Genomic DNA, 57,671 nt, shown 5'->3' on the forward strand with positions numbered 1-57,671 from the left:
GACCGCCGACGGCGGAAACATCGTGCAGTACGACGACTGGAACGGCACCAACCAGCAGTGGCAGTTCGTCCGCGTCGACGGCGGGACCGACCCCACCACGCCGCCCCCGTCGAACGGCACCTTCTCGAACCCGGCGATCTGGCAGGACTTCGCCGACGTCGACATCATCCGGGTCGACAACGCGTACTACCTCACGTCGTCCACCATGCACTACTCGCCGGGCGCGCCGGTGCTGCGCTCCTACGACCTGGTGAACTGGGAGTTCGCCGGGCACGCCGTGCCCCGGCTCGACTTCGGCTCGAAGTACGACATGAGCGGTGGCAACGCGTACGTCGACGGGATCTGGGCGTCGACGCTGAACTACCGGCCGAGCAACCGGACGTACTACTGGGCCGGGTGCATCGACTTCGCGCAGACCCACATCTACACCGCGTCCGCCGTCGACGGCGCGTGGAGCAAGCACGCCACCATCCCCAACTGCTACTACGACGCCGGGTTGCTGGTCGACGACAACGACACGATGTACGTGGCGTACGGCAACAGCACCATCAGCGTGGCCCAGCTCTCCGCCGACGGGAAGTCCCAGGTCCGCGCCCAGCAGGTCTACCAGACGCCGTCGAGCATCGGGACGCTGGAGGGCGCCCGCTTCTACAAGCGCAACGGCGCCTACTACATCTGGCTCACCCGACCGGCGAACGGCCAGTACGTGCTGAAGTCGACGAACGGTCCGTTCGGCCCGTACGAGCAGCGTCAGGTCCTGCTCAACCTGCCCGGTCCGATCTCCGGCGGCGGTGTGCCGCACCAGGGCGGTCTGGTGCAGACCCAGAACGGCGACTGGTACTACATGTCCTTCGTCGACGCGTACCCCGGTGGTCGGATGCCGGCCCTGGCGCCGATCACCTGGACCGGCGACGGTTGGCCGGTGTTGCAGACGGTCAACGGCGCGTGGGGCAGCTCGTACCCGAAGCCGAACCTGCCGGCGCCGCCCCGGGCGGTCAAGCCGCTCACCGGCACCGACACCTTCGCCGGCACCACGCTGGGCCCGCAGTGGGAGTGGAACCACAACCCGGACAACAGCAGGTGGTCGGTCAACAACGGCCTGAACCTGCAGACCGCCACCGTCACCGGCGACCTGTACAAGGCGCGCAACACGCTGACCCACCGCATCCAGGGCCCCACCTCGACCGCGACCATCGAGTTGGACTACTCCACCATGCGCGACGGTGACCGCACCGGCCTGGCGGTGCTGCGCAACTCGTCGGCCTGGATCGGCATCCGACGGGACAACGGGTCCACCCGGCTGGTCATGCAGAACGGCCTGACGATGGACGGCAGCTGGAACACCACCAGCACCGGCAGCGAGGTGGCGAGCACCGCCGTCTCCGGTGGCCGGATCTGGTTGCGCGCCAACGCCGACATCAGACCCGGCTCCGGCCGGCAGGCCCGTTTCTCGTACAGCACCGACGGGGTCAACTTCACCTCGTTCGGCAACGCCCTGACGCTGGCGAACAACTGGCAGTTCTTCATGGGCTACCGGTTCGCCATCTTCAACCACGCAACACAGGCGCTCGGTGGCGCGGTCACCGTGCGGCGATTCGACCTGACGACGCCGTGACACCAGTCACACGACGTCCGGTCTGACCGGTGGCGCCGGCCGCACACGCCGTACGGCATGTCGAGTCGGCGCCACCGTGTCGGGCCCGCGCCGGCCTGCTCCACGCTCTGTCCAGGAGCGCGGGCGGGCCGGCGTACCACGTCGGGGGCCGCGCGCCGCACCGGCTGGCGCGCACCTCCGGCGGGGACCGGGTGGTACGGCGTGGGCGGGTTGCGCAGACCCGACAGAGCCATGCCGTGTTCAGGACGGTTGCTGGCGTAGACTGTCGGCGATCCAGCGCTGGTCACCTGGGATTCAGCACCGGCGTGGTGACTGAGCGAGGGGGATCGGGCCGGGCCGCTCCAGTCGACGTCGACGGGCCGCGGGCCGGAGATGTAGCGGGGGGAGTGAAATGGCCGTCCACGGTCCCGCGATGACGGACGTTGCTCGTCTCGCCGGTGTCTCCCATCAGACGGTGTCGCGGGTGCTCAACGGGCATCCCAACGTCCGTGAGCAGACCCGGCTTCGGGTGCGCGCGGCGATCGCCGAACTCGGCTACCGCCCCAACGGCGCGGCGCGCGCCCTGGTGACCGGTCGATCACAGGTCATCGGCGTGGTCGCGCAGAACACGACGCTCTACGGTCCGGCGTCGCTGCTGGCCGCGTTGGAGCAGACCGCCGCGGAAGAGGGTTTCGCGGTCAGTGTCGGCAGCGTGCGCAATCTCGACCACCGGTCCATCTCGGCGGCCGTCGAGCGGCACCTGTCGCACCGGGTCGCCGGCATCGTGGTCATCGCCCCGGTCGAGTCGGCCGGTGAGGCGTTGGAGCGCCTGCCCAAGGACGTCCCGCTGGTCACTGTCGACGGCGACCCGAGCCGGCCGGTGCCGCTGGTGACCGTCGACCAGGTGGCGGGCGCCCGGGCGGCCACGCAACATCTCCTCGACGCCGGGCACCGCACCGTCTGGCACGTCTCCGGGCCGACCGACTGGTTCGACAGCGTCGGCCGGATCGACGGCTGGCGGCAGGCGTTGCTGGCCGCCGGGCTGGATCCGCCGCCGCCGATGCCGGGGGACTGGTCGGCCGCGTCGGGCTACCGGTGCGGGCAGATGTTGGCGCGGATGCCGGAGGTCACCGCCGTCTTCACCGCCAACGACCATCTCGCGTTGGGCGTGCTGCGGGCGCTGCACGAGTTCGGCCGGCGGGTGCCGGACGAGATCAGTGTGGTCGGCTTCGACGACGTGCCGGAGGCGGCGTACTTCATTCCGCCGCTGACCACCGTCCGACCGGACTTCGACGCGGTGGCGCGGGCGAGCCTGCAGATGTTGCTGTCGCAGATCGAGTCGGGCACCGGCGGGGCGCTGCGGCAGACCGTCGCCCCGGCTCTGGTCGCCCGCCAGAGTGTCGCCCCACCGCGCTGACCATCAGAGGTGCCCCCGCGGCGGGCATCGGTCCCGCCGCGGTTGCCCGTTGAGCGGGTGCGGGTGCGGGTGCGGGTCCGGCCGGGGGTGCGGGGCCGACGTCGGCGTGCGGCAATTTCCGGCATCGTCACCGATAAGACGTGACTCGATGCGTTGCGCAGTGTAGTCAATCGACCTCGGGCGATACGACCTCGTGAAGGTATTGAACCTCGTGAAATGTCGCCGTAACATGATGGGCGTCTCTGTTAACGCTAACAAAAATAGGCGCACAACTATCGGCGCACCAACCGGAGATCGTAGTCACGGCCGGGCGCCACCGACAAGGAGGCTCGATGAACCGCACTACCCGAGGTCGTCGCTGGGGGAGCGTACTGGCCGCCGGAATACTGCTCGCCGGCACACTGGTCGGCCTTCGCGCTCCGACGGCGCAGGCACTGGACAACGGCGTGGCGCGCACTCCCCCCATGGGGTGGAATTCGTGGAACTCGTTCGGCTGCAACATCAACGAGGCGCTGATCCGGCAGACGGCGGACGCGATCGTCAGCAGCGGTATGCGGGATTTGGGCTACAACTACGTCGTCGTCGACGACTGCTGGTTCAACCCCAACCGGGACTCCTCCGGCAACATCCAGGGCGACCCCGGCCGGTTCCCCAGCGGCATGAAGGCGCTCGGCGACTACCTGCACGCCCGGGACCTGAAGTTCGGCCTCTATCAGGTACCGGTCGACAAGACCTGCGCGCAGTACTTCGGCTCCTACCCGGGCGCGACCGGCAGCCGTGGTCACGAGGTGCAGGACGCGCGCCAGTTCGCCGCCTGGGGCGTCGACTTCCTCAAGTACGACTGGTGCTCGCCGGAGGGCAGCATCAACGACCAGGTGGCCACCTTCGCCAAGATGCGTGACGCGCTGGCCGCCACCGGCCGGCCGATCGTCTACAGCATCAACCCCAACAGCATCCACGCCAAGACCGGCCCGCAGCGCAACTGGGGCGACGTGGCCAACATGTGGCGAACCACCGAGGACATCACCAACGCGTGGGACACCGGCCAGACCAACGGCTACCCGATGGGCATCCAGAACATCATCAACGTGACAGTTCCGCTGGCGTCGTACGCGAGGCCGGGTGGGTTCAACGACCCGGACATGATGGAGGTCGGCCGCGGTGGCATGAACGACACGGAGATGCGCAGCCACTTCGCGATGTGGGCGATCATGGCGTCTCCGCTGATCGCCGGCAACGACGTGCGGAACATGAACGCCGCGACGCAGACCATCCTCAAGAACGCCAACCTGATCGCCATCAACCAGGACTCGCTCGGGTTGCAGGGGACGCAGGTGTCGTTCGACGGTACGCGTCGGGTGCTGGCCAAGCGGCTCGCCAACGGTGACGTCGCCGTCGCCCTGTTCAACCAGGGTGGCTCGACGACGACGATCTCGACCACCGCCGCGGCCATCGGCAAGTCCGGCTCGTCGTTCACGCTGGTGGACGCGTGGACCGGCGGCACCAGCTCCAGCAGCGGGACCATCAGCGCCAGCGTCCCGGCGCACGGCACCGTGGTGTACCGGGTCAGCGGTGGCGGCACGACGACGCCGCCGCCGACCACGTCGAGCGCGTATGCCAGCGCCGCCTCCGGGCGCTGCCTCGACGTGCCGAACAGCAACACGACCAACGGCACCCAGCCGGTCATCTGGGACTGCAACGGCGCCGCCAACCAGCGCTGGACCCGCAGCGGTCAGACCCTGCAGGCCCTCGGCAAGTGCCTGGACGCGCCCCTCAACGCCACGGCCGGCGTCAAGGTGCAGATCTGGGACTGCAACGGCGGGACCAACCAGCAGTGGGCGGTCAACGCCAACGGCACGATCAGCGCCGTGCAGTCGGGGCTCTGCCTGGACGTCAACAACAACGGCACCGCCAACGGCACCACGGTGATCCTCTGGACCTGCACCGGTGCGGCGAACCAGCGGTGGTCGCAGCGGTAGCCGATCGGGTTCGCCGGCCGACGAGGCCCCGGCGACCCATCTGACCCGACGGTAGTGCTGGTGCCCGCGGACGACAGACGTCGTCCGCGGGCACCGGTCTGTCGGTGCCGTGGACGACCACGCTGAGTTGTCGCGTCCTGCCCTTCCGGCTGATCGGTCGTATCGCTACGCTCGCCTGGATGCTCCGTTACGAGACCGTGACACCGGTATTTCGGATCAGGTGTTGACGCAATGTTTGTGAGCGCTAACACTACCCGAAAGATGACAGTTGGCCCCGGGCAGTCGGCGGGGGAGTCCTGAGAGGAGAAGCCGGTGGGCAGGAAATTCCTGGTTGCTCTCGGCGGCGCGGCACTCGCGCTGAGCTTGGCGGCATGCAGCGGCGGGGGTGCGGGCAGCGGTGACAAGACCGGTGACGAGAAGCCCAGCGATCTGACCATCGGTGTGTCGATGCCGACCCAGACCTCGGAGCGGTGGATTGCCGACGGCAACGCGGTGAAGTCGAAGCTCGAGGCCAAGGGCTACAAGGTCGACCTCCAGTACGCCGGCGACGACATCCCCACGCAGTCGCAGCAGGTCGACCAGATGATCACCCAGGGCGCGGATGTCCTCATCCTCGCGGCGATCGACGGCACGGCGCTCAGCAGCCAGCTGCAGGCCGCCGCGGCCGCGAAGATCCCGGTCATCTCCTACGACCGGCTGATCCGCGGCAGCAAGGACGTCGACTTCTACGTCAGCTTCGACAACTACAAAGTCGGCGTCGCCCAGGGCACCGCGCTGCTGGTCGGTCTCGGCCTGCTGAACAAGGACGGCACGAAGGGCACGGCCAAGGGGCCGCTGAACGTCGAGCTCTTCGCCGGGTCGCTGGATGACAACAACACCCAGTACTTCTTCGGCGGCGCGATGGACACTCTGAAGCCGTTCATCGAGGACGGCACGCTGGTCGTCAAGTCCAAGCAGACCACCCCCGAGCAGGTCGCCATCCTGCGGTGGCAGCAGGAGACCGCGCAGAAGCGGATGGAGAACCTGCTCACCTCCAGCTACAACGACGGCTCGAAGGTCGACGGGGTGCTGTCGCCGTACGACGGCATCTCCCGGGGCATCATCACCGCCCTGCAGAACGCCGGCTACGGCAAGGGCGCGAAGAAGCTCCCGGTCGTGACCGGCCAGGACGCGGAGATCGCCTCGATCAAGCTGATCAACGATGGCGTGCAGAGCTCCACGGTCTTCAAGGACACCCGACTGCTGGCCGAGCAGGCCGTGAACGCGGCCGAGGCGTTCCTGCAGAAGAAGCAGCCGCAGGCCAACGACACCGAGACGTACAACAACGGCGTCAAGGTCGTCCCGGCGTACCTGCTGCCGATCGCGACCGTCTACAAGGACGACATCAAGGCGACGCTGATCGACTCCGGCTACTGGACGGCGGAAGAGGTCGCCGCCGGTCAGGCCAAGAAGTAAGCCACTCGTCGGGCCCGGCGGTCATCCGCCGGGCCCGACGCCTGGGCGTGTACCGCGTCCAGACCTGACGGAGGACAGTGACCATGGACGACACCATCCTCGAGATGCGTCGCATCACCAAGACCTTCCCCGGCGTGACCGCGCTGGAGGACGTCACCCTCGCAGTGCGCCGCGGCGAGATCCACGCCATCTGCGGTGAGAACGGCGCCGGCAAGTCCACCCTGATGAAGGTGCTGTCCGGCGTCTACCCGTCCGGCTCGTACGATGGCGAGATTCTCTTCGACGGCAAGCCGATGCAGTTCCGCGGCATCCGCGACAGCGAGGCCAACGGCATCGTCATCATCCACCAGGAGCTCGCCCTGGTGCCGTACCTGTCGATCGCGGAGAACATCTTCCTCGGCAACGAGCGGCGTGGCCGCAGCGGGCTCATCGACTGGAACTTCGCCAACGCCGAAGCGGCGAAGCTGCTGGCATCCGTCGGGCTGCACGAGAACCCGGTCACCCCGGTCATCCAGCTCGGCGTCGGCAAACAGCAGCTGGTGGAGATCGCCAAGGCGCTGTCGAAGAAGGTGCGCCTGCTCATCCTGGACGAGCCGACGGCCGCGCTCAACGACATCGACTCGGCGCACCTGCTCGACCTGCTGCGGGCCCTCAAGGAGCAGGGCATCACCTGCATCATGATCTCGCACAAGCTCAACGAGATCACCGCCATCGCCGACTCCACCACGGTGATCCGCGACGGGCGCGCGGTGGAGACCCTCGACATGACGGCCGACGACGTGAACCAGCAGCGGATCATCCGGGGCATGGTCGGGCGCGACCTGGACAGCTTCTACCCCGACCGCGAGTCGTCCCCCGGTGACGAGGTCCTGCGCATCGAGGACTGGACGGTGCGGCACCCGGTCCAGGACCGGATGGTCGTCGAGGGCGTCGGCCTGTCCGTACGCGCCGGTGAGGTCGTCGGCATCGCGGGCCTCATGGGAGCCGGTCGCACCGAGCTGGCGATGAGCGTGTTCGGTCGGTCCTACGGGCGCGACATCCGGGGCCGGCTCTTCGTCCACGGGCGGGAGGTACAGGCCCGCACGGTCGCCGAGGCGATCGACAACGGCATCGCCTACGTCACCGAGGACCGCAAGCGCTACGGGCTCAACCTCATCGACGACGTGCGGCGCAACGTGTCCGCCGCCGCGTTGGACCGGCTGTCCCGCCTGGGCTGGGTGAACGGCAACGAGGAGATCAAGGTTGCCGAGACGAGCCGCAAGGAGATGAACATCCGTACGCCGAGCGTCATGGCGGTGGTCGGCAAGCTCTCCGGCGGCAACCAGCAGAAGGTGGTGCTGTCGAAGTGGCTGTTCACCGACCCGGACGTGTTGATCCTCGACGAACCGACCCGCGGTATCGACGTCGGCGCCAAGTACGAGATCTACACGATCATCAACCGGCTGGTGGCGGCCGGTAAGGCGGTGATCGTCATCTCCTCCGAGCTTCCGGAGCTGCTCGGAATGTGCGACCGCATCTACACCCTCGCCGCCGGCCGGATCACCGGCGAGATGCCGGTGGCCGAGGCGACTCAGGAGAGCCTCATGGAGCTGATGACCAAGGACAAGGAGCTCGTCGGATGACCAGCATCAAGACCCCTTCGACGGAGCGCCCCACGCCGCCGGACAGCACACCCACCGCAGCCCTGCACAGCGGGACGAACGACCTGCGCGCGCTGGTGTTGAACAACCTGCGGCAGAGCGGCATCTACGTCGCCCTGGTCGTCATCGTCGCGCTCTTCGCGGTCCTGACCGACGGGGTGTTGCTGAGCCCCGGCAACATCACCAACATCGTTCTCCAGTACTCGTACATCCTGGTCCTCGCGATCGGCATGGTCATCCTGATCATCGGCGGGCACATCGACCTGTCGGTCGGATCGGTCGTCGCGCTCACCGGAGCGGTCTCCGCCGTCCTGGTGATCCAGCAGGGCCATCCCTGGTGGATCGGCGTCGTCGCGGCGCTTGTCGTCGGCGTCGCGGTAGGCGCCTGGCACGGGTTCTGGGTGGCGTACGCCGGCATTCCGGCCTTCATCGTGACCCTGGCCGGCATGCTGCTGTTCCGGGGTCTCACCTTGCGGGTGCTCGACAACATCTCGCTGTCGCCGTTCCCCTCCGAGTACCAGCAGGTCGCGGCGGGCTTCCTCAACGGCCTGCTCGGTGGCGAGGGCTTCGACGCCTTTACGTTGCTGATCGGCGCCATCGCCGTGGCCGGCTACGCGGTCAGCGGCTTCCGCACCCGCGTGGCGCGGATCCGCTACCAGCAGCCGGTCGAGTCGTTCCCGCTGTTCGTCGCCCGGGTCGTGCTGGTCGGCGCGGTCCTCATGTACTTCGCCTGGCAGTTGGCGCACGCCCGAGGGCTGCCGATCGTGCTGATCATCCTGGCGGTCCTGGTGCTGGTTTACGGCCTGCTCACCCGGCGTACCGTCTTCGGCCGCCAGGTCTACGCGATCGGCGGCAACCTGTCGGCGGCGGCGCTGTCCGGGGTGAAGGTCCGCACCGTCAACTTCTGGATGTTCGTCAACATGGGCTTCCTGGCGGCGGTGGCCGGCGTCATCTACTCGTCGCGGTCCAACGGCGCCCAGCCCGCCGCTGGCAACATGTTCGAGCTGGACGCGATCGCCGCGGCCTTCATCGGCGGCGCGGCGGTCACCGGCGGCGTGGGCACCGTGGTGGGCGCGATGGTCGGTGGTCTGATCATGGCGGTGATGAGCAACGGCATGCAGCTCATGGGCATCGACCAGTCGACCCAGTCCGTGGTGAAGGGCCTCGTCCTGCTCGTCGCGGTCGCCTTCGACGTCTACAACAAGCGTCGCGCCGGCACGTCCCGCTGACGCCCTGACGTACGCCCGTGTGCCCCTGCCCGCGTTCCGGGCGGGGGCACACGTCGTTCGGTCGCGTGCCGTCGGGACTTGACCGGGTCGGCCCTGGCAGCGGATCGCGGCGCCGGACGTGGCGATTTTCGTAGATCTTGGACAGTTTCCGTTCCGGGTGAACGGAAACTGTCCAAGATCTCGCCGTGGAACCGCGCGGGTCGCCGCGATCGAGCGGGCTCCGTCGGCCAGGGGGAGCGAGGGTCCCGCTGCGCCGCTGACGGCGCAGCGGGACCGCGCGGTCAGTGGCAGGAGGTGGTGCCGGTGTCCGTGTAGGTCTGGCCGGCCACCGGGACGAACTGCCAGTCGTAGCTGTTGGAGTGCAGGGTGAACTTCAGCAGGCCCCACGCCGAGCTGTTACGTGCCTCGCTGTTGGGCTGGATGGTGCCGAAGCCGTAGTGGCCGGCGCCGCCCATCCCGGCGACGAAGCTACGCAGCCCCCGACTCGAGTCGGCGGCACCGGCCGGGTTCATCGGGGCGAACCGCTCGTACACGTGGTTGTGCCCCCACACCACGACGTCGGCGTTGTAGTCGTAGAGGGCCTGGTACAGCGGACGCGTCGACGTCGACGGCGCGTGGTTGGAGCTGGACGTGAACAGTGGGTGGTGCCAGTACGCGAGCGTGCACGGCTTGCCGCTGGCGGCCAGGTCCGCACGCAACCACTGCTCCTGCGCCGAGCCGGCCGACATGCTGATGTTCGAGTTCAGCGACACGATGTGCCAGTTGCCGAGGTCGTACGAGTAGTAGCCGCGACCGCTCGGGCCGGCGGACGTACCGAAGTAGTTGTAGTAGCCGGTCGCGCCCGACGTGTTGTAGTCGTGGTTGCCCGGCGACGGGCGGGTACGGGACTTGTGCCGACCCCAGGTGGGCTCGTAGTAGCTGTTGAACTGCGACGCCGTCCCACTGTCGTAGACGTTGTCGCCGGTGGTGAAGACAGTGCCCGGGATGGTGTCGAGCAGCGCCGCCGTGGCACTGTCGCCGGAGCCCGAGTCGGCGATGTCGCCAGCGCCGACGAAGACCGGGTCGCCCGACGGGGGCGGCGTGGTGGTCCCGGTGGTGACCACCAGCTGCGGGGCGTCAGCGCCACTCTCCCGGGTGTCGTAGTAGGCGCCGTCGCCGCTGGCCGAGGTGGCGCCGAAGCTGTACGTACCGTTGCCGGTGACCGCGGCCGTGACATCGACCTCGTACCAGGTGTTGCCGCTGACCGCGCCGATGGTGCCGAGCGTGGCCCCGTCGATGGCCGGCTGGTTGTTCCAGGTGGTGCCGGTCTCCGACCAGGTGGTGTTGGACATCCGGCGGAACGTGCCGCCGGCGTCGCTGCCGCTGTTACCGCTGATCGTGCGCAGTCGCAGCTTGGCGGCGGTCACCGTGCCGCTGACACCGCTCACGGTGAAGCGCAGGAACGAGCGCCGCACCGGTGAGTTGTCCACCACGACCTGCGTGGACGTGCCGTAGTTGGTGGTGGCCGTGTCGCTCTGGACGTAGGTGTCGGCGACCGGCGTGAAGGTCACGCTCGCCGCCGACGCCGCGCCAGCGCCGGTCACGACGACGGCGGCGGTCGCGGCGACGATCACCGTGACCAGCCCCAGCGTCACCGACGGACGGGGGAATCGAATGTCCATCCAGGACTCCTTACCTCGTGGGAAGAGCGCAAGGAATGTAGGAAGGTCGATGAGCCGGCGGGCGACGGGCGGATGAACACTGCGTCCCGGCAGGCGAACACCTCGTTGTTGGAAAGCCGTTCACCCGGCCCTCGCCCGGATGCCACCGACGGTCCGTTGTGTCCACCGCGGCGAGTACGGACGATGGCTGCCCGTCAGCCGTCGATCCGAGGAGATGCGCGTGTACCTGTCGACCGTCTCCCGACCCGTCGCCGACCCGCCCGGACCGGGGCCCCGACGTGGCCGGTTCGCGATGGTCAGCGGCAACGTCATCGCGCTCGGCACGGTCAGCCTGATCACCGACGTGTCGGCCGAGATGGTGGCCGCGGTCCTGCCTCTCTACCTGGTGCTGGGCCTGAACCTCAGCCCGGTGGCCTTCGGCGTGCTGGACGGCGTCCACACCGGCGCCACCGCGCTGTTGCGGGTCGTCGGCGGTTTCGCCGCCGACCGGTTCCGGCGGCGCAAACTGATCGCCGGCCTCGGGTACGCGCTCTCGGCGGTGGCGAAACTCGGACTGCTGCTCGCCGACCGGTCGATCCCGGCGATCGGTGCCGTCATCGCCGTCGACCGGCTCGGCAAGGGGGTGCGCAGCGCGCCACGCGATGCTCTGATCACCCTCTCCACCCCGCCCGAGGCGCTGGGTCGGGCATTCGGGGTGCACCGGGCGATGGACAGCTTCGGCGCGTTCCTCGGGCCGCTCGCCGCGTTCGCGGTGCTGCTGGTCGTCGGGCAGTCGTACGACGCGGTCTTCGTCACCAGCTTCTGCGTCGCCGCACTGGCCGTCGTGGTGCTGGTGCTCTTCGTCCGGGAACGGCCCACCGGTCCGACAGCGGACGGCGAAACGGCGGACGGCCCGGCGGCGGAGGGGTCGAACGACCCGAAGGTGTCCGTCCGCGAGGCGTTCGGCCTGCTGCGCGGCGGGCCTGCCCGGCGGTTGGTGCTGGCCGCCGCGATGCTCGGCCTGGCCACCATCGGGGACGGTTTCGTCTACCTGCTGCTGCAACGCCGGATGGACCTCGGTCTGCGCTGGTTTCCGCTGCTCGCGGTGGGGACCAGCCTGGCCTACCTGGTGCTCGCGGCCCCGCTCGGCGCGCTCGCCGACCGGGTCGGTCGCCTGCCCGTGGTGATCGGCGGCTACACCGCCCTCGGTGCGACGTACCTGCTGCTGGCCGGCCCGGTCGACGGCTGGCCACTGATCGCTCTGGCGCTGACGCTGTACGGCGCCTTCTACGCGGCCACCGACGGTGTGCTCATCGCGCTCGCCGGGCCCGTGCTGCCGGCGCGACTGCGGACCACCGGAATCGCGCTGGTGCAGACCGGGCAGGCCCTGGCGTACCTCGTCTCCTCAGTGCTGTTCGGTCTGGCCTGGCAGGCGTGGGGACCGGAGCACGCGGTCCGCGCGGCGGCGGTGGCCGTCGCCGGCGTCCTGGTCGGCACGCTGCTCCTGCTGACCTCCCCGTCCCGACCCACCACCCGGAAGGTGCTCCGATGACCGCGATGTCGACCCGAGCGAAACTCGGCGTGGTGGTCGCCTCGGCCGTGCTGCTGGGCACGGTGGCGGCCGGCTACGCCGCCACGGCCGCGCAGGCTCCCCGGACACCGCCGCCCGTCGGCGGCGAGCAGGCGGTCAGCCTGGCACCCGGGCCGCGTCTGCTGGCGATCACCGACCGGCACGTCTCCACCGTCGCCGCGACCGACCCCGCCGGGCCGCGCACGGTCGGCGGTCTGGAATGCCTGCGGGTCTACGCCGCGGCCGGCACCGGGGTCTGCCTGAAGCCGGAGACCGCGTGGTCGTACCAGGTTGTCGTGCTCGACGCGGAGCTGCGCCAGACCCGGGCGGTCGGTGTACCCGGTCTGCCGAACCGGGCCCGGGTCTCGGCCTCCGGCCGGATGGTCTCCTGGACCACGTTCGTCGGCGGTGACTCGTACACCTCCAGTGGCTTCTCCACCCGCACCGGGATCCTCGACACCGTCACCGGTGCCACTGTGGCGTCGCTCGAAGACTTCGCGATCACGATGGACGGCCGCCGCCACCGCAACCCGGACGTCAACTACTGGGGCGTCACCTTCACCGCCGACGACAACCGCTTCTACGCGACCATGTCCACCGGGGGTCGGCGGTACCTCGTCCGGGGTGACGTCGCCGCCCGCACCGTCGAGACGCTCAAGGAGAACGTCGAGTGCCCGTCGCTGTCACCGGACGGCACCCGGCTCGCGTTCAAGGAGGCGATCGACGCCGACCCGGCGAAGGGCTGGCGGTTGTCGGTCCTCGACCTGTCGAGCATGCGGGTCACCACGACCGCGGAGACCCGCAGCGTCGATGACCAGGCGGCCTGGCTGGACAGCGGAAAGCTGGCCTACACGCTGCGTCGGGACGACGGCCAACCCGACGTGTGGAGCGTCCCGGCGGACGGATCGGGTACACCGGCGCTGACGATCCCCGGCGCCGAGTCGCCGTCACCGCTCACCTGACCGCGACCGCGGACAACACGGCCCACCGAGCCGAGCGGGGCCGTTCAGACGGCCTGGTCAGGGCGGGTCGCCGACGCTGGTCACCCCGTCGTCTCCGGGGCGGGACGACGGGGTGGTCACGGCGCGCAGGGTGATCGACTGATCGGTGTGCTCGACCTCGAACAACGTCCCGGCGGGGAAGGCCGCCGACGTCTCGGGCGGCAACTGGATCGTGCCGTCACCGGCCACCACGGCGAAGTCCCGGCCGTCACGCCCCTCGGCGCCGACCCGGCCGTCGCGGATCGTGACCGCCCGGCCCAGTCGGGCGCCCACCTCACCGTCGTGGGTCACCACCACCACTGTGGTGCCCCGCTGCGCGTTGACGGTGGTCAGCGCGGCAAGCACCTCGTCACGACCGGCCACGTCGAGTTGACTGGTCGGCTCGTCGACCAGGAGCAGGCCGGGCCCGGCGGCGAGCCCCTGCGCCAGCGCCGCCCGCTGGCGCTGACCCGGGGTCAGGTCGGCGACCCGCCGCGCGCCGGCACCGCCGAGACCGACCAGCTCCAGGATCGCCTCCGGTGGGTCGAGCCGGCGTCTGGCCGTGCGCGCCACGGCTCGCTGCGCCAACCAGATGTTGCGCGACAGCGACAGGTACGGCAGCAGGTTGCGTTCGGCGCCCTGGAGCACGGTGCCGACAGTGGTGCCGCGCAGGGCGGCCAGGCCCTTGGCGGGGAGCCGGGACAGCTCGTGGTCGCCCACCTGGACCCGTCCGGCGGAGGGCTGCATGAGCCCACCGAGGATCGCCACCAACGTGGACTTGCCGGAGCCGGACGGACCTACCAGCGCCAGCATCTCACCGGCCGCGATGCTCAGGTCCACGCCGGAGAGAGCGACGACGTCGCCGGTGGCGGTGGGGTAGATGTGGATCAGTCGATGGCAGGTGACGGCCACCCCCTCGGCCGGCTGTGCGGCGGTCACCGGCGCGTCCTGCCGGGCCGCGGTCATCGACCGCTCCGGCGGCGCACCGAGGCGGCGGTGATCCGACCGAGCACGACCGCGGTGAGGGCGAACAGGACGACGGCCGGCACCGCGAACAACAGCAGCCGGTCGACGGTCGGCCAGTCGGGTATCGGGACCGGTGAGCGGCCGTCGCTGAACAGGCGCTGCCCGCCCCGGGTGAGGAGCCAGATCACCAGGGTGACGAGAGCACCCGACCCCACCGCGAACGCGACCGGCCATCCGTAGCCGCCCCGCACGGCGCGTGGCGGCAACCCCTGCCGACGCAGCGCCACCAGCGTGGCCACCCGGGCGCGTTGCTCGGCGGAGGCCGTCGCCACCATGCCGGCCGCCCCGATCAGCACCCCGGCCAGCGCGGCGAAGACGTTGAAGCGCAGCGCCAGGGCCGCTCCCTGTCGATCGAAGTCCGCTCGGACCTGGGTGATCGTCCGGTCGCCCCGCACGACCAGGCCCTGTTCGCGAAGCCGGTCGAGGACGTCGGTGGGAGCCGACCGCGCCAACCAGACCTCCTCGCTGCCGTTCTGACTGGCGACGGCGAGTCGGTCCGCGTACTCCAGGTCGGCGATGAGACCGGACGCGCCGAGCCGCGGCAGGCGGTCGACCAGACCTCGAACCGACCCGTTGGTCGGTGTCCCGTCGACACCGTCGTACGGATGAGACCCGCCGAGGCTCGTCCCCTTCGACCGGGTCAGGTAGATGGGCAGCGGGAACGGCGAATCGAGCACACCGACACCGGCCGGCCTCGCGCGCGGGCCTTCCGCGACTTCGAGGACCAACGCGGCTTTCGTCCCGCTCGCTGTGCTGATGGACGTGTCATCCGTATCGAGCAGCCGCCACCGTTGCAGATCGGCGAGCTGTGCGCCGGTCAGCACGACCGACTCGCCCTCGCCCTCGCCGCCGGCGGTGCTCAGCTCCTCGAACTGGACCGTGAGTGGCCGGGACACCACGGGAGCATCGATCTCGATCTTGACGAGTCGGCATTCCTGCGCGCACTCGGGCACCTGGAGGTCGTAATCCTTCCGGCCGGGCGTGATGTCCTCGCGGGCAAGGACAACCCGGGTGCCGTTCCGTCCGGAGATCGTGATCGCGAGGCGGACCCGATGCCCGCCGAAGATCTCGGCGTCGAAGTCGGCGGAGAGCGCCATGATGAGCTGCTGACCCCGCAGCCGCACCGGTTGCCCGGGTGCGGGCGGGTGGATGTCTCGGGCGATGTCCGCCAGCGAGGCGCCGTAGGACGGATGCGGCGCGGCCACCGTCGCCAGCCTCTCGGAGTCCACTGCCAGCAGCGGCGTGCCGGCCGCGGCGGGCGTACCCGACACCACGGCGGCCATCGCGAATCTGCCCTCGGGGTCGAGCGCCCGCACGGCTGTCAACAGATGTGCACGCGACGTCGCGTCGACCTCGACGACGCGGGGCGCGCCGACCTCGACGACCGACCGGTCGAGGTAGGCGGCCGAGGCGACCTCACTCGTCGCGACGGTGAAGGCGAGCATGGCGACGGCCACGGTGAGCAGGGCGATCAGCGGCCGGAACCGGGGTTGGCGGGCCACCTGCACCAGGGCGAGGCCGACCGCTGTGCGGCCACGCGCGAGCAGCGCCGCGCCCACAGCGGCGCCGGCGAGCATCGCGACCCGCGCCAGCAGCACGCCTGCGGCGAGCGCTCCGGCGATCGGTGCCACCAGCGCCAGACCACTGGGCGATCCGCCGGAGCGCAACTGCACCACGGCGCCCACGGCGATGGACACCGCGACGACGTCGCCGATGGTGGCCCGCCACCCTCGTACCCGGGCCGGCACCCTACGCAGCAGGTCGACGACCGGCGCGGACATCATCCGGGCCTGGGCCAACAGCACCGCGGCGAGCGCGCCGAGGGCGGCGACAGCGGCGAAGACGATCGTCGTCGCGTCCACGGCGACGTCGGCGTGGGCCGGGAGGGTGCGCGCGGCGAGCAGGTCGGCGGCGGCCAGACCCGCCAGGCAGCCGAGGGGGATCGCGACCAGGACGGGCACGGCGTGCTCACCGATCGCCAGCACCCACAGCCGTCGACGCTGCACGCCACGGAGCAGGAGCAGGCCCTGCTCCGGTCGGCGTTGGTCGGCCGCCGAACCGACAGCGACGAAGAGGACCAGCCAGCAGAGCAGGACGAGCAGCCCCGCGCCCAGCACCACGCCGTCGGCCAGCTGCCCGCGTTGCAGTGTGACGCGGTCCAACAGACTCGGCAGGCTGCTGCCGGCCCCGTAACCCTCACGCCCCCCGTCGCGCTCCAGCACCGCGATCGTCTCCCGCAGGTCCGGCACGGATCGGCCGTCCAGCAACCGTTCGGTGGCGTAGAGATCGGCTGTCGAGCGGGACAGGATCACGTCGTCGTCGGCGAGGGGTGACGACTCGGCGCTGAAGATGGCGTCCTCGGCGCTACCCGGGATCGACGTGGTGGCCGTGTCCGCGGCGGGCGGCCGGATGAGCTCCTCGCCGAGCCAGTACGGATCCCGCACGTCCAACGGTTGGTAGACGCCGGACACCCGCACCGGCACGGCGCCGAAGGTGAACTGATCCCCGACGCCGACACCGAGCCGCGCCGCGGTGTGCGTACTGACCATGACCTCGGGGACCTGACCTCTCGCTGTGGCCCGGGGGCAGGCACCGGTCACGGCGACCCGCTCGCAGACCCCCGCCCGATAGGTCAGGTTCGAGGTCACCCTGCCGGCGCGACCGGCGGCGACACCGCCGCTCTGGGCGCCCAGGACGACGTCGAACCCGGCCGGCGTCAACTGACGGACCCTGTCGGCGAACACCGTCCTGGTCGGATCGCCGGGCATCCCCGGATACTCGACGGGCTCGGCGAGTCGCACCCGCCGCTCGTTCGGCTGCGCGGTGGACAGTTCGTAGCGCCACAGGGCCTGCCCGGCCGCGGCGGTGTAACTCGGTGCGGCCGCGGCGGCGGCACTGGCGAGCAACGCGAGCAGGAGCACGGCGGCGGCCTGCGCCCGACGGGCCGCGAGCGCTGCCCAGATGATGGTCAGCATTGACGGCGATGCTATCGGCGGTGCCTTTCGCCCGCCGTCCCGTGCGGATGGACTGAGATCTGCCGGTTATCGCAGGCCCGTCAATCGCGGACGATCTCCGCCCGACCCTCGACGAGATGCAGCTCCGCCTCGCAGGCGGCGGCCACCTCCGGGTCGTGGGTGGCGAACACGACCGCCGCGCCCCGGCGTGCCTCGTCGTGCAGCAGATCCAGCACGCGCTGCCGATTACCCGCGTCCAGCTCGCTGGTCACCTCGTCGGCCAGCAGCACGCCGCCGCGCAGCGCCAGACCGCGAGCGATGGCCGTCCGCTGCTGCTGGCCGCCGGACAGCTCCTCGACCAACTGGTCGGCCTGGCCGGAGAGACCCAGCCGATCCAGCATCGTTGCGGTCTGCTGGCGGGCCTGCGCCGCTGCCACACCGCCGGCGACCAGCGCCACCTGCAGGTTCTCGGTGGCGGTCAGGATCGGGGCCAGACCGTTGTCCTGCGGGACGAGGACGATCCGGTGCTCGACCGCGTGGTCGCGGTCGCGAAGCGCCTGCCCGTCGACTGTCACCGCGCCGTCTCGCGGGCGTAGCAGCCCGGCCATCGCGTGCAGCAGGGTGGTCTTGCCGGCACCCGACGAACCGGTCAACGCCAGCACCCGACCCGGACGGACCGTCACCGACACGTCCCGGAGCACGGTCGGCGCATGGCCGTAGCCGATCGACACCCGTTGAAGAGTCAACATCCGCGCTCGCCCCCTCCGGTAGCGGCGTTCCGCACAGTGCCGCGCCCTACCGCATGGCGCAATTCTCGTTCAGGGGTGGTGCGGCGCGCAGCCCGGCCGAGGCCGGCTCGGGCGCGAATCCAGGGATGTAGAAAACCTTCGATGGGTTCGTTGACTTTTGACGATTTGCTACACAACAATCGGCGTCAATATCGACGGTTGTCTCTCGGTTGTGATCCGGCGGGAGGCATCCGTGGCGGAACTCGACGGTCCGAGAACCCATCCGAAAGTGAGGCCACGATGAGACACGGTCGACGACTGGTCGGCGGCACAGCCGCCGCCCTCTTGATGGTCACGAGCCTGATCGGGGCGGCGCCCAGCGCCGCCGCCGCGGCCGTCACCCCCGCGCTCACCGCCGCGGTGACCGCCAAGCTGCTCGGTTCCGCCGAACTGTCAGTGGCCGGAGCGCGACCGGAGACCCGGGTCACCGTCAGCCGTACCAGCGGCCGGTGGGCATTCGGCACCGCCGTCGCCCTCGCGCCCCGGCAGGAGGACGCCCACCCCACCGGGTCGATCTTCATCGCCCGGTCCGAGCCTGCCGGGTGGCGGATCGCCTTCGACGGCGAGGCCGCCTTCGGCGCCCTGGCCGCCGAGTCGCCGCTGACGACCGCGCAGGAGAGGGACGTGCTCACCACCACCCCGAGCCCGATGTACGCGGGCGGCGACTACCGGACCGGGATGGCCCTGCCGTTCGGCGTTGGCCAGACGTGGACGCTCACCAGCGGCCCGCACGGCTGGGGTGGAACCGAGTCGCCGTACAGCTCGGTCGACCTGGCCGGCGGCGACCAGGTGGTCCGTGCCGCCCGGGCGGGCGCGGCGTACACGATGTGCCAGGGGTGGATCCGGGTGATCCACGACCGGGGCTACTCGACCGACTACTACCACCTGTGGAACAGCATCTCCGTCAACGGCGCCAGCGTCGGTCAGGGCGCCGTCCTGGGTAACACCGGCACCGACGTCACCTGCGGCGGTGCCGCCTACGGCCGGCACGTCCACTTCGGGCTCCGGCAGAACAGCGCGTACGTGCCGATCGCCGGGCACGACATCGGCAAGTGGGTGCTGGCCAACGGGGCCGCCGCGTACCAGGGCGGTGCACGGCACGGGTCGGCCTGGGCCGGTGCTGGTGGCGGTCTCTACAACTACGGCGCGCTCGGCTTCAACCAGGGGGTGGTCGACGCGAACGGCGGCGGGGCGCTCACCCGACGTGCCGGGCCGGGGACCGGCTACGGCTCACTCGGCTCGGTGGCCGACGGCGCCACTGTCACCATCTCCTGCTCCGCCAACGGCACCTCGCACACCGGCCGGTACGGCACCACGGCGCTCTGGAACCGGTTGAGCGACGGCAGTTGGGTGTCCGACGCCTACCTGTCGACAGGTGTGAACGGTCCGGTCAACGGCTGGTGCTGACGAGCCCGACCCCGAGGTGGGCGGCCCCGCGCCGCCCACCTCCGTCACCGCGAGGAGTGCTGATGTCCGCTCGAACCTCCCACCGAAGCCGCTTCCTGCTCGCCCTGACCACCGCCCTGACCGGGGTCGTCGTGGGTGCCACCCCCGCCGCCGCCGACCCCGGCGGGACACCAGCGACGGCCACCCCGCTGGCCGTCGCGTTCGACACCGCCGCCGCGCGCTACGACGTTCCGCGCGACCTGCTGGTGGCGCTCGGGTACGCCGAGTCGCGGCTGGACATGCACGGCGGCGCGCCGAGCGCGGCCGGCGGGTACGGGCTGATGCACCTGACGAGCAACCCCGAGGTGCGCACACTGGACGAAGCCGCCACGCTCACCCGGCTCAGTCCGGCCGCGCTGCGGACCGACGCTACGGCGAACGTCCTCGGGGCGGCAGCAGTGCTGCGCGCGTACGCCGATCAGGCCGGCCGCACCGCCGCGGACCGCGACGACGTGAACGCCTGGCATCCGGCGCTGGCCCGCTACGGCGGCGCGCACGACCCGTCGGTGGCGCGGCGCTACGCGGACAGCGTCTACGACCTGTTGCGCGCCGGGTTCAGCGAGCGCGGCGAGACGGTGCCGGGTCGACCGGTCGCGCCGCGCCGGGGCGGGCTGGAGCGCGCCGGCGGGGTCGGCACGCTCAGCACCGACTACGGGCCGGCCGTCTGGGCGCCGGCCAGCACCAGCAACTACACGGTGGCCAGTCGACCGGGCAGCCACCCGGTCACCCGTATCGTCATCCACACCGCGCAGGGTTCGTACTCCGGCACCGTCGGCTGGTTCCAGAACCCGGCCGCGCAGGCCAGCGCGCACTACACCTTCCGCTCCTCCGACGGGGCCGTCACCCAGTCGGTGCGGGAGAAGGACATCGCCTGGCACGCCGGCAACTGGACCTACAACACCCAGTCGATCGGCATCGAGCACGAGGGGTACGTCGACAATCCCGCCTGGCTCACCGACGCGATGTACCGCGCGTCCGCCGCACTCACCCGCAGCCTCGCCACCAGGTACGGCATCCCGAAGGACCGGGCGCACATCATCGGGCACAACGAGGTGCCCGGCGCGACGCACACCGACCCGGGCCCGAACTGGAACTGGACCTACTACCTGCAGTTGGTCAACGGCATCACCGGCGTCGGCTCCGGCACGGTGAGCACCAGCGCGAGCACCCTGAACGTCCGCTCCGGCCCCGGTGCCAGTTATCCGGTCGTCGGCTCGGTCGCCGACGGCGCCACCGTCGCCGTCTACTGTCAGGCCGTCGGCAGCACTGTCACCGGCCCGTACGGCACGACGTCCGTCTGGAACCGGATCGGCACCAACCGCTACGTCTCCGACGCCTACGTGCTGACCGGCTACGACGGGTACATCCCGAACGTGCCGCGCTGCTGACGGCCCGGTACGACCACTACCGCTCAGGCGGTCGACGACGCGCCGAAGAGCAGGTCCAGCTGGGCGTCCAGCGCGCCCAGCGCCTGCTCGGCGGTGTACTGCCCGCCGAGCAGGTAGACACCCAGCCCTTCCATCAGCGCCAGCAGACCGGCCGCGGCGGCGGCGTCGTGCCGCTCGGGCAGGAGACCGGCGATGAACTCGGTGAGCTGCCGGGTGCCCTCCCGCAGGCCGGTCGCGGCGGCCGGACGTACCGCCGTGTAGGCGAGGAACGCCAGCGCCACCCGACCGTCGTCGCGGGTGTGCGCGTCGACCGGCAGCAACGCGGCGAGCAGGGTCCGCAGCAGCAGCCGGGGCGGTGGGTCAGCACCCAGCCGGGCCACCGCCTCGGTGACCCGGATCTGGCTGCGCTCGCGGACCACGCTCAACGCGAACGCCATCATCTCGTCCTTGGTCCGGAAGTAGTGCTGGACCATGCCGGCGGACACGCCGGCCGCGGCGGCCACGTGTCGGAGGCTGACCGCTTCCAGCCCCTGAGTCGCGGCGACCCGCATCAACGCGTCCGCGATGAGGGTGCGTCGCTCCTGGTGGTCGACCTTCTTCGGCATGGCCTCGATCGTTTCACAGTGGTTGGCCCGGGTGCCCCGCCAGCGGCGGTGGTTACCGGCTGACGGTGCCGCCCGTGGGGGTGCCCCGGGCGCTGCGCAGCAGGCCGTCGGGGTCGTCGGCGTACAGTCGCAGCTCGTTCGTCGGCGCGGACCCGCCCCTCGGCAGGTCGAAGGTCAGCGGCCGGCGCAGCAGGACGTCGACGCTCGTCTGGCTGCCGACGGCGATGGACACCACCCGGCGGTCGCCCCCCTGCTCGACCTGGACCGACCTGCTCGACGGCAGCGAACGGTACCGCTTGCGCAGTGCCTCGACGTCGGTCCACGGGATGAAGATGTCGATGCCCGCGTTGAGCCGCACCCGCAGGCCACTGTCACCCACGACGTGGGGGTGGATGGTCATGCCGGCGTACAGCCCGATCATCCAGAGCAGACCCCAGACGCCGAGGCCGAGCACGATCCAGCGGGCGGGCCGCCAGGGCACCACGTGGGTGACGACGACATCGAAGATCGGGATCTCCACGACCGACAGCCCGATGAAGATGCCCAGGATCGGCTTGACCACGCCGAGGTAGCCGAACGGCTCGTCGCCGGGCCGCAGCGGCAGTGCACGCCGCCGCGCCCACACGTAGAGGTTGCGCCACGTCGCGGCTTCGGCCTCGGCCGCGCGACGCAGCAGCGGGCCCACCCGCGCCCTGGTCGTCGCCGTGGTGTCGCTCATCGTCGTCCTTCTCGGTAGGGGGTGGACGGTCAGTGGACCGTGACGGTGCCGGCGCCGCCGTCGACAGTGACGAGTTGCCCCGTGGTGATCGTGCGGGTGGCGTCCGGCACGCAGATGACGGCGGGAATGCCGTACTCGCGGGCCACCGTCGGGCCGTGCGCCATGATCGCGCCGGTCTCGGTGACCAGCGCCGCGGCGGTGAGGAACAGCGGGGTCCACCCGGGGTCCGTGGTCGCGGCCACCAGGACGTCGCCGGGCTCGACGTGGGCGGTGCCCGGGTCGTGGACGACCCGGGCGGGGCCGGTCACCCGACCCGCCGACGCGCCCACGCCGGCGAGCGTCCCGTCGCCGGCCGCCGTCGGGGGCAGGACCGCCTCGACGTCGGTGCCGTCGGAGAGCAGCGCCACCGGCACCGTCGCGCGGCGCAGCTCCCGGCGGTGCACGGCCCGCCGGGAGGTGACTGTCGCTCGCGGGTCGACACCCTGGTGTACGGCGGCGTGCACCTCGTCGAGGGTCAGGAACATGATGTCGTCGGGTTGGTCCAGCAACCCGGTGCCGTGCAGGTCGGCGCCGATGAGCAGCAGTTGCCGGCGGGTCTCGCGCAGTGGGTACAACCCGGCGAACTTGCCGGCCTCGCGCAGACCGGCCAACGACCGCGCCCGGCGCAGCAGGAAACCGGCGATGGTGCCGCGCACCGGCCGCCGACGGCGGGCTCGCCCGATCAGCTCCGCCAGCGCTCGCTCGGCGGCGACGGCGGCCTGTCGGAAACGTTCGTCGGGGCCCTGGCGTGGATCGGTGACCCGCAGGTAGTTGGCGACAGCGGCGAAGACCGGCGCGGGGTCCTCCTCCCAGCGCGGCACGCCGAGGTCGACTTCGGCGACGCCCCGGTGGCCGTAGGTCTCCAGGAAGGCGGCCATGCCGATGTCGGGCAGGGTTCCGCGCAGGTAGCGCGTGGCCAGCTCGGCCGGCGGGGTGTCGAGCAGGAGTCGGCGGTGCTCGCCCGCGCCCTGGGCCAGCCGCCACAGCGCCAGGTCCATCTCGATGGTGACGTTGTGCGGCATGCCGCCCAGCACGGTGTGGATCTCGTCCGGCCCGGTGAGGCCCTTGAGCAGCGCGGCCGGCAGCGCGGCGGCCAGCATTCCCGCGACGATCGGCCACATGATCGCATCGGCGCTGTCGTCGGCCTCCTGCGCCGTCTGCACGAAGCGCAGCCGGTCGGCGGCGGTGCGCAGGTCGGCGGGGGCCGCAGACCGGGTCCTCAGCCGCTCGACGGCCTCGAACATCCGAATCCGTGCGGTGTCGGGACGGGCCAGCGCCCGCAGGATCCCGACCACCGCACGCCGGGCCGTCCGCAGCGAGGCGGCCCCCGGGGCCCGGCCGCGGCGGGGGCCGCCGTTGGTCGGGGCGAAGCGGGGGTCGTCCAGCACGTGCTGCATCACCGCCTGGGCGCGCGGCCCGAAGTCGACAGCCATGAGCTTGACCAGCCGTTTGCGCGACGACCGGTCCCGGGCCAGGTCGGTCAGGTCGCCGTAGAGCCGTCCACCGATGTCCACGATCTCCACCCGCACCCCGAGCGCGGCCAGCATGGCGGTGATCTGCGTCCGCAGTGTGGCCATGCCCATCGGGGTGACCGGTCGCAGCATGCCCTGGACGTGACCGAACTCCAGGTAGACCCGGGGGAGGGGCTTGTCGGTGGCCGGCGGCTGCGGAAACATCGTGGTGATCGGCCGGGCCTGCAGCAGCCACTGGACGTCGTGCGCGTCGATCGCCCACTCGATGTCCTGCGGGCAACCGAAGTGGGCCTGCAACCGTTCGCCGGTGGCGCGCAGATCGGCCAGGTGTGCGGAGGTCAGGCAGCCGGTGTCGGCTCGGCTGACGCCGTTGAGGACGTAGTGGTCCACAGTCGCCGCGCCGTCCACCACGGCCGTGCCGAGACCGGGGGCCGCGTCGACGGTCATCTCGTCGCGCCGCCCGCTCAGCGGGTTCGCGGTGAACAGCACCCCGGCCACCGTGGGCGTGATCATGCGTTGCACCACGACGGCCATCCGCACCTGCCGGTTGTCGATCTGTCGGGCGTCGCGGTAGGCGGTCGCCCGGTCGCTGTGCAGCGAGGCCCAGCACTTCTCGACGGCGGCGATCAGCTCGGCGTCGCCGACGACGTCGAGCACGGTGTCGTGTTGCCCGGCGAAGCTCGCGTCGGGCAGGTCCTCCGCCGTGGCGCTGGAGCGCACCGCGACCCGGCCCGCGCCGAGCCGTTGGTACGCGGCGACAACCTCGGCGGCCGGTACCACGCCGAGTCGGTGTGCCTCGGTGGTGACGCAGAAGCCCTCGGGGACCCGTTCGCCGCGCCGGATCAGCTCGCCCAACCCGGCGGCCTTGCCGCCGACCAGGTCGAGCAGGTCGGTGGTCGCCTCGGACAACGGGATCACGTGCATGGGGTCCCACTCTCTTTGCAATACAACTGCATTGAATGCGACGGTACCTCGTTGACGATGCGACTGCAATGTCACCGCTCGCGGTGCGACAGGGCTTTGAGGCGCTGACCCGGCGCCGTGGCGTTGCCGGGATCTGCCATGCTCGGGCCGGTGACGACCGGCCGCCCCGCCAGAGCCCGTACCCACCGCCGTCCCCGACGCCGTGCCATCCGCGTCCTCCTCGCGCTCGTCGCGGTGGCGGCCGTCCTGGGCATCGCGGTGGTGGCGGTGCCGATGCTGCGACCGGCCGGGCCGCGTCCGCTCTTCCAGATGCCGGTGGCCTGTGGGGAGACGTGGCAGCTCAGCACCTATCCCGGCCACGACGACTACGACGTCGACTTCTTTCCCGTCGAGGGCGAGACGTGGGGGCGGCCGGTGCTCGCGTCCTATGCCGGAACTGTCACCGTGGCGGGCGTCAACGGGTCGCTCGGTGGTCGTACCCCGGAGAACCCGGACGGCCCACGGGGACGCGGCGGCGGCTACTGGGTGAAGATCGATCACGGCGGCAAGTGGGAGACGCAGTACCTGCACCTGCTCGAACCGCCGCTGGTCGAGGTGGGTCAGAAGGTCGCCCAGGGCGAACAGATCGGAAAGCTGGGCAGCACCGGCAACTCCGGCGCGCCGCACCTGCACTACGAGCAGCGTCGCGGCTGGGAGAAGGTCGAGACGCACTTCGACGGCGAGCCGTCGGGCATCACCACCGACGAACGCGAACAGATCCTGCGGCGGGTGAGCAACAACTGCCCGGCCGTCTCCTGAGGACGGCGGTTTGCCCGGTGCTTCTCGGGGCACTGATTCGGGGAACAGTTCGGACCCAGGGAGGAGCCGGCCATGGTCAAGGGTGACGTCGACACGTACCACGAGGACGGTCAGTGGAAGAACAAGCCGGAGGGCAACGAGCGGGCCAGCAGCACGCATGACGTGAAGGCCGACGCGCAGGCCCAGGGCCGCGAGATGGCGGCCGACCGCGGCGTCGAACACGTGGTCAAGAAGCAGGACGGCACCATCGGGGAGAAGAACACCTACCCCCGCAGCCGTGACCCCCGCGACATCGAGGGCTGAGCGCCCTCGTCCCGAATCTCGCACGGACCGACCCCCTCGGCAGGAGTGCCGGCGGGGGTCGGTCCGTTTCCGCTGGCGGTCGTCGGCCTGCCGCGGTTATCCGAGTACCGAAATTATGGGTGTTTTGGGGGGTTATAGTCCGAATCGGTGCTGGAGTGAAAGCTGGGAGTGGGCATGTCGTTGTGGAACCGGCGTGGTCCGTCGAGCGCCGGGGCGCTGATCATCGTCGTGCTCGCCGGGATGCTCGTGGTCGGACCACTCCCGGCGTCGGCGGCCGGCTCCGTCCTGTTCGACCAGCCCTTTCACCAGAACACCGCGAACGGCATCGGCGCGGTGTCGCTGCCAGCAGTGCCCGGCACCGGGACTACCAACGCCGCCTGCCTGAGCGCGGCCGGCAACTCCACCACCGGCCCGCTGCTGAGTTGCACCACAGCCACCGACCCGCAGGGTGCGGGCAAACTGCGCCTCACCCCCGCGACCGTCAACCGGCAGGGCGGGGTGTTCGGCGCGGTGAGCGTCCCCACCTCGCAGGGCCTGCACCTGACCTTCAACACCTACCAGTACGGCGGCGGCAACCCGGGCGCGGACGGCCTCGCCTTCGCGCTGGCCGCCGTCGACCCGGCCAACCCGAGGTCGCCGTCCACCCTCGGCCCGTCGGGCGGCTCGCTGGGCTACTCGGCGGCCTTCAACGGCGTGTCGGCGGGACTCTCCAACGGCTACCTGGGCATCGGCCTGGACGTCTTCGGCAACTTCAGCAACAGCACGTACCAGGGCACCGGCTGTACGAACCCGCCGTACATCTCGACCACCAACGCGCGGGTCCCCGGCCAGGTGGTGGTCCGGGGACCGGGCCGCAACGGGGTCGGCTACTGCGCGCTGAACAGCACCGCCGCAAGCACCTCGGCTCCTGCGCTGCCGCTGCGGGCCAGCACCCGAGCGGCGTCGGTGGTGCCGGTCGAGGTCGTCGTCAACACCACCTCGTCGTCGTACACCACCGACACCGGCATCACCGCTCCCGCCGGCCAGTACCGGGTCAGATTCACCCCGGTCGGCGGGCAGGCCCGAACCCTGGAAGGCGCGCTCCCGGTGGTGTCGCCCAGCCTGTACCCGTCGCCGACCTGGCTCAACGCCAACGGCTACCCTCGGCAACTCGCCTTCGGCTGGGTGGGCTCGACCGGCTCGGTCACCGACTTCCACGAGGTCGACGACGCCCGGGCGGTCAGCTTCAACCCGGTACCCGACCTGAACGTGGCGCAGACCAGCGCGGTCGGTGCCACCCCACAGCCCGGTGACCCGGTGACCTACTCGATCACCGCGGGAGTCGACGCCGGCACCGCCGAGACGGCACCGATCTCGGTCGCCCAGACCCTCCCCGCCGGTGTCGTCCCGCGCGGCGCGTTCGGCTCCGGTTGGGTCTGCGGCGCACCCTCCGGTCAGAGCGTCACCTGCACCAACAGCAACGGCCCGTTCGCCGGCGGAACCTTCCTGCCGCCCATCACGGTCACCGCGACCGTCACCGGCACCGGCGTGACGCCGGCACAGATCCAGACCGCGACGGTGGCGACCTCGTCGTCGATCGACGCGAACCCGGGTCTCGCCACCGGCACCACCCCGGTCGCGCCGGCCACCGCACCGAGCGGCGTCACCGTCACCCCGGCGCAGAGCACGGTCTCCGGAGGCATCCCGGTCACCGTCGGCGGCAGCAACCTCACCGCAGCGACAGCGATCACCATCGGTACGGCCGCCGAGCAGCAGGCCGGCACGTCGGTGCTGCTGGTGCCGTGCACCTCCGGCCCGGCCGCCGGCTGCTTCACCGTGAACCCCGACGGCACCCTCGGCATCTCCGCCATGCCCGCCCGGTCCAGCCCGGCGACAGTCACGGTCAGCGTCGTCACCCGAGGCTCCGCCGGATCGGCGAGCTACGTCTACGCGTCCGCCCCCGGCACGCCGAGCACGCCCACCGCTGTCGCTGGTGGCGCCAGCGCCACCGTGAGCTGGACCGCGCCGGCGAACAACGGCAGCCCGATCACCAGTTACCTGATCACCCCGATCCGGGACGGCGTCACCCAACCGACAGTCACCTTCGACGCCTCCACCACCAGTCGCACCCTGACCGGGCTGACCGTCGGCGCGTCGTACACCTTCCGGGTGGCAGCGGTGAACGCCTACGGCACCGGTGCGGCCAGCCCACCCTCGGCGGCGGTGGTCCCGTACACGGTGCCCGCGGCCCCGACGAACACCTCGGCCACCGCGGGCACCAACGCCGCCACGGTGAGCTGGACGGCCCCGGCCAACGGGGGGTCGCCGATCACCGGTTACACGGTGACGCCCTACCTCGGTGCCGTGGCGCAGACCCCCCGGGTCTTCACCGGCACCGCCACGACCCAGATCGTCACCGGGCTGACCGCCGGTGCCTCGTACACCTTCCAGGTGGCCGCGACGAATGCCGCCGGGACCGGTCCACAGTCGCCCGCCTCCGCGTCGGTGACCGTCAACGCGCCACCGACGCTGACCTTCCCACCGCCCCCACCCGGCAAGGCGTACGACCCGTACCAGTACCAGCTGACTGTCACCGGCGGCACGGGCCCGTTCACCTGGGCGGTCAGCGCGGGGAGCCTGCCGGCCGGGCTGACCCTCGACCCGCTCACCGGGCTGCTCTCCGGCACGCCCACCGAGGCCGGGACGTTCCCGTTCACCGTCCGGGTGACCGACTCGTTCGACCAGTCCGCGACCCGACCGGTCGACCTGGTCATCACCCCGCTCGGCGGGCTCTCCATCAGCGTCCCGGCGGTCTCCGCACTCGGCACCGTCACCTCGGGCACGACCGGCGTCTCAGGCCAACTCGGTCCGGTGACCGTCACCGACGACCGGGGGCCGTTCTCCGGAAACTGGGTCAGCGTCGTCTCCAGCACGAGCTTCACCACGGGTTCCGGCTCGGGCGGCGAGACCATCCCCACCAGCAACATCACGTACGCCTCCGGGCCCGCCCTGGCCAGCACCGGGATCGGCACCTTCGTGCCGCAGCCCGGGGCGTCGCTGTCCACCCCGCGTACCGCCGCCGGGTGGTCCGGCCAGGCGGGGGGCCCGAACGCCGCGACATGGAACCCCACCCTGTGGGTGGCCATCCCGTCCGGAGTGGTGGTCGGCGACTACGTGGCGGTCGTGACCCACTCCGTCATCTAGGGTCGCTTCGCTGGCGGGACGCCGCTGCCCGGCCGTTGGAAGGCAACGGCCGGGCAGTCTCTGCGGTGGTGCGGGCGTCAGGCCAACCGGGTCCGGTGCCTGCGGACGAGATGCCAGCCACCAAGGGTGCCCAGCACCAGCAGGGCGATCCCGCCGACCAGGTAGACCAGCCAACTCGGCCCGCTGGAGGCCGAGACCGTCATCGGCGCCGCGACGGGAAGGACGATCTTCCCGGTCGCGGTGCGCTGCACAGTGCCGCTGGCGAGCGTCGCGTGCACGTCCCAGGTCCCCGCGGGCAGCGTCTGGTTGACCTCGATCCGAACCTGACCGCTCTGGCCGGGCAGGATCGTCACCCCGTTGGTCACCTTGAACGGTCCGGCCTGGACCGCGGTCTTGGTCAGCGACAGGGTGCCGGTCATGTCCAGCGCGCGTTCACCGGTGTTGGTGACCTTCGCGGTGACGACGGGGAACTCGCCGGTGCCGGGCTCCGCGGCCAACCCCTCGATCCGGAAGTCCGTTGGCGGCTCACCACCCGGACCGACGTCGAGGTAGACCCGGATGCCCACCCGGTGGATCTGGGTGACGTTGCCGGCGCCTTCCGTCGCGCTGGTGACCTGTGCCCAGATCGCGGCGTACCGCTCGCCCTTCGAGGCCTTCTCCGGCACGGCGACCTCGACCTCGACCGGTCGTCGCTCGCCCGGGTCCAGCCGCATCGCGGCGGTCCTCAGCCGGATCCACCCGCTGAGTTCGTTGCCGGTGCGCCCCTCGGGCACGGTGAAGGCGTTGTTCTCGACCGACGCGGCGCCGGCATAGAACTCGATCTTCTGCGTCTCGGCGGAGGTGTTCTGCACCTCGACCCGGCGGTTGATCGTCGCCCCGGGCTTCAGGTGGTCCACGATGTAGACCCGGGCGCGGGGATCCTGCACCCGACTCGCCGGGATGTCCAGCATCCGGATGCTGATCGCGGCCTCCTCGGCCGGATCGTGTCGCTGCTCCCGCACGGCAACGGCTGGTGCCGCCGAAACCCCGAGCGCCACGAGGGCGACCGAGGTCAGCAGCACCAGCCGGCCGAGCGGCTCAGAACACCGAATGTGTCACCGTCCCGGTGTAGACACCCTGGACGGTGCCGACGGGCACGTTCACCACCAGGGTGGGGTTCCAGGTGGCGAAGTTGTTGCCGGTGCCGCCGGTGTGGGTCATCGCCGTCCGGGGCACGTTGATGACCACCGCGTCGGCGGAGGTCGGCTGGCCCGGTGTGAAGGTGCCGCCGCCGGCGGTCGCCGTCGCGGGGCCGGACCAGTACAGGACGTTGATGTTCGGGATCGTCTCGCCGGAGCTGCCGCCGCCGGTGGTGAAGTCGGTGGAGATGACGTTGGCGGTCCAGTTGGGGGTGAGCGACCCGCGTTGGTCCAGCACGGTGACCGGGCCGAGTTGACCGGAGACGGTCGTGCCCTCCACGCCGTTGCCGATGTTCGCCGTCGACGGCACAGTGATCGACAGACCACCGGCGGCGTCGACGGTGAGGGTGACGACAGTGTTGCCCGTGGTGTCCGCGGCGGCGGGTCCGGCGAGCGCGGCGACGGCGGCAACGCCGGCCAGGCCCGCGAGAATCTTTCTGCGCATCGAGTCTCCTTCGTCCTAGAAAACCTGGGAAGCGCTTCCGAGACTAACTACGCAAAACGCCCATAACGGGCTGAACGACGCGAACGTCACCCGGTCGTCGGCCGGTGGTCGTGTTCGGTCTCGGCGAGGGGCCGGCGCCCTGCTGGCCGCCGAGCCCCGCGAGCAGCCTCAGGCCGGAACCACGTACGGGAACGTGGCGGAACGGGCCGCCTTGGTGACCTCCGAGGTGAGGCCGGAGGTGGTCGCGGTGTTGAGAACCAGGGAGAACATCACCTCGGGCGCGTTGTCGGCCAGGCCCCGTCCGTTGCGGCCCGCGAAGCCGAAGTTCGCTGCCGTGCCGACCGTGTACGACAGCAGGTCGGGGTAGAGCTGCCGGGCGACGCTCCAGCCGTACGCCTGTGGATCCGGCGCGGTGCCGTTCGCCTTGACGACCCCGGCGACCGCGTTCGCGATCTCCTCGCCGCCTTCGGCGAGGTCGCTGCCGGGGTGCCGGAAGTTGGCGGGGTCGGAGAAGTCGGTGTCGTGGGGCCAGAAGATCGGCCACATCATGGGGTGGCCGGCGCGGTTGATCTGGCGCCAGCCGCCGGCGTCGGTGGCCAGCAGGGTGCGACACCACACGCCGATCTCGGTGCCCTCGCGCAGCAGTGGCTCGTCATGGGAGACCTCGAGAACGATCGACTCGACGGTGGTGCCGGCGAAGCTGTTCCTGGCCTGGTCGGCCCGCCACGCGGAACGGTCCACCACTGAGCCGTTCTTGACCGCGCCGTTGATGGTGGCGAGTTCGTCGAGGTCGATGAAGAAGGGGTCGGTGATCCGGCCGGCCCAGACCCGCACGTTGCCGCCGGCCGTGACCTCGCCGGTCCGCCCCTCGACGATGGGGGTGCCCATCGCGGCGTCGTCGCGGGCGTCGGCCCCGGTGAGCTCGTACAACTGGAGGGCCTGCCGGGCGTCGCCGTCCGGTTCGCCGAAGGCGAACCGGTAGGTCAGGTCCTCCGCCTCGGCGCCATTGATGTGAATCTTGATCTCGTAGCGCGCCTCGGCGTGGAAGCCGCGCTTGATGTCCGCCTTGGTCACCGAACTGTTCACGTCCATCACGAAGACAGTGGCGCGGTCGCCGTTGAAGACGAAGAGGTCGTCGATGTACAGCTGGCCGCCCTGGGCGGCGAGGGGCGTATCGAGGTGGTGCGACATGAGCTCACTCCCGGAACTGCCAGATTGTGGATTAATCCGAACATAGAGGGCGCAAGCCTGGCCGCTGCCTTCATCGAGCCAATCGGTCTGCCGGGAACGCGGACACACACCGGTGGGCCGCCCGAGCTGCGCTCGGACGGCCCACCGGTGAGCGGGTGGTCAGATGCGAGACCACTTCTGGTTGGCCGCGCCGAGGCAGTCCCAGAGGTGCAGCTTGCCGCCGTTGTTGGGGTTGGCCTCCCGTACGTCCACGCACTTGTTGGCGTTCAGGTTGACCAGGTCGCCGGCGGCGTTGAGGGTGAAGCGCTGGGCGCTGTTGCCGTTGCAGCTGACCAGGTTGACCTCGGTGCCGTTGGCGGTGCCGGCCCAGGCCGGGTCCATGCACTTGCCCATCGCGCGGAGGGTCCCGTCGGAGGCGAAGGTCCAGCTCTGGGCCGCCGTGGTGTTGCAGTCCCAGATCTGGAGTTTGGCGCCCTCCACCGGGTTGGCGCCGGGGATGTCGATGCAACGACCGCTCTGCGCACCCCGGATCCGGCTGGTGCCGGCCCCCGGGTCGCCCCCGCCCGAGGTGTAGCTGGACACCCGGACGTAGTCGACGAGCATCTGCTGCGGGAACTGGGTCGAGCCGTCCGGGTAGCCGGGCCAGTTACCGCCGACCGCCACGTTGAGGATCATGAAGAAGGGGTGGTCGAACACCCAGCGGTTGCCGCCGAGCCGAGCGGGATCGACCCGGTGGTACTGCACGCCGTCGACGTACCACGTGATCACGTTCGGTTCCCAGTCCACCCGGTAGGTGTGGAAGGTGTCGGCGAGCGGCGCGCCGAGGGTGCGGCTGCCCGTGATGCCGCCGCCGCCGGAGTAGCCGGGCCCGTGCACGGTGCCGTAGACGGTGTTCGGCTCCCGGCCGATGTTCTCCATGACGTCGATCTCGCCAGCGTCGGGCCACCCGCCGCCGGTGCCGAGCATCCAGAAGGCCGGCCAGATGCCCTGGCCGCGCGGGATCTTGATCCGGGCCTCGAAGCGCCCGTACGTCTGGGTGAAGGTGGCCGCCGTCAGCAACCGCGCGGAGGTGTACTCGCAGCGCCCGTAGTGGCACTGGTAGTTGGCGGGGTTGTCCCGACGGGCGGTGATGACCAGGTTGCCCTGGCCGTCGTGGACGGCGTTGCTGGTGCTGTTCGTGTAGTACTGCCGCTCGTTGTTGCCCCAGCCGCCGCCGCCGATGTCGAACCGCCACTTGTTCTGGTCGACGGGGGTGCCGGCGGGGGAGTTGAACTCGTCCTGCCAGGTGATGGGGCCGATGGCGGCCTCGGCCCGGTCGGGGTGCGCCGGGAGGACGAGCGCCGTCGTGGTCGCGACGAGGGCGACCGCCAGGAGTACGAGAGGGCGGAAGCGGAGGCTGGGCCGGGCTGTGAACACGGGAGGCTCCTCAGCATGGGGGTGGTGGAGGCGCTTGACCAGGATAGAGAGCGCTCTCTGGAGCGAAGTATGTCGATATCGTGGCTTTCTGTCAAGAGTGTTTCCAATACCACGACCGTCCGTTACCGCCCGATGCTGACCAGTGAGCGGCAAGCGCCGGACCGCTGTCGTTGACCTGCTGTCGATCGATGCCTCCGAGATGGACGGCGCTGACCCGTCGACGGAGTTCGGCGGCGGCACGACTGTTACTCGATAGCGGTCGAATCGACCCTTCCTATTGCCGTGGGGCGTCCACCCGCGACAGGATGGCGAGGCGTGCCGGAAACGTTTCCGTAACCTGCGCGCTGCTGGTCTCTGTCACAAGGAAGTGGGAGTCAGTCATGAGCGAGGCGTCGACGGCGCTGGGTGTGCGCCTTTACCCGGACCTGGTCGAGCGGGGTGGCCTGGCCCCCGCGCTCATCGACACCGCTGCCCGGCACGGGCTCGATGTCGGCCGGGTGACCGCGCCGGAGCAGGGGCGGGCCCGGTTCACCTGCGCCGAGCTGCACTCCGACGAGGGCGTGGTCTGCGTGGGACTGGGATCGCAGGCTCGATACTTCATGATCGACCTTCGGGTCTCGGGCGAGGTTCTCGCGCGCGGTGACGTCATGGACCTCACGCAGGTCGCCCACGTGGCCGCGGCCTGGCGGGCCGGCCTGACGATCGCCGAGCTGACCGCCCGGTTCCCGTTCATGGAGGAGATCAAGCACCGCCCGGCACCGGTGGCCCAGGTCGGCTGACCGGCCGGCCCGGTCAACAGCGCAGCCGAGGTGGCAGTGGTGACTCCGCGCCGGCCTCACGGTTGAGGTAGGTCGACTGGACGAAGGCGACGAAGCGTTCCGCGTCGGTCGCCGTGGACGCCAGTCCGAACGAGACGCGGACCGCGCCGCCCGTCGGCAGCCGCAGCGCCGCGAGGTACTGGTCGATCGTGTCGACCCCCGCCAACAGCCGCTGCCGCGTCGCGGCCCGGCTGATCCCGAACGCGCCCTCGCCCGCGCCGGGATTGCAGAAACAACCGGTACGCAGGGAGATGCCGGCAGCTGCCGCCTCCCGCGCCACGAGCCGTTCGTCGACCACCGTGCCGTCCGGGTGGCGGAGGTTGAACGTCACAGTGCCGCCGCGCCCCGCACCCGTCGTCGGCCCGTACACCTCGACCAGCGGCCCGCCGGTGTCGTGCCGCAGGGTGGCCAGCCGCTCCAGCAGCCAGGCGGTGAGCAGGCCGACCCGGGAGTGGACGAGGTCCACGCCGATCGAGTCGAGCCAACGCAGGCCGAACTCCACGTCCGGGATGCTCAGGAAGTTGAGCGTGCCGTCCTCGAACGCCGACTCGTCGTCCATCGGCCGGTGCCAGTCACCCTGCACACTCACCGCCCGGATCGTGCCGCCGGCGAACCACGGCCGGCGCAACCGGGCCAGCGCCGAACGGCGAGCCAGCAACGCGCCGACGCCGGTCGGGTAGCCGAAGAGCTTGTACCAGCTCAGGCACACGAAGTCCGGCCGTACGACGCTGAGGTCCAGCCGGTTCGTCGGCGCGAAGGCGGCAGCGTCGAGCAGCACGTCGTAGCCCCGCTGGTGGGCCAGCTCCACCCAGCCCAGCGGGTGCTGCACGCCGGAGAAGTTGCTCTGTGCCGGATAGGCGAACAGCCCGCGCCGACGCGACCGACGGGCCAGGCGGCCCCGGCCGGCGTCGAGCGCCGCGACCAGGTCCGACTCGGCGACCCGCAGCTCCGGCCCGTCCAGCGGCACATAGCGCACGGACCCGCGGGCCGAGCGGGCGTACTCGCGGATGCCGTTGACCGAGTTGTGGTTGTCCCAGGTCAGCACCAGTGGCGCGGTCCTGCCGAAGTCGTACGCCTCGCCGACCAGCCGGCAGGCGCCGCTGGCGTTCGGGGTGAAGACGACCGCGTACTCGGCCGGGTCGGCGCGGAAGAAGTCGAGCACCGCGCGTCGCGCCGACTCCACCAGCGAACCGGCCGCCGCGCTGGTCGGGTTCTCCGAGTGCGGGTTGCTGTACAGGCCGGCGAGCAGCCGATCGTGGTGGGCGCGCACCTGGGCCTGGGCCGTCACCCCGGCCCCGGCGTAGTCGAGGTACACCCGCCCGTCGGCGTCCAGGTGTCGGTACTCGGTGGCGCGCAGCTCGTCGATCCGGCCGGTGGCGGCGTATCCCGGCAGCGCGGTGGGGGAGGTGTGCGGGGCCGGCTCACTACGCACGACGGAAGTCCCTCCGGACCAGCACCGCCCAGGCCGCGCCCAGGAAGAGCAGCACGAAGCCGCCGAGCACCAGCCAGTCGACCCACACCGGTCGGGAGAAGCTGTCGCCGTACGTGGCCAGTAGCGGCGGGCCGAGCGGGGAGCCGCCGTCGCGCCAGAGCCGCTCCACCCCGGCGGTGTGCCCCAGGCCCTCGAACGCCCACCGGTTCGACATCGCGTGACTGAGCCACTGACCGCCGACAGCCATGGCCGGCACCGGCAGGATCGCGCCGACGAACAGCACCTGCGGGAAGCAGAGCATCGGCAGCATGAGCGTCGCCTGCGCCGCGTCGGACACGGCCGCCGAGCAGAGCAGGCCGAGGGCGAGCGCCGCCGCCGAGGAGAGCAGCAGGGTCGCGTACAGGGCGGCGAAGTCGGCGCCGCCGACCGGCGGGAGCCGGTCCATGCCGCGCAGCACCCCGAGCAGCGCCAGGTCCACCAGGGCGAGCAGTGGCAGCAGCACCGCGACCTTCGCCAACAGGTACGGGGCCAGCCGGACACCGGCCAGCCGCTCCCGGCGCAGGATCGGCAGCTCGGTGCAGATCTGGAGGAGCCCGTAGGTCAGCCCGAAGAAGAAGCCGCCGAACGCGATCCAGAAGAGGATCATCACGGTCACCGTCGGGCTTGGTCGGCTCGGCTCGAACGCCCCCGGCCGGAACAGCAGCGCGAACATGCCGAGCACCATCAGCGGGGAGCCGAGCAGGATCGCCAGCGTCAGCCGGTTGCGGGCGACGATCTCCGCGTTGCGCGCGGTGAGGACCGCCCACTGGCGCAGCCGGCCGGCGCGCCGGGGTGGCGGCACGGCGCCGCCGTCATCGTCGGTGCTCCGGGCCGGCTGCTCGGCGGTGCTCCGGGCCGGCTGCACGGCGGTGCTTCCGGCCGGCTGGTCGGTGGTGCTTCCGGCCGGCTGGTCGGCGTCGCGCTGTTCGGCGAAGCGGTCGGGCCACTCGGCGGGCCGGGTGGTGTCGTCGAGTCGGAGGTGCAGCTCGACGAGGGACCGCAGGCCGAAGAACTCCCGGGCGGCGGCCGGGGTGCCGCTGAAGGCCAGCCGGCCCTGACGGGTCAGCACGACGACCCGGTCGCAGTGGTCCACGTCGGTGACCTGGTGAGTGGTCAGCACGACAGTGGCTCCCGTGTCGGCGAGCGCGCGGAGCACCCGGAGCAGCTCCACGGCGATCGCCGGGTCGAGTCCGGAGGTGGGTTCGTCCAGGAAGAACACGCCGGGTCGGGTGAGCAACTCGACGGCGATGCTGGCGCGCTTGCGTTCACCGCCGCTGAGCAGGCCGACCGGCGTGCCGGCCCGGTCGGTGAGTCGCAGCTCGGCGAGCACCTGTGCGACCCGGTCACTGATCTCCTCCGGCTCGGTGGCGGAGGGGAGGCGTAGTCGAGCGGCGTACCGCAGGGTGCGGGCCACTGGCAGCTCCCGGTGGATGATGTCGTCCTGCGGCACCACCCCGATGGCGCCGGTAGCGGCGGTGCCGTCGTACGTCACGGTGCCCGCTGTCGGGTGCTGCACCCCGGCGAGAATCTCCAGCAGGGTGGTCTTACCGGCGCCACTGGCGCCGACGATCGCGACCAGCTCGCCCGGCGCGATGCTCAGGGAGATGTCGGCCAGGATCTGGCGGCCGCCTCGCACGCTCTGGCCCAGCCCCTGAGCGGCGATGCCGACACCGGCTCGCGGGGGAGACGTGGTCTGCTCGGTGGTCATGGCGAGTGCTCGATCCGGTCGGGGAATGGTCCGCCTGAAAATCGTGACTCGTCGATGCTACTGAGTGACCGCGCAGTGTTGCCCGGAGTGGACGGTCAGTGACCGTTGTCCGGTCAGCCGATGGTGGTCCGTGGCGGCGGCCGGTGCACCACCGGCCGCCGCCGTGCGGGCGGGTGGGGTCAGAGCGGCGGGGCCTCGGCGAAGAACTCCCGCAGCGCGTCGGCGACCAGGGTGGGCGCCGTCATCGTCACGAAGTGCGACTGACCTGGCCAGACGAGGTAACGGGCCGCCGGGATCGTCGCCGCGAGGGTGGCCATCGTGGTGGGCATCGGCTCCCAGGTGTCCGCGCCGGCCATGAGGAGAGTCGGTACGCCGATCGAGGACCACCGGCTGATGTCCGTGCTGTCCTGCGCGAGAGCCTCCAGGTCGTGCAGCCAGCCGACCGCCGAGCGGCGCGCCTCGACCGGGTCGGGCACCCGGTCGCCCGCGCTGGCGGCGATCGCGGCGACGACCTCGGCCGGAACCCGGGTGACGTCGTTCAGGGCCGCGGCCATCGCGGCGGCGTCGTCGCGCTCGAAGGCGGCGCGGTACCGGTCGAGCGGCGGCGCGATCCCCGCCCCGGCCGCGAAGAGCGGCGGCTCGAAGACGGCCAGCGAGCGGACGGGGCGCGGATCGGCCAGGACGGTGTGCAGCGCCGCTGTCGCTCCATAGGACGCGCCGACGAGATGGACCGGTCGGCCTGAGGATCGGCGGGCCGACTCGATGACGGCGATCAGGTCGGCGGTCTCGTCCCGGAAGGACTTGGTGCCGGCCGGGACGTCACTGGGACCGTAGCCGCGCCGGGCCGGCAGCCACACCTCGTGCTCGTGGGCGAGGTGCTCCGCGACGGCGGCCCAGGAGTGCAGCCCGCCACCCGAGCCGTGCACCAGGACGACGGGGTCCCCGACGCCCAGGCGTCGTACCACCAGGCGGGTCCCGTCGGTCGACTCGATCGACTGGTCGTGGCTGTTCACTGCTGCTCCCGGGTCTCGGTCGGCCAGTTGCTCAACGTGGTGTGCACCGCGTCGAGGATCGACTGCCACGACGCGTCGACGCTGCGGGGATGCCCGAAACCGTCGACCGTTTCGAGGCTGGTGAAGCCGTGGAAGGTGCTGCGGACGAACCGCATCGCGTCGGTGAGTGCCGGTTCGTCGAGCCCGTACCCGCGCAGCATCGCGTAGCTCAGCTCGATCAGGCGCAGGTGCCCCGCCGACCGGGTGCCGACCTCGGGCGGCAGCTGAAGCTGGGTCGCCGCGTACTGCCCGGGGTGCGTCACGGCGAAGGCGCGCCAGGCGTCGGCGAACCCGATGAGGGCCTGGTGGCCGGCCCGCCCCGCCACCGCGAGCGCGAGCGCGTCGGCGAACGTGGCCGCCGCCCGCACCGCGACGTGTTCGATCAGCGCGTCGCGGCTGCGGACGTGGACGTACAGGGCGGCGTCGGAGACCCCGAAGTGTCGGGCGACGGCCGCGACGGTCAACCGGGACAGGCCGACCGCGTCCGCCAGCTCGGCTGCGGCGGCCGAGACGCGCGCGCTGGTCAGACCCTGCCGTGGCATACCGAACCTTTGTCTCGTTAAGCGGAAACTTAGGGGTCCTAAGATAGCACCGGCGGCGCGCCCCGTGGGGCCGGCCCGGCATGAACGGCGCAGCCGGGGGAAGACCGCCGGGCCCAGCGCCGAACAGGAGATCCGTGATGAGAGCCGTCGTGTACGCCGACGTCCGGACGGTCGAGGTGCGCGAGGTGCCCGACGCGACACTGGAGGCGCCGACCGACGCGCTGGTGCGGATCACCTCCACCGCCCTGTGCGGCACCGACCTGCACATGTACGACGGACGAACCAGCGCCGAGCCGGGTCTGGTGCTCGGGCACGAACCGTTGGGTGTCGTGCAGGAGGTGGGCGCGGCGGTGCAGACCGTGCGGCCGGGCACCCGGGTGGTGATCCCCACGCACCTGTTCTGCGGAACGTGTGTGATGTGCGCCCGAGGGCTGTCGGCGGCCTGCCTGCGGGCCCGGGCCGAGGGGCCGGGCGCGGCGTACGGGTACGCGGGGATGGGTCCGTACCGGGGTGCGCAGGCCGACCTGCTGCGCGTGCCGTGGGCCGACGCCAACTGTGTGCCGCTGCCCGGCGAGCCGGGAGACGCGTACGAGGACGACTTCGTGCTGCTCGCCGACGCGTTCGTCACCGGCTGGCACGCCGCCGCCGCCCTCGCCGAGGTCGAGCCCGGCGACACCGTGGCGGTCTTCGGCGCCGGCACCATCGGTCTGCTCGGCGCCTACTCGGCACTGCTGCGCGGCGCCCGGGTGGTGTACTCCGTCGACGGCGTCGACGCCCGCCTCGACAAGGCCGGCGAGGTCGGCGCGGTGCCTGTCGACTTCCGCCGGGGCGACCCGGTCGAGCAGATCCGCGCCGATCGGGCCCGGGCCGGGTTGCCGCTCGGCGAGGAGAAGTTGGGTGGGGTCGACAAGGTCATCGACGCGGTCGGGTTCCAGGCACGTGACCGGGAGCACCCGGACCGGGAGCGTCCGAACCAGGTCATCACCGACGCCGCCCGGCTGGTCAACGCCGCCGGCGCGATCGCGGTAGCCGGTGTCTACCCGGACCGGGACCCGCACCCCGCCCCCGGTGCTGACGGCCAGGAGGACCTGGTCGCGCCATGGGGAGCGCTGTTCGCCAAGGGGGTCGCGGTCCGGTTCGGTCGCACCCACGACCGCCGGTACACCACACTGCTGCGCGACCTGGTCGTCGCCGGTCGAGCGCGGCCCAGCATGATCGTCACCCATTACGGCACCCTCGCCGACGCCCCGGAGTTGTACCGGCGCTTCGACCGCCGGGAAGACGGGGTGATCAAGGCCGTGCTGCGCCCGTCCTGACCGGCAGGCACCGCGCGGGCGCGGCGCTGGCGAACCGCCCCGATTCGCCCGTAAGGGACGTTGGGGAGCAGTCCACTTCCTGGTCCGGGGCCTGACGAGACGATCATCGTCGATTCGACCCGTGCGCAGAGGCGTGGGTCACACCGGCGGCCGACGGCTGTCGTGCCGTCCTGGGGGCGTCGACCGCCCTGCGGCTCGATCAAGATCATTCAATGCTGGCGATCGCCTCGCCCGCTGCCCTCTTCGGGCGCCTGGCGGGATCGTGCCTGGTGGCGGGCCTGGGGAGGGTGGCAGGAGTCGATAGCGGCGTCGCGCTCCATTTGACAACGTTGCCACCGACAGGCGAAGGTGCCCGGAGGGGCTGCTGAGGTGGCTGTGACGGGCGAATACTCTGCTACGTCTATATTGCCGGATTGTTACTTTTTCAACAGTCTCTCGCCTTGCGGATAGCCCTCCGGCCGCAATACGTTGCCGTCAACAACAAAACCAAGTGAAGGTTCAACCTTCCGGAGGCAACCGATGACGTTGGCGAGGTGGTACGAGCTATGAGCGACGTGCCGATCCTCCTTGAGATGCGCTCCATCACCAAGGAGTTCCCCGGAGTCAAGGCCCTCTCCGACGTCAACCTGGTGGTTCGCGCCGGCGAGATCCATGCCATCTGCGGCGAGAACGGTGCGGGCAAGTCCACCCTGATGAAGGTGCTCAGCGGGGTCTACCCACACGGCAGCTACGACGGCAAGATCATCTATCAGGGGTCGGAGAGCAAGTTCTCCGACATCCGGGCCAGCGAGAACGCTGGCATCGTGATCATCCACCAGGAGCTCGCGCTCATTCCCGGGATGTCGATCGCCGAGAACATCTTCCTCGGCAACGAACCGCGCAAGCGGGGCGCGATCGACTGGAAGGCCGCGAACCGGATGGCGCTGGACCTGATGGCCCGGGTCGGTCTGGAAGAAGACCCGGACACCCTGATCAAGGACATCGGGGTCGGCAAGCAGCAGCTCGTCGAGATCGCCAAGGCGTTCGCCAAGGACGTGAAGCTGCTCATCCTGGACGAGCCCACGGCGGCCCTGAACGAGGCCGACTCCCGTCACCTGCTGGACCTGCTGCGCGGTTTCCGGTCCCGCGGCATCACCTCGATCATGATTTCGCACAAGCTGAACGAGATCGAGGCGATCGCGGACCAGATCACCATCCTGCGCGACGGCCGGACCGTGGAGACCCTCGACGTCAAGGCGGACGGGGTCGACGAGGACCGGATCGTGCGGGGCATGGTCGGCCGCGAGCTGAGCAGCCGTTTCCCGGACCACACCCCGAAGATCGGTGACGTCTTCTTCGAGGTCCGCAACTGGAACGTCCGGCACCCGATCTCCGCCGACCGGCAGGTCTGCAAGAACGAGAGCTTCGTGGTGCGCCGCGGCGAGATCGTCGGCTTCGCCGGTCTGATGGGCGCGGGCCGCACGGAACTCGCGATGAGTGTCTTTGGCCGCTCCTACGGCGTGTACGAGTCGGGCACCATCATCAAGGACGGCAAGGAGATCGTCCTCAAGTCGGTCGCGGACGCGATCGACAACGGGCTCGCGTACGTCAGCGAGGACCGCAAGGCGATCGGCCTCAACCTGCTCGACGACATCAAGTCGTCGACGGTGGCGGCCAAGCTGTCCAAGATCTCGCACCACGGCGTGCTGAGCGAGGTCGAGGAATACCAGGCGGCCGAGGCGTACCGCAAGGAGTTGCGGACCAAGGCCCCGACGGTCGACGAGAGCGTCTCCAAGCTCTCCGGCGGCAACCAGCAGAAAGTCGTCCTGGCGAAGTGGATGTTCACCGACCCGGACCTGCTGATTCTCGACGAGCCGACGCGCGGCATCGACGTGGGCGCCAAGTACGAGATCTACGGCATCATCCAGCGGCTCGCCGACCAGGGGAAGGGCGTCGTCGTCATCTCCTCGGAGCTGCCTGAGCTGATCGGGCTCTGCGACCGCATCTACACCGTGTTCGAGGGCGCCATCACGGGCGAGATCGCTCGGGCGGACGCGACCCCGGAGACCCTCATGAAGCAGATGACCTCGACGAAGAAGTTGGCCACCCGATGAGCCGTATCAAGGACCTTCAGAAGAACCTGTTTGGAGGCACGACCTCCAACGCTCGCCAGTTCGGGATGATCTTCACCCTGGTGGCGATCGTCGTCCTGTTCCAGATCCTGACCGATGGCCTCACCCTGCGGTCGGACAACCTGATCGCGCTGTTCCAGCAGAACTCGTACATTCTGATTCTGGCCATCGGCATGCTCATGGTGATCGTGGCCGGGCACATCGACCTCTCGGTCGGCTCCGTCGCCGCCTTCGCGGGCATCCTGGTCGCCAAGTCGATGGCCGACTGGTCGCTGCCCTGGCCGGTCGCCATCCTGTTCGGCCTCGCCATCGGCGCGATCATCGGCGCCTGGCAGGGCTTCTGGGTGGCGTACATCGGGGTGCCGGCGTTCATCGTCACCCTGGCCGGCATGCTGCTGTTCCGTGGTGGCAACCAGTACATCGGTAACGCCAACACCATTCCGGTGCCGGAGGGCTTCCGGGAGATCGGCTCCGGCTTCCTGCCCGAGTTCGGTCCGAACACCGGCTACAACAACGCCACGCTGCTGCTCGGGCTGGCCGCAGCGGTAGCAGTGGTGTGGCGCGAGATCCAGGCCCGCAAGACCCGGCGGGCGATGGACGCCGACCCGGCGCCCATGTGGATCTCCATCCTGCGGATGGCCATCATGGTCGGCGTGATCGCCTTCGCGGCACTGCGCTTCGCCAGTGGTCGCGTCGGCACCAGCTTCCCGATCTCGGGCATCATCCTGCTGGTCCTGGTGATCGCGTACTCCTTCTACACCCGCAACACGGCCGGTGGCCGGCACATCTACGCGGTGGGCGGCAACTCCCGGGCGGCCGAGCTGTCCGGCGTGAAGCTCAAGCGGGTCAACTTCTTCGTCATGATGAACATGTCCGTCCTGGCCGCGCTGGCCGGCATGATCTTCGTGGCCCGTTCGGCGGCCTCCGGACCGCAGGACGGCAACGGCTGGGAGCTGGACGCCATCGCCGCGGTCTTCATCGGTGGTGCTGCCGTCTCCGGCGGCATCGGCACCATCAGCGGCTCGATCGTCGGCGGTCTCGTGATGGCCGTGCTGAACAACGGCCTGCAGCTGATGGGCGTCGGCACCGACCGGGTGCAGATCATCAAGGGCCTGGTCCTGCTGCTGGCCGTCGCGATCGACGTCTACAACAAGAGCCAGGGGCGCTTCTCCATCATCGGGAGCCTGATGCGGCCCTTCCGCCGCGACGACTCCGCCCCACCCGCCTCACCGCCGGACGCGGAGCGCGAGCCCGCCAAGGCAGCGGTGTCCGGCTGACGGCCACCGACCTCACCACCCTGTTACACCTCAAGAAAGGCAAGTCCTCACCATGCGTAAATTCTTCGGCACGTCGGTGGTCGCGGTCAGCGCCGCCGCCATGCTGGCCCTCGCTGGCTGCGGCTCCGGCCGTGACGGCGACAGCGACTCCGGCGGCGAGGCCGCCAAGGGCTTCGCGGCCAACTCCCTGATCGGCGTGGCCCTCCCGGCCAAGACCTCGGAGAACTGGGTCCTCGCCGGCGACCTGTTCACCAACGGTCTCAAGGAGGCCGGTTTCCAGGCTGACGTGCAGTACGCGGGCGCGTCGACCACTGTCGCCGACCAGCAGGCCCAGATCACCGCCATGACCACCAAGGGCGCCAAGGTCATCGTCATCGGCGCCACCGACGCCGCGCAGCTGTCGACCCAGGTCGCCGCGGCGCACGCCGCCGGTGTCAAGGTGATCGCGTACGACCGGCTCATCACCAACACGCCGGACCTCGACTACTACGTCGCGTTCGACAACTTCAAGGTCGGCCAGCTCCAGGGCCAGGCCCTGCTGGACGGCATGAAGGCCAAGAAGCCGAACGGCCCGTACAACATCGAGCTGTTCTCCGGCTCGCCGGACGACAACAACGCCGGTGTCTTCTTCAACGGCGCGATGGACGTGCTCAAGCCGGAGATCGACAAGGGCAACGTCGTTGTCGCCTCGGGTCAGAAGGACGTCAAGCAGACCGCCATCCAGGGCTGGAAGGCCGAGGGTGCGCAGGCCCGCATGGACCAGCTGCTGACCTCGACCTACGGCAACAAGGAGCTGGACGGCGTCCTCTCCCCGAACGACACCCTGGCCCGCGCCATCCTGACCTCGGTCAAGGGTGCCGGCAAGCCGATCCCGGTGGTCACCGGTCAGGACTCCGAGGTCGAGTCGGTCAAGTCGATCGTCGCTGGCGAGCAGTACATGACGATCAACAAGGACACCCGCAACCTGGTGAAGGAGACCATCAACATGGTCAAGGCTCTCCAGGCCGGTGACAAGCCGCAGGTGAACGACACCGAGTCGTACAACAACGGCAGCAAGGTCGTCGACACGTTCCTGCTCCCGCCGGTCGCCGTCACCAAGGCGAACGCGGCTGAGGCGTACGCCAACGACCCGAAGCTCGCGCCGCTCACCAAGTAATCACCGCACGGTAGGTAGCAACGCCGATGGGTCCCGGGTCTCCTCTTCCGGGACCCATCGTCGTCAGTGCACCCCCGCACCAACCGGCATCGACCCGGAAGGAGGTCTGACCGTGGCGGCACCAGTACGGTCCAGGCCAGCCGGCGTCGGCCGCAACGCTGAATCCCCGCTGCCGTCGCTCCCCGGCGCCAGCCAGGAGGAGATCCGGCGGCAGAACCTCGGCGCTGTTCTGCGCTACGTCCACCTGCACGGACCGACGTCCCGCGCCGAGCTGACCAGCCGGCTCGGGCTCAACCGAAGCACCATCGGCGCCCTCGCGGCCGACCTGGTCACCAGCGGCCTGGTCACCGAGGAGGCGCCGGCCACCACCCGCCGCGCCGGCCGCCCCTCACTGGTGGTCAGTCCCCGCTCCGACCGGGTCTACGCCCACGCGTTGAGTATCGACGCCGACCGGCTGCGTGCCGCCCGGGTCGGCCTCGGCGGGCAGATCCTCGATCGGCGGGAGCTCCCGCGACCCAGCGGCATGTCGGCGATCGACGCCGTCGGACCCCTCGCCGACCTGGTCCGGGACATGGAACGCGCCGTGGTGGGCGACGCGCTGCTGGTCGGCGGCGCCGCCGGGGTCACCGACACCACCCGCGACCCGGACGGCAGGATCCGGATCGCCAGCATGGACGAGACGCTCGGCGCCGCGCTGGGGGCGGAGTTCAGCGCCGGCCCCGGTTTCGTGGCCGGCGACCTTGCCGACATCGCCGGCCTGGCCGAGCACGTGCGCGGCGTCGCGGTCGGTGTCGACGACGTCATATACCTGCACGGCGACCTCGGCATCAGCGCCGGCATCATCATCGGTGGCCGACTGGTGGTCGGCCACCGGGGTCACAGTGGCAAGGTCGGCCACATGGTCGTCAATCCCAACGGCCTGCCCTGCGGCTGCGGTTCACGCGGCTGCTGGGAAACCGAGATCTCCGAAGCCGCGCTGTTGCGCCACGCGGGCCGTGACCCGAGCGACCGCGCGGCGGTGGCCGAGGTGCTGCGCGCGGCGGCGGACGGCGACCCGACCGCCCGCGCGGCGGTCGAGCGGGTGGCGGACTGGCTCGGCTTCGGCGTGGCGAATCTGGTCAACGTGGTCAACCCGGACCTCGTGGTGTTCGGCGGCGCGCTGCGCGACATCTTCACCGCCGGGGCGGACGTGGTCCGGGACCGCCTGGACACCATGCCACTGCCGGCCTCCCGTGAGCACCTGCGGTTGCGCGCGGCGGCACTCGGGCGCGACGCGGTCCTGATCGGTGCCGCCGAGTTGGCGTTCGACAAGCTCCTGGCCGACCCGCTGAACGTCGGCGTCGCGGGCCAGGTCGGGACCAACGAGCCCGGCTAGCCGTGAAGTGCCCGCCGGCTCCGGCGGGCTCCCCCTTCTCACCTCCCTCGCTGTGCTGCGGGCTTCGACGCGCTCAGCATTCCCGTACGGCCTACCGTATGTTGTACGGTAGCGGCGTTGACAACGTGGTGAGGGAGCGCTGTGACGACAAGAGGCGACGCGATAGCGGCCGAGGGGCTGCGTAAGCGATACCGGGAGCGGTACGCGCTGGACGGCTTCGACCTGCGGGTGCCGCAGGGAACGGTGTGCGGCCTGCTCGGCCCGAACGGCGCCGGCAAGACCACCTCGGTACGGATCCTGTCCACACTGCTACGGCTGGACGAGGGTCGTGCCGAGGTCGCCGGGTTCGACGTGACGAACCAGCCCGACCAGGTGCGCTACCGCATCGGTCTGGTGGGGCAGCATCCCGCGCTCGACGAGGCGCTCAGCGGTCGGCAGAACCTGGTGCTCTTCGGCCGGCTGTTCCACCTCGGTCGCCGGCGGGCCCGGCAGCGGGCGGCCGAGCTGCTGGAACGCTTCGGTCTCGCCGACGCCGCCGAGCAGCCGGTCAGCACGTACTCGGGAGGGATGCGCCGCCGGCTCGACCTGGCGGCCGGCATGATCCTGGCCCCCGCGGTCCTCTTCCTCGACGAGCCCACCACCGGGCTGGACCCGCGCGGGCGCAACGAGGTGTGGGAGTCGGTCCGGGAGTTGGTGCGCACCGGCACCACAGTGCTGCTCACCACCCAGCACCTGGACGAGGCCGACCAACTCGCCGACCGGATCTCGGTGGTCGAGGCCGGCCGGGTGATCGCCGAGGGTACGCCGGACGACCTGAAGACCCGGCTCGGCGGCGACCGGATCGAGGTGGTCGTCGCGGCGCCGACCGACCTCGCCGTCGCCGTCGCCGAGGTCCGCCGGGCGGTCGACGACGAACCGACTGTCGACGTGGACCGGCGGATGGTGAGCGTCCGGGTCGGTCACCGGGCCGGCGCGCTCGTCGACGTGTTGCGGGCGCTCGACGCCGTGAACGTCCCGGTGGCGGACGTCGCGCTGCGCCGACCGACCCTGGACGACGTGTTCCTGCACCTCACCGGAGACCGGGCACCGACCGCCGAGGTGGTGGCATGAGCGCGGTGAGCATGCCGGCCCCGGCGGTGGATCTGACGCCCGGCCGTCCCGCCCTCCTGGCCGACAGCGGCACCCTGATCTGGCGCAACCTGGCCCGGTGGCGACGCGACCCCGGCCCGCTGATCGCCTCGCTCGGCTTCAACATCCTGATCGTGCTGATGTTCGCCTACCTGTTCGGTGGCGCGTTGCAGGTGCCCGGCGGCGGCAGCTACCGGGAGTTCCTGATGCCCGGCATGTTCGTGATGACCATGGTCTTCGGCATCAGCCTCACCACGGTGGCCGTCGCCGAGGACCTGGAGCGCGGCGTGACCGACCGGCTCCGATCGATGCCCGTTTCCCCGCTGGCGCCGCTGGCGGCCCGGGCGGTGGCCGACATGCTGTTCGCGCTGGTCACCCTCGGAGTCCTGCTGCTGACCGGTCTGGCAATCGGGTGGCGGGCGCACGGCGGGGCCGCGGCCACGCTGGCGGCGGTGGGGTTGATCCTGCTGCTGCGCTTCGCCCTGATCTGGGTCGGCATTTTCCTCGGGCTGGTCACCCGTGGACAGACGGCCGTGGTGGCCGTGCAGACCCTGGAGTTTCCGCTCGGCTTCCTCTCCAACGCGTTCGTGGCACCGTCCACCATGCCCGCCTGGCTCGGTGCGGTGGCCGCGTGGAACCCGCTGTCGGCGACCGTCGGCGCCACCCGCGAGCTGTTCGGCAACCCCGGTTCGGGTGGTGACTCCTGGGCTGCGCAGCACTACCCGTGGCTGGCGGTGCTCTGGCCGCTCGTCCTGGTGGCGGTCTTCCTGCCACTCTCGGTCCTCCGGTACCGGCGGCTGGCCGACTGAGCACGAGCCGTTGAGCAATCCGACTCGCTGGGCCCGGTCGATGTCGCTGAGCGCCGTTAGGCTCGCCGGCGTGGACGTGCACCGACTCGATCGGGCCCAGGCGCGGCGGATCGCCATCCGGGCCCAACTGCTGGCCGCCCCGCGCCCGAGCGACCTTCTCACAGTGGTCCGTCAGTTGACCCTGGTGCAGCTCGACCCGACGGCCGCCGTCGCGCCCAGCGCCGATCTCGTCTGCTGGAGCCGGCTCGGTTCGTCGTACCAGCCGACGCAGTTGCGCGACGCCCTCGAACGGGACCGGACGCTGTTCGAACACCAGGCGATGGTGCGTCCGATGGACGACCTGGGGCTCTTCCTCGCGGCGATGGCGGCGGCGCCCGGTCACGAGCGCCACCGCGAGTGGCTGCGCGCCAACGACTCGTTCCGGCGCGACGTGCTCGACCTGCTCGGCCGCTCCGGTCCGCTGCTGTCCCGCGACATCCCGGACACGAGCGTCGTGCCGTGGCCGTCGTCAGGCTGGACCAACAACCGCAACGTCACCCAGATGCTGGAGTTCCTGGTCCTGCGCGGCGAGGTCGCGATCGCCGGCCGCCGGGGCCGACAGCGGCTCTGGGACGTGGCGGAGCGGGTCTACCCGGCCGGCGTGCCCGTCGTCGAGCTGGAGCAGGCACGCCGGCTCCGCAACGAGCGACGGCTGCGGGCGCTGGGCATCGCCCGGGAGAAGGCGGTGGTGGTGCCCGGCGAGCCGGCCGAGGTCGGTGACGTCGGCGAGCCAGCGGTGATCGAAGGAGTCGCGGGCCAGTGGCGGGTCGACCCGGCCGCGCTCGGGCAGCCTTTCACCGGTCGTACGGCGTTGTTGTCGCCGTTCGACAGGCTGGTGCACGACCGGGTCCGCCTCGCGGACCTCTTCGCGTACGACTACGTGCTGGAGATGTACAAACCCAGGGCGGGTCGGCGGTGGGGCTACTTCGCGTTGCCGATCCTGCACGGCGACCGGCTCGTCGGAAAGCTGGACGCCACGGCCGAGCGTCGGCGCGGCACCCTCACCGTGCACGCCATCCACGAGGACGTGCCCTTCACCCCCGACGTGACCACCGCCGTGCGCGACCTCGCGTCCTGGCTGTCGCTGACCGTGGACCTTCCCCGCTGACGGGTGATCGCCGAGGCCCCCGCCGCCCCGACGAGCACCCGTCAACCGGCTAGGCGATCCGGCGGACCCGGCGGACGGCGAGATAGAGCAGGAGCAGGGCCAGGGCGACGAAGATGCCGGTCTCGATGCCCTGGAACAGCCAGAACCGGTCCGCCGGCTGGTACAGCTGCCAGTTGTACGCGCCCGGTTCGAGGCCCAACTCGGCCCCGCAGACCCGGCCGTCCGGGGCCTTCCCGCCCGGCGGGCACTGGATCCGGGTGTCCTCCGCGATCATCGTCCCGTCCGGGTTGCGCACACCCTGGGTGAGGATCCAGTCCCCCCGGCTGACCTCCGGTGGCCCTTCCCCCTCGATCGGGAAGGTCTGGGTGCGGGCCGGCTGGTAGTGCGGTCGGGCCAGGATCTCCACCGCCGCCCGTACGCCGATGAACCCGGCGAGGGTGATGCCCATGGCGGGCAGCATCCGCTTCCACATCGTGCCGGCGAAAATGCCGAGCGCGACGGCGAAGAGGGTGTAGCCGATCGGCGCGATGCCTTGCAGGTCGAAGACGATCATGCCGAGCCGGCCCTCGTACGCGGCCTGGGTCAGCGGGTCGACCCACCACGACATGCCCAGCCCGTAGACCGCCGCGAGAACCAGGACGGCCGCGCCCACCAGCCCGAACTTCACGAGGGCCCAGCGGGTCCGGCCGACGCCCTGGGTCCAGACGAACCGGTGCGTGCCGTGCTCCACCTCGCGGGCGACCAGTGGTGCACCCCAGAACAGACCGACCAGCACCGGCAGGGAGACCAGCAGTACGGCCACCAGGTTCAGGCTGCTGTACTGGTTGCCGAAGCGGCGGAAACCCGCGTCGCAGGCCTCCCTGGTCGCCGCCGTCACATTGGTGTCCGCGAGCTGACGTGCGCAGTCCGCCAGCCCAAGATCGGAGAAGGTGTGCCGCATCGACAGACCGATCGGCACCAGCATGGCGGCCAGCGCCGCGAGCGCCAGCACTGTGAAGAACGCCTGCTTGCGGTGTTGCCGCCAGGTCAACCAGATCATGCTGCCACTCCCCACTCGCTGTGACTGGTCTGCGTGGTGCCGTCGGCCAGGTAGGCCAACACGACGTCCTCCAGGCTGACCTCGCGGATCGTCCAGGCCGGATCGGTGACCGGCCCGTCGGTGCGGACCAGCAGGGTGGTCTGCCGGTCGGTGTGGCTGGCCCGGATCACGGCGGTGACGCCCCCGATGACGCCGCCGTCGTGACGGGGGCCGACCAGCTGCCGGTGCTCGGCGACCAGGTCGTCGACCGCGCCGGTGAGCTGCACCTGGGAGGCGTTGAGCACGATCAGGTAGTCGCAGACGCGTTCCAGGTCGGCCAGCAGGTGTGAGGAGAGCAGGACGGTGGTGCCTGATTCCGCGACGCTGCCCATCAGCGACTGGAGGAACTCCCGTCGGGCCAGCGGGTCGAGGCTGGCGACCGGTTCGTCGAGCAGCAGCAGCCGTGGCTGCTTGGCCAGTGCCAGGGCGAGCGCGACCTGGGCCCGTTGACCGCCGGAGAGCTTACCGACCGGCTTGTCCGGCGGTATGCCGAGCTGGGCCAGCCGCTTGCGGGCCAACCCCGCGTCCCACCGTTTGTTCAGCTTGCCGCCGGCGGTGACCAACTCGGACGCCGTGAAGTCCCGGTACAGCGGGGTGTCCTGGGCGACGAAGCCGATGTCGGCCAGCCCGTCCGTGTCGCCGTAGGGAGACCGGCCGAACACCCGGACCGTGCCCTCGGTGGGCTTGAGCAGCCCGACGGCCAGGTGCAACAGCGTGCTCTTGCCCGCGCCGTTGGGCCCGACCAGCGCGGCGATCCGCCCGGCCGGCAGATGCAGTGAGCAGTCCCGTAACGCCCAGGTGCTGCCGTACCGCTTGCCGAGCCGGTCTGCTTCCAAGACCATGTCCATCCCTTGTCCTCTCGTTGCGTTCACGCGGGCTCCTTCTGCGGGGCGTCGTCGGCGAGGGTGGCGCGCAGCGTCGTCTCCACCAGGGCGATGACGTCCTCGGCCGTGAGGCCGGCGGCCTGCGCCCGGTGCAGCCAGGCGACCAGGTCGTCGCGCAACTCGGCCTGATTGGGCAGGGACGCCCCGGCCAGGGTGCGTTGGACGAAGGTGCCCACCCCGGGCCGGCCGCCGACCAGACCCTCGATCTCCAACTCCCGGTACGCCTTCAGCACCGTGTTCGGGTTGATCGCCAGGGATTGCGCGACGTCCCGGACCTTCGGCAACTGGTCTCCCGGCGTCAGCAGGCCGACCCGCAGCGCCTGTTTCACCTGCTGCACGAGCTGCATGTAGGTGTTCACCTTCGACCGGCTGTCCAGTACGAACTCGATCACTCGCGATGATCCTTCCTGTTGTCCTACGACAGTAGGACTAATAGACAGCTTCATCGGTGCCCGGTGAGCTGTCAAGCCCGCCCCGGCCCGTTCACCCCCGCGCGCACTGTCGGCTCGCGGGTGCCGGGCCGGCCCAGGTGGCACCGGCAGGCCAGCGGTTGGCCCCGACGGGCCAGCCCGACGGGAAGGGACCGGCAGCGATCCGCGTGGAGGGGGAGGGGTTCGATGGTCACCAACGAACTGACGACGTCGAGGACGACTCCACTACAGGCCGCTCGCGCCCGGGGCCGGGTACGCGGCCGGCTGATCCTGCTCGGCCCGGCGTTCGTCGCCGCCGTCGCCTACGTGGATCCCGGCAACTTCGCCACCAACTCCGCCGCCGGTGCCCGCTACGGCTATCTGCTGGTCTGGGTCGTGGTGGTGGCCAACCTGATGGCGATGCTGGTGCAGACCCTCACCGCGAAGCTGGGTCTGGCCACCGGGCGCAGCCTGCCCGAGCTGTGCCGGGAACGCCTGCCCCGGCCGGTGAACCGGATGATGTGGGTGCAGGCCGAGCTGGTCGCCATGGCCACCGACCTGGCCGAGGTGATCGGTGGGGCGGTGGCCCTGTACCTGCTCTTCGGCATTCCCCTGCTGCCCGGCGGGATCATCATCGGCACCGCCGCGTTCGCCGTGCTCGCGCTGCGCTCACGCGGCTACCGCGCCTTCGAGGTCGCCATCGCCGTCCTGCTCGGGGTGATCGTGCTGGCCTTCGCCGCCAACCTGCTCGCCTCCGGCTCCGATCCCGGCTCGGCGATGGCCGGTCTGGTGCCGCGCCTGCAGGGCACGGACAGCGTGCTGCTGGCCGCCGGCATCCTCGGCGCGACAGTGATGCCGCACGTCATCTACGTGCACTCCGCGCTCACCCGGGACCGCATTCCCGCCGCCGACGACGCCGAGCGTCGGATCCTGTTCCGCGGTCAGCGCACCGACGTCCTGCTCGCCCTGAGCGTGGCCGGCGCGGTCAACCTCGCCATGCTGCTGATCGCCGCGGCCAGCTTCCGGGGCGGTGGCCCGGGCGGTGCGGACAGTCTGGAGGGGGTGCACGCCGGGCTCGGCCAGAGCATCGGGACCGCCGCCGCGTTCGGCTTCGCCGTCGCCCTGCTGGTCTCGGGGCTCGCCTCCACGAGCGTGGGCACCTACGCCGGAGAAGTGATCATGCAGGGCTTCCTGCGGCGCCGGATCCCGCTGCTGCTGCGTCGGCTGGTCACCCTGCTGCCCGCACTGGGGGTGCTCGCCATCGGCCTCGACCCGACCCGGGCGCTCGTGCTGTCCCAGGTCATCCTCAGCTTCGGCATCCCGTTCGCGCTGATCCCGGTGGTCGCCTTCACCCGCCGCCGCGACCTGATGGGCAACCTCGTCAACCACCCGCTCACCACCGCCGCCGCGTCCCTGGTGGCCGTGCTGGTGGTCGCGCTCAACGCGTTCCTCCTCTGGCAGGTGGCCGCCGGCTGAGCCGGCCGGTCAGCACCGCCGGCTGAGCCGGCGGGCCGCCTGGGTTCGACTCCCCACGAGCATGATGCCCGTGGGTCATCTTTATGACTCACAGGCATCACCCGTTGAAGACCAGGTCGGCTGGGCCCGTGTGGTGGCGGGGCGGGCGTGGCTCAGGTGCGACGTCCCTCGTCGCGGGCCGGGATCTCCTGACGCTGTTCGAGGGCGTCCGCCGGGTTGGCGTCGGCCGGCAGCGACGTCACCTCCTCGAGCGTGCCCGCCGGGAAGGCGCCCTGCTCGGCCAGGTCGGCCTCGGCCGCCTCCGGGTCCACGTCACCCGACACCCGGTCCGGCGGGCCGACGTCGAACGCGTCCTGTCGTTGCTCAAGGGCGTCCGCCTCCGGAGGAGGGATCGTGCCGCCCTGTTCATCCCGGTACGTGCTCATCGGAGCCTCCCACCCGGCGGGTATGGATATGCCGCCGGGCCGCTGCCTACCCACCACAGCCGCACTCAGACTGCCACGCCAGCCGAGATCTGGCGGTTTCCGGGAGGTGCTGCCTCCACGGCGACGGGCCCGGGACCGCTCGGCGCAGCCAGCTCGGCGTTTGGCTCGCGTCCGCGCCGCAGTCGGTCCAGCCGGACGAATTGATTGTCCATCATCAATCAATGCGTCTGGAGTGGTCGTCGTTTCGGCGGGACAGGCACCGCTGACGGCCCGGACGACCTTCGAGGAGAGGGATCAACAATGCGATGGAACGCACGACGGGCCGCCGCGGGGGCCTTCGGGCTCGTCCTCGGCGCCGTGCTGGCGCTGACCCAGGTCGCACCCGCCCAGGCCGAGTCGAACGGCGGCGTACGCGTGATGCCACTCGGTGACTCGATCACCGACGGCTACAACGTTCCGGGCGGCTACCGGATCAACCTGTGGCAGCGGCTGGTCGGTGGCGGCTACACCGTCGACTTCGTCGGCTCGGGGTTCAACGGGCCGGCCAGTCTCGGTGACCACGACCACGAGGGCCACTCCGGCTGGCGCATCGACCAGCTCGACGCCAACATCGTCACCTGGTTGCGGGCCACCGACCCGCGTACGGTGCTGCTGCACATCGGCACCAACGACGTGAACCAGAACTACGACCTCGCCAACGCTCCGGCACGCCTCTCCGGTCTCATCGACAAGATCAGGTTGACGGCTCCGCTGGCGGACGTCTTCGTCGCCACCATCACCCCCGAATCCGACCCGAACCGGGAGGCGCGGGTGCAGGCGTACAACGCGGCGATCCCCGGCATCGTGGCGCAGAAGGGCAGCCGGGTGCACCTGGTCGACATGCACGCCGCGCTCACCACCACCGACCTCGCCGACGGCGTCCACCCGAACGCCGGCGGGTACGACAAGATGGCGGCCCGCTGGTACGCCGCGCTGCAGTCGGTGCCCGGCAGCCTGGTCCCGGCGGGCGGACCGCCGGTGGGCACCGCCGTCGGCCTGGTCAACCCCGCCTCCGGGCGGTGCCTGGACGTCTCCGGAGCCAGCACCACGACCGGTACCCCCACGATCATCTGGGACTGCCATGGGGGCACCAACCAGCGTTGGACCCGTACCGCCGCCGGGGAGCTGCGGGTCTACGGCGATCGGTGCCTGGACGTGAACGGCGCAGCGAGCGCCGACGGCACGAGGGTGCAGATCTGGACCTGCAACGGCACCGCCGCGCAGCGCTTTACGTTCCGGACGGACGGCACGATCGTGCTCACCTCCGCCGGCAAGTGCGTCAGCGTGACCTCCGCCGGGACGGCCAACGGCACGACCACGCAGCTCTGGACGTGTGACGGCACCGGCGCCCAGCGCTGGTCCGTCCGCTAGCGGACGCCCAGGGTCCGGCCCACGTCGTACCCCGGCGGGGCCGGCCCTGGGCGGGCCCGGACCGGTGCGACGGCGGTCAGCCGGTCGCCGCCTCGGGTGTGGTGCCCCGACGGGGTCCGGCGGCCAGCCCCAACGCCAGCAGCGCGCACCCGGCGCCGACCAGGAAGAGCAGCGAGGCGGTCGGCTGGCCCAACCACTCCCAGTACGGATGCCAGGCCGGGTGTGGCTCGTCCCGATGGTGCCCCAACAGGACGGGGACGCTCAGCGGCACCGGCAGCCACCACAGCACCGTGGCCACCCCGACCAGGCCGTTCACCGCGCCCCGGCGTCGACGCCCCTCGGTGCGACGGCTGACCCAGCCGAAGACCATCCAGCCGGCCACCGCGCCGAGCACCGTGGCGAGCACTCCGGCGGGGACCACCAGGGGCGGCGGCGCCCGGTGCAGCTCGACCGAGAGGTACGTGGCGTCCACGGCTGTCTGGGAGGAGATCGAGGCATTCAGGATGGTGTCGCCACGTCGGGCGGTCAGCGCGGTGTCGCTGATCGCCTCCGGGGTGGCGCAGAGCTTGTCCGCGCAGCCGACCCGGTCGGACACCTGAGGGTCGTACACCCGCCAGCCGGCACCGGTCAGGCGCTCCCTGGCCACCGCGACGGTCTGTGCGGCGGGCACCGGTGGCGCGCCGAAGGCAGCGGCGCCGGTGGCGCTCTCCTGATATTCGCCGCCGTCACCGAACAGCAGTGTCTTGACGGTCTTCAGACGCAGCGCGTGCCCGTAGACGACGAAGAGGGCCGGCGGGGTGTCGATCTCACCGAGGTCGTGCCCGGGAAAGACCTCGGTGAGGATGGCGGCGGCCTCGGCCCGGTCGGGTTGCGGCCGAGACGTTTCCCAGGCGGCCCGGCTCGCCAGCGCGCCGGTGAAGAGGCCACAGATGACCGCGGCGAGCGGCACCCACGCGACGGCGGCGCCACCGGCCGGGCGGCCGAGGCGGCGCAGCAGCCGTCGCCCGAACCGGTCGGCCGGCCTGGTGTCGCGCACGGTCATGGACATCCTCCGGCTGCAGAATCGGGCGCAGCGACAGTACATCGACCAGGGGTCCGGGTGCGTCCCCCGGATGACCGCCGCCGCTGGCCGGGATCGGCCAGGATGGGCGGGTGGCCGCTCACGGCCGCGACGAGGAGGGTGGGCGATGCGGGTACGCGGACGGTTGACCTGGGGGCGGCGTGCTCGCGCGCTGGCGGTGCTGACCGTGTTGCTCGCTGGCGTGCTGCCGCCGGCGGTGGCGCTGGTGCCAGGCACCGCCTCGGCGGGCGCGGCGGCGGGCACGCCGGTCTGCGAGGTGCGGGACAACCGGCTCCGCGAGATCTCCGGGATGGTCGCCACCGACGACGGGTACGTGGTGATCAACGACGGGGCCGACGACGAGGCGCGCCGCCGGATCTTCTTCCTCGACCAGCGGTGCGCGGTGCGGCGAACTGTCTCCTTCCCGTCCCGGCCCCGGGACACGGAGGACCTGGCCATCGGCCGGGACGGCACCGTCTGGGTCGCCGACATCGGCGACAACGACCGGTCCCGGCCGACGGTCGGGGTGTGGCGACTCGCGCCGGGGGCGGAGCAACCGGTGCTGCACCGGATGACCTACCCGGACCGTCCGCACGACGCCGAGGCGCTGCTGCTCGACGCGTCCGGTCGGCCGCTGATCATCACCAAGGGCGGCAGTGGCACCGTCTTCCTGTACGCGCCGACCACCGCGCTGCGGGCGGACGCGACGACGCCGTTGACCGCGTTGGGCCAGGTGACACTGCCGACAACCACGACCAGCAACCCGTTCTCCTTCCTGGGGCGCGGGGTGATCACCGGCGCGGCGGCCGCCCCGGACGGACGGCGGGTGGCGCTGCGCAGCTACGCCGACGCCTTCGAGTACGACGTGCCCGACGGCGACGTGGTCCGCGCGTTGACCACCGGCACCGCGCGGATCACCCCGCTGCCGGACGAGCCCCAGGGCGAATCGATCACCTACAGTCGCGACGGCCGGTCGTTGCTCACCGTCTCCGAGGCCGCCGGCCAACCCACCAGCCGCCCGACGATCCTGCGCTACCCGGCCACCGCCACCACGGCCACCGCCACTCCCGCCACGGAGTCCGTCGACCCGGTGTCGCCCACGGCGGTCCGTCCGGCCGCCGGGGAGATCGGCGGCGCGGGTGGGCGCACGTGGCCGCTGGTGGCCGGAGCGGGGACGCTGGTGCTCCTGCTCGGGCTGGCCGGCGTGCTGCGCTGGAGGCACACCGCGCGCCAGTGAGCGGCCCGGGCCTGCGGCAGGATGGGAGGATGTCCGTCCTGTCCACGTTGCGCCACCCGATCATCGCCGCCCCGATGGCCGGCGGCCCGTCCACCCCCGCGCTCGTGGCCGCCGTGTCCTCGGCGGGCGGACTGGGCTTCCTCGCCGCCGGAATGATCGACACCGAACGGTTGGTCGCCGACGTCGCCGAGGTCCGCGCCCGCACCGACCGGCCGTTCGGTGTCAACGTCTTCCTGCCCGACCCCGGCGGCGTCGACGAGGCGGCCATCCAGGCGTACGCCGAACGGCTCGCCCCGCAGGCCGGGCAGCGCGGGGTGAGCCTGGGCGAGCCGGTGGGAGGCGACGACGCGTACCCGGAGAAGCTGGCCGCGCTGCTCGCGGACCCGGTCCCGGTCGTGTCCTT

General features: G+C 71.0%; 46 protein-coding genes (1 of these 46 running past the window's edge). 26 read left to right on the forward strand and 20 right to left on the reverse strand.

Annotated elements, in window-relative coordinates:
* The 6 genes from ACX27O_RS31885 to mmsB (ACX27O_RS31910) form a co-directional block, all read left to right on the forward strand.
* On the forward strand, positions 1-1,615 hold a 1,615-nt coding region (locus ACX27O_RS31885), incomplete at its 5' end, for a glycoside hydrolase family 43 protein (protein ID WP_458940544.1).
* Between the two features lie 412 nt (positions 1,616-2,027).
* Positions 2,028-3,011 (forward strand): LacI family DNA-binding transcriptional regulator, encoded by a 984-nt coding sequence (locus tag ACX27O_RS31890; protein ID WP_209444598.1) that lies wholly within the window; start codon positions 2,028-2,030, stop codon positions 3,009-3,011.
* Between the two features lie 332 nt (positions 3,012-3,343).
* On the forward strand, positions 3,344-4,990 hold the full coding sequence (locus ACX27O_RS31895) for a glycoside hydrolase family 27 protein (RefSeq protein WP_458940545.1): 1,647 nt from the start codon (positions 3,344-3,346) through the stop codon (positions 4,988-4,990).
* A 312-nt stretch (positions 4,991-5,302) separates the two neighbouring features.
* A complete protein-coding gene (gene chvE / locus ACX27O_RS31900) occupies positions 5,303-6,445 on the forward strand; it encodes a multiple monosaccharide ABC transporter substrate-binding protein (RefSeq protein ID WP_030336027.1) in 1,143 nt (380 codons plus the stop codon).
* A gap of 83 nt (positions 6,446-6,528) precedes the next feature.
* Positions 6,529-8,067 carry a multiple monosaccharide ABC transporter ATP-binding protein gene (gene mmsA / locus ACX27O_RS31905; RefSeq protein WP_030336025.1) on the forward strand — a complete coding sequence of 513 codons (1,539 nt, stop codon included), beginning with the start codon at positions 6,529-6,531 and terminating at the stop codon, positions 8,065-8,067.
* The gene (mmsB, locus tag ACX27O_RS31910) at positions 8,064-9,314 is read left to right on the forward strand and encodes a multiple monosaccharide ABC transporter permease (RefSeq protein ID WP_030336023.1); all 1,251 of its coding nucleotides are present in this window, start codon (positions 8,064-8,066) and stop codon (positions 9,312-9,314) included. The genes mmsA (ACX27O_RS31905) and mmsB (ACX27O_RS31910) overlap by 4 nt, the downstream gene beginning before the upstream one ends.
* A gap of 281 nt (positions 9,315-9,595) precedes the next feature.
* On the opposite strand, the gene ACX27O_RS31915 is transcribed toward mmsB (ACX27O_RS31910), so the two are convergent.
* Positions 9,596-10,975 (reverse strand): CBM96 family carbohydrate-binding protein, encoded by a 1,380-nt coding sequence (locus ACX27O_RS31915; RefSeq protein ID WP_210866703.1) that lies wholly within the window; start codon positions 10,973-10,975, stop codon positions 9,596-9,598.
* A 214-nt stretch (positions 10,976-11,189) separates the two neighbouring features.
* Here ACX27O_RS31915 and ACX27O_RS31920 point away from each other — a divergent pair, with 214 nt between their 5' ends.
* Positions 11,190-12,506, forward strand: coding sequence for an MFS transporter (locus tag ACX27O_RS31920; RefSeq protein ID WP_458940546.1), 1,317 nt, complete (start codon positions 11,190-11,192; stop codon positions 12,504-12,506).
* A complete protein-coding gene (locus ACX27O_RS31925; RefSeq protein WP_358134051.1) occupies positions 12,503-13,486 on the forward strand; it encodes a TolB family protein in 984 nt (327 codons plus the stop codon). The genes ACX27O_RS31920 and ACX27O_RS31925 overlap by 4 nt, the downstream gene beginning before the upstream one ends.
* Positions 13,487-13,543: 57 nt before the next feature.
* Here the strand turns inward: ACX27O_RS31925 and ACX27O_RS31930 are convergent, their stop codons facing one another.
* The 3 genes from ACX27O_RS31930 to ACX27O_RS31940 all read right to left on the reverse strand — a co-directional run bounded on the left by ACX27O_RS31930 (position 13,544) and on the right by ACX27O_RS31940 (position 18,233).
* On the reverse strand, positions 13,544-14,470 hold the full coding sequence (locus ACX27O_RS31930; protein ID WP_458940547.1) for an ABC transporter ATP-binding protein: 927 nt from the start codon (positions 14,468-14,470) through the stop codon (positions 13,544-13,546).
* Positions 14,467-17,505 (reverse strand): FtsX-like permease family protein, encoded by a 3,039-nt coding sequence (locus ACX27O_RS31935; protein ID WP_458940548.1) that lies wholly within the window; start codon positions 17,503-17,505, stop codon positions 14,467-14,469. Before ACX27O_RS31935 ends, ACX27O_RS31930 begins: the two co-directional genes overlap by 4 nt.
* An 80-nt stretch (positions 17,506-17,585) precedes the next feature.
* Positions 17,586-18,233, reverse strand: a complete 648-nt coding sequence (locus tag ACX27O_RS31940; RefSeq protein ID WP_210866698.1) for an ABC transporter ATP-binding protein — start codon at positions 18,231-18,233, stop codon at positions 17,586-17,588.
* A 279-nt stretch (positions 18,234-18,512) separates the two neighbouring features.
* Between ACX27O_RS31940 and ACX27O_RS31945 the strand changes: the two genes are divergently transcribed.
* Both ACX27O_RS31945 and ACX27O_RS31950 read left to right on the forward strand, forming a co-directional pair.
* Positions 18,513-19,679, forward strand: coding sequence for a peptidoglycan DD-metalloendopeptidase family protein (locus tag ACX27O_RS31945; protein WP_030336008.1), 1,167 nt, complete (start codon positions 18,513-18,515; stop codon positions 19,677-19,679).
* Positions 19,680-19,741: 62 nt separating this feature from the next.
* Positions 19,742-21,106, forward strand: a complete 1,365-nt coding sequence (locus ACX27O_RS31950; RefSeq protein ID WP_458940549.1) for an N-acetylmuramoyl-L-alanine amidase — start codon at positions 19,742-19,744, stop codon at positions 21,104-21,106.
* A 23-nt stretch (positions 21,107-21,129) separates the two neighbouring features.
* Here ACX27O_RS31950 and ACX27O_RS31955 read toward each other — a convergent pair whose 3' ends face one another.
* From ACX27O_RS31955 to ACX27O_RS31965, 3 genes are read right to left on the reverse strand one after another with little or no spacing between them, the layout of a single operon-like run.
* A complete protein-coding gene (locus ACX27O_RS31955) occupies positions 21,130-21,711 on the reverse strand; it encodes a TetR/AcrR family transcriptional regulator (RefSeq protein ID WP_400447560.1) in 582 nt (193 codons plus the stop codon).
* 52 nt (positions 21,712-21,763) lie between these two features.
* Positions 21,764-22,429 (reverse strand): PH domain-containing protein, encoded by a 666-nt coding sequence (locus ACX27O_RS31960; protein ID WP_458940550.1) that lies wholly within the window; start codon positions 22,427-22,429, stop codon positions 21,764-21,766.
* Between the two features lie 29 nt (positions 22,430-22,458).
* Positions 22,459-24,864: a PEP/pyruvate-binding domain-containing protein gene (locus ACX27O_RS31965; RefSeq protein ID WP_458940551.1), complete on the reverse strand. Its 2,406-nt coding sequence runs from the start codon at positions 24,862-24,864 to the stop codon at positions 22,459-22,461.
* 150 nt (positions 24,865-25,014) lie between these two features.
* Here ACX27O_RS31965 and ACX27O_RS31970 point away from each other — a divergent pair, with 150 nt between their 5' ends.
* The 3 genes from ACX27O_RS31970 (at position 25,015) to ACX27O_RS31980 (ending at position 29,148) form a co-directional block, all read left to right on the forward strand.
* Positions 25,015-25,662, forward strand: a complete 648-nt coding sequence (locus tag ACX27O_RS31970; RefSeq protein WP_374224334.1) for a M23 family metallopeptidase — start codon at positions 25,015-25,017, stop codon at positions 25,660-25,662.
* A 72-nt stretch (positions 25,663-25,734) separates the two neighbouring features.
* Positions 25,735-25,965, forward strand: coding sequence for a DUF2188 domain-containing protein (locus ACX27O_RS31975; protein WP_030335996.1), 231 nt, complete (start codon positions 25,735-25,737; stop codon positions 25,963-25,965).
* 174 nt (positions 25,966-26,139) lie between these two features.
* A complete protein-coding gene (locus ACX27O_RS31980; RefSeq protein ID WP_210866694.1) occupies positions 26,140-29,148 on the forward strand; it encodes a fibronectin type III domain-containing protein in 3,009 nt (1,002 codons plus the stop codon).
* Between the two features lie 77 nt (positions 29,149-29,225).
* Here the strand turns inward: ACX27O_RS31980 and ACX27O_RS31985 are convergent, their stop codons facing one another.
* The 4 genes from ACX27O_RS31985 to ACX27O_RS32000 all read right to left on the reverse strand — a co-directional run bounded on the left by ACX27O_RS31985 (position 29,226) and on the right by ACX27O_RS32000 (position 33,378).
* A complete protein-coding gene (locus tag ACX27O_RS31985; protein WP_210859045.1) occupies positions 29,226-30,209 on the reverse strand; it encodes a COG1361 family protein in 984 nt (327 codons plus the stop codon).
* A 16-nt stretch (positions 30,210-30,225) separates the two neighbouring features.
* A complete protein-coding gene (locus tag ACX27O_RS31990; protein ID WP_210859043.1) occupies positions 30,226-30,771 on the reverse strand; it encodes a hypothetical protein in 546 nt (181 codons plus the stop codon).
* A 168-nt stretch (positions 30,772-30,939) separates the two neighbouring features.
* Positions 30,940-31,962 (reverse strand): DUF4331 family protein, encoded by a 1,023-nt coding sequence (locus tag ACX27O_RS31995; protein ID WP_030335988.1) that lies wholly within the window; start codon positions 31,960-31,962, stop codon positions 30,940-30,942.
* Between the two features lie 159 nt (positions 31,963-32,121).
* Complete coding sequence (locus tag ACX27O_RS32000; protein ID WP_210859041.1) at positions 32,122-33,378, reverse strand: glycoside hydrolase family 16 protein; 1,257 nt, start codon at positions 33,376-33,378, stop codon at positions 32,122-32,124.
* 380 nt (positions 33,379-33,758) lie between these two features.
* On the opposite strand from ACX27O_RS32000, the gene ACX27O_RS32005 reads away from it, so the two are divergent.
* Positions 33,759-34,157: a hypothetical protein gene (locus tag ACX27O_RS32005; RefSeq protein ID WP_030335983.1), complete on the forward strand. Its 399-nt coding sequence runs from the start codon at positions 33,759-33,761 to the stop codon at positions 34,155-34,157.
* A 13-nt stretch (positions 34,158-34,170) separates the two neighbouring features.
* On the opposite strand, the gene ACX27O_RS32010 is transcribed toward ACX27O_RS32005, so the two are convergent.
* The 4 genes from ACX27O_RS32010 to ACX27O_RS32025 all read right to left on the reverse strand — a co-directional run bounded on the left by ACX27O_RS32010 (position 34,171) and on the right by ACX27O_RS32025 (position 38,969).
* On the reverse strand, positions 34,171-35,628 hold the full coding sequence (locus tag ACX27O_RS32010) for an aminotransferase class V-fold PLP-dependent enzyme (protein WP_458940552.1): 1,458 nt from the start codon (positions 35,626-35,628) through the stop codon (positions 34,171-34,173).
* Complete coding sequence (locus ACX27O_RS32015; RefSeq protein ID WP_458940553.1) at positions 35,621-37,375, reverse strand: ATP-binding cassette domain-containing protein; 1,755 nt, start codon at positions 37,373-37,375, stop codon at positions 35,621-35,623. Before ACX27O_RS32015 ends, ACX27O_RS32010 begins: the two co-directional genes overlap by 8 nt.
* A gap of 179 nt (positions 37,376-37,554) precedes the next feature.
* Positions 37,555-38,388, reverse strand: a complete 834-nt coding sequence (locus ACX27O_RS32020) for an alpha/beta fold hydrolase (protein ID WP_458940554.1) — start codon at positions 38,386-38,388, stop codon at positions 37,555-37,557.
* Entirely contained in the window at positions 38,385-38,969 is a 585-nt protein-coding gene (locus ACX27O_RS32025; RefSeq protein WP_357632942.1) for a TetR/AcrR family transcriptional regulator, read from the reverse strand. Before ACX27O_RS32025 ends, ACX27O_RS32020 begins: the two co-directional genes overlap by 4 nt.
* Positions 38,970-39,106: 137 nt before the next feature.
* Between ACX27O_RS32025 and ACX27O_RS32030 the strand changes: the two genes are divergently transcribed.
* The 8 genes from ACX27O_RS32030 (at position 39,107) to ACX27O_RS32065 (ending at position 49,288) form a co-directional block, all read left to right on the forward strand.
* Complete coding sequence (locus tag ACX27O_RS32030) at positions 39,107-40,285, forward strand: alcohol dehydrogenase catalytic domain-containing protein (protein WP_458940555.1); 1,179 nt, start codon at positions 39,107-39,109, stop codon at positions 40,283-40,285.
* Between the two features lie 545 nt (positions 40,286-40,830).
* Positions 40,831-42,378 (forward strand): multiple monosaccharide ABC transporter ATP-binding protein, encoded by a 1,548-nt coding sequence (gene mmsA / locus ACX27O_RS32035; RefSeq protein WP_030335974.1) that lies wholly within the window; start codon positions 40,831-40,833, stop codon positions 42,376-42,378.
* A complete protein-coding gene (mmsB, locus tag ACX27O_RS32040; RefSeq protein WP_030335973.1) occupies positions 42,375-43,673 on the forward strand; it encodes a multiple monosaccharide ABC transporter permease in 1,299 nt (432 codons plus the stop codon). Before mmsA (ACX27O_RS32035) ends, mmsB (ACX27O_RS32040) begins: the two co-directional genes overlap by 4 nt.
* A gap of 52 nt (positions 43,674-43,725) precedes the next feature.
* Positions 43,726-44,829: a substrate-binding domain-containing protein gene (locus ACX27O_RS32045; protein ID WP_210857992.1), complete on the forward strand. Its 1,104-nt coding sequence runs from the start codon at positions 43,726-43,728 to the stop codon at positions 44,827-44,829.
* 112 nt (positions 44,830-44,941) lie between these two features.
* Positions 44,942-46,204, forward strand: a complete 1,263-nt coding sequence (locus tag ACX27O_RS32050; RefSeq protein ID WP_387223173.1) for an ROK family transcriptional regulator — start codon at positions 44,942-44,944, stop codon at positions 46,202-46,204.
* A gap of 141 nt (positions 46,205-46,345) precedes the next feature.
* On the forward strand, positions 46,346-47,314 hold the full coding sequence (locus ACX27O_RS32055; protein ID WP_458940556.1) for an ATP-binding cassette domain-containing protein: 969 nt from the start codon (positions 46,346-46,348) through the stop codon (positions 47,312-47,314).
* Positions 47,311-48,141, forward strand: a complete 831-nt coding sequence (locus ACX27O_RS32060; RefSeq protein ID WP_458940557.1) for an ABC transporter permease — start codon at positions 47,311-47,313, stop codon at positions 48,139-48,141. Before ACX27O_RS32055 ends, ACX27O_RS32060 begins: the two co-directional genes overlap by 4 nt.
* Positions 48,142-48,211: 70 nt before the next feature.
* Positions 48,212-49,288: a DNA glycosylase AlkZ-like family protein gene (locus ACX27O_RS32065; protein WP_458940558.1), complete on the forward strand. Its 1,077-nt coding sequence runs from the start codon at positions 48,212-48,214 to the stop codon at positions 49,286-49,288.
* Between the two features lie 49 nt (positions 49,289-49,337).
* On the opposite strand, the gene ACX27O_RS32070 is transcribed toward ACX27O_RS32065, so the two are convergent.
* The 3 genes from ACX27O_RS32070 to ACX27O_RS32080 are packed head-to-tail and all read right to left on the reverse strand — an operon-like array spanning position 49,338 to position 51,642.
* On the reverse strand, positions 49,338-50,327 hold the full coding sequence (locus ACX27O_RS32070) for an ABC transporter permease (RefSeq protein ID WP_030335961.1): 990 nt from the start codon (positions 50,325-50,327) through the stop codon (positions 49,338-49,340).
* On the reverse strand, positions 50,324-51,214 hold the full coding sequence (locus ACX27O_RS32075) for an ABC transporter ATP-binding protein (RefSeq protein WP_458940559.1): 891 nt from the start codon (positions 51,212-51,214) through the stop codon (positions 50,324-50,326). Before ACX27O_RS32075 ends, ACX27O_RS32070 begins: the two co-directional genes overlap by 4 nt.
* 20 nt (positions 51,215-51,234) lie before the next feature.
* Positions 51,235-51,642, reverse strand: a complete 408-nt coding sequence (locus tag ACX27O_RS32080; RefSeq protein ID WP_030335957.1) for a GntR family transcriptional regulator — start codon at positions 51,640-51,642, stop codon at positions 51,235-51,237.
* A gap of 225 nt (positions 51,643-51,867) precedes the next feature.
* Between ACX27O_RS32080 and ACX27O_RS32085 the strand changes: the two genes are divergently transcribed.
* Positions 51,868-53,136, forward strand: a complete 1,269-nt coding sequence (locus tag ACX27O_RS32085) for an Nramp family divalent metal transporter (RefSeq protein ID WP_030335955.1) — start codon at positions 51,868-51,870, stop codon at positions 53,134-53,136.
* Positions 53,137-53,288: 152 nt separating this feature from the next.
* Here ACX27O_RS32085 and ACX27O_RS32090 read toward each other — a convergent pair whose 3' ends face one another.
* Entirely contained in the window at positions 53,289-53,561 is a 273-nt protein-coding gene (locus ACX27O_RS32090; RefSeq protein ID WP_051708766.1) for a hypothetical protein, read from the reverse strand.
* A gap of 300 nt (positions 53,562-53,861) precedes the next feature.
* Between ACX27O_RS32090 and ACX27O_RS32095 the strand changes: the two genes are divergently transcribed.
* On the forward strand, positions 53,862-54,971 hold the full coding sequence (locus ACX27O_RS32095) for a ricin-type beta-trefoil lectin domain protein (protein ID WP_458940560.1): 1,110 nt from the start codon (positions 53,862-53,864) through the stop codon (positions 54,969-54,971).
* 76 nt (positions 54,972-55,047) lie between these two features.
* Here ACX27O_RS32095 and ACX27O_RS32100 read toward each other — a convergent pair whose 3' ends face one another.
* The gene (locus tag ACX27O_RS32100) at positions 55,048-56,013 is read right to left on the reverse strand and encodes a hypothetical protein (protein WP_458940561.1); all 966 of its coding nucleotides are present in this window, start codon (positions 56,011-56,013) and stop codon (positions 55,048-55,050) included.
* 145 nt (positions 56,014-56,158) lie between these two features.
* On the opposite strand from ACX27O_RS32100, the gene ACX27O_RS32105 reads away from it, so the two are divergent.
* Together ACX27O_RS32105 and ACX27O_RS32110 are read left to right on the forward strand one after the other, a co-directional pair.
* Positions 56,159-57,268 carry an esterase-like activity of phytase family protein gene (locus ACX27O_RS32105; RefSeq protein ID WP_247681116.1) on the forward strand — a complete coding sequence of 370 codons (1,110 nt, stop codon included), beginning with the start codon at positions 56,159-56,161 and terminating at the stop codon, positions 57,266-57,268.
* A 29-nt stretch (positions 57,269-57,297) separates the two neighbouring features.
* On the forward strand, positions 57,298-57,671 hold the start of the coding sequence (locus tag ACX27O_RS32110) for an NAD(P)H-dependent flavin oxidoreductase (RefSeq protein WP_458940562.1). Its footprint extends 676 nt past the window's final position; 374 of the gene's 1,050 nt are visible here — the first part of the coding sequence; it begins with the start codon at positions 57,298-57,300; its stop codon lies beyond the right edge, outside the window.

This window comes from Micromonospora sp. SD19 (assembly GCF_054462275.1).

Bases quoted from the DNA above. Each gene is read 5' to 3' on its own strand.
- ACX27O_RS31955 (WP_400447560.1), bottom strand. From the start codon at position 21,711: ATGCCGAAGAAGGTCGACCACCAGGAGCGACGCACCCTCATCGCGGAC.
- ACX27O_RS31935 (WP_458940548.1), bottom strand. From the start codon at position 17,505: ATGCTGACCATCATCTGGGCAGCGCTCGCGGCCCGTCGGGCGCAGGCC.
- mmsA (WP_030335974.1), top strand. From the start codon at position 40,831: ATGAGCGACGTGCCGATCCTCCTTGAGATGCGCTCCATCACCAAGGAG.
- ACX27O_RS31890 (WP_209444598.1), top strand. From the start codon at position 2,028: ATGACGGACGTTGCTCGTCTCGCCGGTGTCTCCCATCAGACGGTGTCG.
- ACX27O_RS31990 (WP_210859043.1), bottom strand. From the start codon at position 30,771: ATGCGCAGAAAGATTCTCGCGGGCCTGGCCGGCGTTGCCGCCGTCGCC.
- ACX27O_RS31940 (WP_210866698.1), bottom strand. From the start codon at position 18,233: ATGTTGACTCTTCAACGGGTGTCGATCGGCTACGGCCATGCGCCGACC.
- ACX27O_RS31915 (WP_210866703.1), bottom strand. From the start codon at position 10,975: ATGGACATTCGATTCCCCCGTCCGTCGGTGACGCTGGGGCTGGTCACG.
- ACX27O_RS32045 (WP_210857992.1), top strand. From the start codon at position 43,726: ATGCGTAAATTCTTCGGCACGTCGGTGGTCGCGGTCAGCGCCGCCGCC.
- ACX27O_RS32085 (WP_030335955.1), top strand. From the start codon at position 51,868: ATGGTCACCAACGAACTGACGACGTCGAGGACGACTCCACTACAGGCC.
- mmsA (WP_030336025.1), top strand. From the start codon at position 6,529: ATGGACGACACCATCCTCGAGATGCGTCGCATCACCAAGACCTTCCCC.
- ACX27O_RS31920 (WP_458940546.1), top strand. From the start codon at position 11,190: ATGCGCGTGTACCTGTCGACCGTCTCCCGACCCGTCGCCGACCCGCCC.
- ACX27O_RS31980 (WP_210866694.1), top strand. From the start codon at position 26,140: ATGTCGTTGTGGAACCGGCGTGGTCCGTCGAGCGCCGGGGCGCTGATC.
- ACX27O_RS31925 (WP_358134051.1), top strand. From the start codon at position 12,503: ATGACCGCGATGTCGACCCGAGCGAAACTCGGCGTGGTGGTCGCCTCG.
- ACX27O_RS31975 (WP_030335996.1), top strand. From the start codon at position 25,735: ATGGTCAAGGGTGACGTCGACACGTACCACGAGGACGGTCAGTGGAAG.
- ACX27O_RS32075 (WP_458940559.1), bottom strand. From the start codon at position 51,214: ATGGACATGGTCTTGGAAGCAGACCGGCTCGGCAAGCGGTACGGCAGC.
- ACX27O_RS31960 (WP_458940550.1), bottom strand. From the start codon at position 22,429: ATGAGCGACACCACGGCGACGACCAGGGCGCGGGTGGGCCCGCTGCTG.
- ACX27O_RS32095 (WP_458940560.1), top strand. From the start codon at position 53,862: ATGCGATGGAACGCACGACGGGCCGCCGCGGGGGCCTTCGGGCTCGTC.
- ACX27O_RS32030 (WP_458940555.1), top strand. From the start codon at position 39,107: ATGAGAGCCGTCGTGTACGCCGACGTCCGGACGGTCGAGGTGCGCGAG.
- mmsB (WP_030335973.1), top strand. From the start codon at position 42,375: ATGAGCCGTATCAAGGACCTTCAGAAGAACCTGTTTGGAGGCACGACC.
- ACX27O_RS32005 (WP_030335983.1), top strand. From the start codon at position 33,759: ATGAGCGAGGCGTCGACGGCGCTGGGTGTGCGCCTTTACCCGGACCTG.
- ACX27O_RS32070 (WP_030335961.1), bottom strand. From the start codon at position 50,327: ATGATCTGGTTGACCTGGCGGCAACACCGCAAGCAGGCGTTCTTCACA.
- ACX27O_RS32090 (WP_051708766.1), bottom strand. From the start codon at position 53,561: ATGAGCACGTACCGGGATGAACAGGGCGGCACGATCCCTCCTCCGGAG.
- ACX27O_RS32015 (WP_458940553.1), bottom strand. From the start codon at position 37,375: ATGACCACCGAGCAGACCACGTCTCCCCCGCGAGCCGGTGTCGGCATC.
- mmsB (WP_030336023.1), top strand. From the start codon at position 8,064: ATGACCAGCATCAAGACCCCTTCGACGGAGCGCCCCACGCCGCCGGAC.
- ACX27O_RS31995 (WP_030335988.1), bottom strand. From the start codon at position 31,962: ATGTCGCACCACCTCGATACGCCCCTCGCCGCCCAGGGCGGCCAGCTG.
- ACX27O_RS32105 (WP_247681116.1), top strand. From the start codon at position 56,159: ATGCGGGTACGCGGACGGTTGACCTGGGGGCGGCGTGCTCGCGCGCTG.
- ACX27O_RS31950 (WP_458940549.1), top strand. From the start codon at position 19,742: ATGTCCGCTCGAACCTCCCACCGAAGCCGCTTCCTGCTCGCCCTGACC.
- ACX27O_RS31965 (WP_458940551.1), bottom strand. From the start codon at position 24,864: ATGCACGTGATCCCGTTGTCCGAGGCGACCACCGACCTGCTCGACCTG.
- ACX27O_RS32100 (WP_458940561.1), bottom strand. From the start codon at position 56,013: ATGACCGTGCGCGACACCAGGCCGGCCGACCGGTTCGGGCGACGGCTG.
- ACX27O_RS32060 (WP_458940557.1), top strand. From the start codon at position 47,311: ATGAGCGCGGTGAGCATGCCGGCCCCGGCGGTGGATCTGACGCCCGGC.
- ACX27O_RS31930 (WP_458940547.1), bottom strand. From the start codon at position 14,470: ATGACCGCGGCCCGGCAGGACGCGCCGGTGACCGCCGCACAGCCGGCC.
- ACX27O_RS32025 (WP_357632942.1), bottom strand. From the start codon at position 38,969: ATGCCACGGCAGGGTCTGACCAGCGCGCGCGTCTCGGCCGCCGCAGCC.
- ACX27O_RS31945 (WP_030336008.1), top strand. From the start codon at position 18,513: ATGAGACACGGTCGACGACTGGTCGGCGGCACAGCCGCCGCCCTCTTG.
- ACX27O_RS31895 (WP_458940545.1), top strand. From the start codon at position 3,344: ATGAACCGCACTACCCGAGGTCGTCGCTGGGGGAGCGTACTGGCCGCC.